The sequence below is a fragment of the Pseudomonas sp. 39004 genome, assembly GCF_028682155.1.
GTDB lineage: Bacteria > Pseudomonadota > Gammaproteobacteria > Pseudomonadales > Pseudomonadaceae > Aquipseudomonas > Aquipseudomonas capeferrum.
This window is the reverse complement of record NZ_JANIAG010000009.1, coordinates 1-57,671: the sequence shown is the minus strand read 5'-3', so window position 1 is coordinate 57,671 and position 57,671 is coordinate 1. Positions and strand designations below refer to the sequence as shown.

Annotated in this window: 42 protein-coding genes (1 of these 42 running past the window's edge); 19 read left to right on the top strand and 23 right to left on the bottom strand. The window is 63.1% G+C overall.

What is annotated here, in order from left to right:
• A protein-coding gene (ntrC, locus tag NP534_RS03115) for a nitrogen regulation protein NR(I) (RefSeq protein ID WP_033701965.1) crosses the window boundary here: on the top strand, positions 1–1,295 show its 3' portion. Its footprint begins 142 nt before the window's first position; only the last 1,295 of its 1,437 coding nucleotides appear in the window; its start codon lies off the left edge, out of view; it ends in the stop codon at positions 1,293–1,295.
• 298 nt (positions 1,296–1,593) lie between these two features.
• On the opposite strand, the gene NP534_RS03110 is transcribed toward ntrC, so the two are convergent.
• A complete protein-coding gene (locus NP534_RS03110; protein ID WP_274097741.1) occupies positions 1,594–2,031 on the bottom strand; it encodes a hypothetical protein in 438 nt (145 codons plus the stop codon).
• Here NP534_RS03110 and trmL point away from each other — a divergent pair.
• Positions 2,030–2,491, top strand: coding sequence for a tRNA (uridine(34)/cytosine(34)/5-carboxymethylaminomethyluridine(34)-2'-O)-methyltransferase TrmL (gene trmL, locus NP534_RS03105; RefSeq protein WP_274097740.1), 462 nt, complete (start codon positions 2,030–2,032; stop codon positions 2,489–2,491). The two genes, NP534_RS03110 and trmL, sit on opposite strands and share 2 nt — an antisense overlap.
• 156 nt (positions 2,492–2,647) lie before the next feature.
• Here trmL and secB read toward each other — a convergent pair whose 3' ends face one another.
• From secB to NP534_RS03090, 3 genes are read right to left on the bottom strand one after another with little or no spacing between them, the layout of a single operon-like run.
• Complete coding sequence (gene secB / locus NP534_RS03100; RefSeq protein ID WP_167064543.1) at positions 2,648–3,133, bottom strand: protein-export chaperone SecB; 486 nt, start codon at positions 3,131–3,133, stop codon at positions 2,648–2,650.
• Between the two features lie 39 nt (positions 3,134–3,172).
• Complete coding sequence (grxC, locus tag NP534_RS03095; RefSeq protein WP_033701970.1) at positions 3,173–3,427, bottom strand: glutaredoxin 3; 255 nt, start codon at positions 3,425–3,427, stop codon at positions 3,173–3,175.
• A 1-nt stretch (position 3,428) separates the two neighbouring features.
• Positions 3,429–3,842 (bottom strand): rhodanese-like domain-containing protein, encoded by a 414-nt coding sequence (locus NP534_RS03090; RefSeq protein ID WP_274097739.1) that lies wholly within the window; start codon positions 3,840–3,842, stop codon positions 3,429–3,431.
• 206 nt (positions 3,843–4,048) lie between these two features.
• Here NP534_RS03090 and gpmI point away from each other — a divergent pair, with 206 nt between their 5' ends.
• The 4 genes from gpmI to NP534_RS03070 all read left to right on the top strand — a co-directional run bounded on the left by gpmI (position 4,049) and on the right by NP534_RS03070 (position 9,214).
• Positions 4,049–5,584 (top strand): 2,3-bisphosphoglycerate-independent phosphoglycerate mutase, encoded by a 1,536-nt coding sequence (gene gpmI, locus NP534_RS03085; protein WP_274097738.1) that lies wholly within the window; start codon positions 4,049–4,051, stop codon positions 5,582–5,584.
• A 140-nt stretch (positions 5,585–5,724) separates the two neighbouring features.
• The gene (locus tag NP534_RS03080) at positions 5,725–7,029 is read left to right on the top strand and encodes a murein hydrolase activator EnvC family protein (RefSeq protein ID WP_033701975.1); all 1,305 of its coding nucleotides are present in this window, start codon (positions 5,725–5,727) and stop codon (positions 7,027–7,029) included.
• Positions 7,030–7,121: 92 nt separating this feature from the next.
• Entirely contained in the window at positions 7,122–8,438 is a 1,317-nt protein-coding gene (locus NP534_RS03075; protein WP_033701976.1) for a S41 family peptidase, read from the top strand.
• Between the two features lie 8 nt (positions 8,439–8,446).
• The gene (locus NP534_RS03070; protein ID WP_274097737.1) at positions 8,447–9,214 is read left to right on the top strand and encodes a divergent polysaccharide deacetylase family protein; all 768 of its coding nucleotides are present in this window, start codon (positions 8,447–8,449) and stop codon (positions 9,212–9,214) included.
• 5 nt (positions 9,215–9,219) lie between these two features.
• Here the strand turns inward: NP534_RS03070 and NP534_RS03065 are convergent, their stop codons facing one another.
• Together NP534_RS03065 and NP534_RS03060 are read right to left on the bottom strand one after the other, a co-directional pair.
• Complete coding sequence (locus NP534_RS03065; RefSeq protein WP_274097736.1) at positions 9,220–13,893, bottom strand: dermonecrotic toxin domain-containing protein; 4,674 nt, start codon at positions 13,891–13,893, stop codon at positions 9,220–9,222.
• A gap of 122 nt (positions 13,894–14,015) precedes the next feature.
• Entirely contained in the window at positions 14,016–16,019 is a 2,004-nt protein-coding gene (locus tag NP534_RS03060; protein ID WP_033701979.1) for a BCCT family transporter, read from the bottom strand.
• A 420-nt stretch (positions 16,020–16,439) separates the two neighbouring features.
• Between NP534_RS03060 and betI the strand changes: the two genes are divergently transcribed.
• From betI to trxC, 7 genes are all read left to right on the top strand, one after another.
• Positions 16,440–17,096, top strand: coding sequence for a transcriptional regulator BetI (gene betI / locus NP534_RS03055; protein WP_033701981.1), 657 nt, complete (start codon positions 16,440–16,442; stop codon positions 17,094–17,096).
• A gap of 38 nt (positions 17,097–17,134) precedes the next feature.
• Positions 17,135–18,607, top strand: a complete 1,473-nt coding sequence (betB, locus tag NP534_RS03050; RefSeq protein WP_274097735.1) for a betaine-aldehyde dehydrogenase — start codon at positions 17,135–17,137, stop codon at positions 18,605–18,607.
• Between the two features lie 157 nt (positions 18,608–18,764).
• Entirely contained in the window at positions 18,765–20,456 is a 1,692-nt protein-coding gene (gene betA, locus NP534_RS03045) for a choline dehydrogenase (protein ID WP_274097734.1), read from the top strand.
• Positions 20,457–20,645: 189 nt separating this feature from the next.
• On the top strand, positions 20,646–22,388 hold the full coding sequence (locus NP534_RS03040; RefSeq protein ID WP_274097733.1) for a potassium/proton antiporter: 1,743 nt from the start codon (positions 20,646–20,648) through the stop codon (positions 22,386–22,388).
• Between the two features lie 37 nt (positions 22,389–22,425).
• Positions 22,426–25,743 (top strand): mechanosensitive channel MscK, encoded by a 3,318-nt coding sequence (mscK, locus tag NP534_RS03035; protein ID WP_274097732.1) that lies wholly within the window; start codon positions 22,426–22,428, stop codon positions 25,741–25,743.
• A gap of 45 nt (positions 25,744–25,788) precedes the next feature.
• Positions 25,789–27,249: a protein adenylyltransferase SelO gene (selO, locus tag NP534_RS03030; protein ID WP_274097731.1), complete on the top strand. Its 1,461-nt coding sequence runs from the start codon at positions 25,789–25,791 to the stop codon at positions 27,247–27,249.
• Positions 27,250–27,294: 45 nt separating this feature from the next.
• Entirely contained in the window at positions 27,295–27,729 is a 435-nt protein-coding gene (gene trxC, locus NP534_RS03025) for a thioredoxin TrxC (protein ID WP_274097730.1), read from the top strand.
• 136 nt (positions 27,730–27,865) lie between these two features.
• On the opposite strand, the gene NP534_RS03020 is transcribed toward trxC, so the two are convergent.
• Together NP534_RS03020 and NP534_RS03015 are read right to left on the bottom strand one after the other, a co-directional pair.
• Positions 27,866–28,639 carry a ParA family protein gene (locus NP534_RS03020; protein WP_274097729.1) on the bottom strand — a complete coding sequence of 258 codons (774 nt, stop codon included), beginning with the start codon at positions 28,637–28,639 and terminating at the stop codon, positions 27,866–27,868.
• Between the two features lie 96 nt (positions 28,640–28,735).
• A complete protein-coding gene (locus NP534_RS03015; RefSeq protein WP_274097728.1) occupies positions 28,736–29,626 on the bottom strand; it encodes a LysR family transcriptional regulator in 891 nt (296 codons plus the stop codon).
• A gap of 165 nt (positions 29,627–29,791) precedes the next feature.
• On the opposite strand from NP534_RS03015, the gene NP534_RS03010 reads away from it, so the two are divergent.
• A complete protein-coding gene (locus NP534_RS03010) occupies positions 29,792–30,979 on the top strand; it encodes an MFS transporter (protein ID WP_202883864.1) in 1,188 nt (395 codons plus the stop codon).
• A gap of 34 nt (positions 30,980–31,013) precedes the next feature.
• Here NP534_RS03010 and NP534_RS03005 read toward each other — a convergent pair whose 3' ends face one another.
• From NP534_RS03005 to pilM, 11 genes are all read right to left on the bottom strand, one after another.
• Positions 31,014–31,361 carry a YgiW/YdeI family stress tolerance OB fold protein gene (locus tag NP534_RS03005; RefSeq protein ID WP_274097727.1) on the bottom strand — a complete coding sequence of 116 codons (348 nt, stop codon included), beginning with the start codon at positions 31,359–31,361 and terminating at the stop codon, positions 31,014–31,016.
• A 119-nt stretch (positions 31,362–31,480) separates the two neighbouring features.
• A complete protein-coding gene (gene hemE / locus NP534_RS03000) occupies positions 31,481–32,545 on the bottom strand; it encodes a uroporphyrinogen decarboxylase (RefSeq protein ID WP_274097726.1) in 1,065 nt (354 codons plus the stop codon).
• A gap of 151 nt (positions 32,546–32,696) precedes the next feature.
• A complete protein-coding gene (locus NP534_RS02995) occupies positions 32,697–34,115 on the bottom strand; it encodes an FAD-dependent oxidoreductase (protein ID WP_264311201.1) in 1,419 nt (472 codons plus the stop codon).
• 123 nt (positions 34,116–34,238) lie between these two features.
• Positions 34,239–38,684 carry a glutamate synthase large subunit gene (gltB, locus tag NP534_RS02990; protein WP_095063901.1) on the bottom strand — a complete coding sequence of 1,482 codons (4,446 nt, stop codon included), beginning with the start codon at positions 38,682–38,684 and terminating at the stop codon, positions 34,239–34,241.
• Positions 38,685–39,056: 372 nt separating this feature from the next.
• Complete coding sequence (locus NP534_RS02985) at positions 39,057–40,682, bottom strand: SPOR domain-containing protein (RefSeq protein ID WP_274097725.1); 1,626 nt, start codon at positions 40,680–40,682, stop codon at positions 39,057–39,059.
• A 15-nt stretch (positions 40,683–40,697) separates the two neighbouring features.
• Positions 40,698–41,795 carry a 3-dehydroquinate synthase gene (gene aroB / locus NP534_RS02980; protein WP_274097724.1) on the bottom strand — a complete coding sequence of 366 codons (1,098 nt, stop codon included), beginning with the start codon at positions 41,793–41,795 and terminating at the stop codon, positions 40,698–40,700.
• A 96-nt stretch (positions 41,796–41,891) separates the two neighbouring features.
• Entirely contained in the window at positions 41,892–42,410 is a 519-nt protein-coding gene (gene aroK / locus NP534_RS02975; RefSeq protein ID WP_033702005.1) for a shikimate kinase AroK, read from the bottom strand.
• A gap of 4 nt (positions 42,411–42,414) precedes the next feature.
• Positions 42,415–43,683, bottom strand: coding sequence for a type IV pilus secretin PilQ (locus NP534_RS02970; RefSeq protein ID WP_274097723.1), 1,269 nt, complete (start codon positions 43,681–43,683; stop codon positions 42,415–42,417).
• The gene (locus NP534_RS02965) at positions 43,607–44,605 is read right to left on the bottom strand and encodes a pilus assembly protein PilP (protein ID WP_443201069.1); all 999 of its coding nucleotides are present in this window, start codon (positions 44,603–44,605) and stop codon (positions 43,607–43,609) included. Before NP534_RS02965 ends, NP534_RS02970 begins: the two co-directional genes overlap by 77 nt.
• A gap of 14 nt (positions 44,606–44,619) precedes the next feature.
• Positions 44,620–45,156: a PilN domain-containing protein gene (locus NP534_RS02960; RefSeq protein WP_274097721.1), complete on the bottom strand. Its 537-nt coding sequence runs from the start codon at positions 45,154–45,156 to the stop codon at positions 44,620–44,622.
• The gene (gene pilM / locus NP534_RS02955; protein ID WP_274097720.1) at positions 45,153–46,016 is read right to left on the bottom strand and encodes a type IV pilus biogenesis protein PilM; all 864 of its coding nucleotides are present in this window, start codon (positions 46,014–46,016) and stop codon (positions 45,153–45,155) included. Before pilM ends, NP534_RS02960 begins: the two co-directional genes overlap by 4 nt.
• A 181-nt stretch (positions 46,017–46,197) precedes the next feature.
• Here pilM and NP534_RS02950 point away from each other — a divergent pair, with 181 nt between their 5' ends.
• On the top strand, positions 46,198–48,648 hold the full coding sequence (locus NP534_RS02950; RefSeq protein WP_371856397.1) for a penicillin-binding protein 1A: 2,451 nt from the start codon (positions 46,198–46,200) through the stop codon (positions 48,646–48,648).
• Between the two features lie 176 nt (positions 48,649–48,824).
• On the opposite strand, the gene NP534_RS02945 is transcribed toward NP534_RS02950, so the two are convergent.
• The 3 genes from NP534_RS02945 to rpmE form a co-directional block, all read right to left on the bottom strand.
• Positions 48,825–50,093, bottom strand: coding sequence for a malic enzyme-like NAD(P)-binding protein (locus NP534_RS02945; RefSeq protein ID WP_027592351.1), 1,269 nt, complete (start codon positions 50,091–50,093; stop codon positions 48,825–48,827).
• Between the two features lie 178 nt (positions 50,094–50,271).
• Positions 50,272–51,093 (bottom strand): thermonuclease family protein, encoded by an 822-nt coding sequence (locus NP534_RS02940; RefSeq protein WP_274097719.1) that lies wholly within the window; start codon positions 51,091–51,093, stop codon positions 50,272–50,274.
• 2 nt (positions 51,094–51,095) lie between these two features.
• Positions 51,096–51,311 (bottom strand): 50S ribosomal protein L31, encoded by a 216-nt coding sequence (gene rpmE, locus NP534_RS02935; protein ID WP_033702012.1) that lies wholly within the window; start codon positions 51,309–51,311, stop codon positions 51,096–51,098.
• 168 nt (positions 51,312–51,479) lie between these two features.
• Here rpmE and NP534_RS02930 point away from each other — a divergent pair, with 168 nt between their 5' ends.
• The 3 genes from NP534_RS02930 to NP534_RS02920 all read left to right on the top strand — a co-directional run bounded on the left by NP534_RS02930 (position 51,480) and on the right by NP534_RS02920 (position 56,331).
• Positions 51,480–53,699: a primosomal protein N' gene (locus NP534_RS02930; RefSeq protein WP_186652925.1), complete on the top strand. Its 2,220-nt coding sequence runs from the start codon at positions 51,480–51,482 to the stop codon at positions 53,697–53,699.
• A gap of 195 nt (positions 53,700–53,894) precedes the next feature.
• Positions 53,895–55,631 (top strand): arginine--tRNA ligase, encoded by a 1,737-nt coding sequence (argS, locus tag NP534_RS02925; RefSeq protein ID WP_274097718.1) that lies wholly within the window; start codon positions 53,895–53,897, stop codon positions 55,629–55,631.
• A 1-nt stretch (position 55,632) separates the two neighbouring features.
• Positions 55,633–56,331 (top strand): SPOR domain-containing protein, encoded by a 699-nt coding sequence (locus tag NP534_RS02920; RefSeq protein WP_274097717.1) that lies wholly within the window; start codon positions 55,633–55,635, stop codon positions 56,329–56,331.
• A 59-nt stretch (positions 56,332–56,390) separates the two neighbouring features.
• Here the strand turns inward: NP534_RS02920 and NP534_RS02915 are convergent, their stop codons facing one another.
• Positions 56,391–56,810, bottom strand: a complete 420-nt coding sequence (locus tag NP534_RS02915; RefSeq protein WP_033702015.1) for an NINE protein — start codon at positions 56,808–56,810, stop codon at positions 56,391–56,393.
• A gap of 167 nt (positions 56,811–56,977) precedes the next feature.
• Between NP534_RS02915 and NP534_RS02910 the strand changes: the two genes are divergently transcribed.
• Complete coding sequence (locus NP534_RS02910) at positions 56,978–57,601, top strand: C40 family peptidase (RefSeq protein ID WP_186652928.1); 624 nt, start codon at positions 56,978–56,980, stop codon at positions 57,599–57,601.
• Positions 57,602–57,671 lie beyond the last annotated feature (70 nt).

Here is a 57,671-nt window from a genome sequence, read left to right as displayed (position 1 = left end):
AGCCGGATGTGATCATTTCCGATATCCGCATGCCCGGTACCAGTGGCCTCGACTTGCTGGCCCAGATTCGCGAGCAGCACCCGCGCCTGCCGGTCATCATCATGACCGCCCATTCCGACCTCGACAGTGCCGTGGCGTCCTACCAGGGCGGTGCCTTCGAATACCTGCCCAAGCCATTCGACGTCGACGAGGCGGTGTCGCTGGTCAAGCGCGCCAATCAGCATGCCCAGGAGCAGCAAGGCCTGGATGTGCCACAGGCCCTGGCCCGCACGCCGGAGATCATCGGCGAAGCGCCGGCGATGCAGGAGGTGTTCCGCGCGATCGGGCGCCTGAGCCACTCCAACATCACGGTACTGATCAACGGCGAGTCCGGCACCGGCAAGGAGCTGGTGGCCCATGCGCTGCACCGGCACAGCCCGCGTGCGGCGTCACCGTTCATTGCCCTGAACATGGCAGCCATCCCCAAGGACCTGATGGAGTCCGAGCTGTTCGGTCACGAGAAAGGTGCCTTCACCGGTGCCGCCAACTTGCGCCGTGGCCGCTTCGAGCAGGCCGATGGCGGCACGCTGTTTCTTGACGAGATCGGCGACATGCCCGCCGATACCCAGACCCGCCTGCTGCGCGTACTGGCCGATGGCGAGTTCTACCGGGTTGGCGGCCACGTGCCGGTCAAGGTCGATGTGCGCATCATTGCCGCCACCCACCAGAACCTGGAATCGCTGGTGCAGGCGGGCAAGTTCCGCGAGGACTTGTTCCACCGCCTCAACGTGATCCGCATTCATATACCGCGCCTGGCCGACCGCCGCGAAGACATCCCCGCCCTCGCCCGCCACTTCCTCGCCCGCGCGGCCCAGGAGTTGGCCGTGGAGCCGAAGCTGCTAAAGCCGGAGACCGAAGAGTTCATCCGCAACCTGCCGTGGCCGGGCAACGTGCGGCAGATGGAAAACACCTGCCGCTGGATCACCGTAATGGCCTCCAGCCGTGAAGTGCTGATTGGTGACCTGCCGCCAGAGCTGCTGAACCTGCCGCAGGACGCGGCCCCCGTAACCAATTGGGAGCAGGCGCTGCGCCAGTGGGCCGACCAGGCACTGGCCCGGGGCCAGACCAATCTGCTCGACAGTGCGGTGCCCAGCTTTGAACGGATCATGATCGAGACCGCGCTCAAGCATACCGCCGGGCGGCGCAGGGATGCGGCGCTTCTGCTGGGCTGGGGGCGCAATACCTTGACGCGCAAGATCAAGGAGCTGGGGATGAATGTCGCCGGCGGGGATGATGACGACAGCGAAGAGCATTGAGTCATAGGTAGGCCATGACATCCGGGGGCTGCTTTGCAGCCCTCAACATTTCAAGCCCCATGCACCGATCCTGTGCCCCCTGCACCGCCTGAAGGCACAAAAACCCTCAAATCCTGGCAAAAAAGCCCTGAAAGCCAATGTTTCCGGGTTTTGCAAAACTGGCACGCCCCCTGCAATAAGTACTGTATCTCCCAGTTTCGGGGTCCTCGGTACAGGCAGGCCGGGAAAACCCCACTTTTATTTGCAGCAGCGCAAGTTTTGGGGACCCTGGTACAGGCAGGCCGGGACATCCCCTCTTTTATTCGTGCAGCCTCACCTGCACACGCCAACGCCCAGCGTCCTCTGCACCAGCCCAATCACCGTGCAGGGGACGCGCGGCAACCACCGTCAGCAACAACCCTTCCTCGCTTTTCTGCACGCGCCAGCCGACCGGCTTGCCCTGCAGGTACAATTGCCCTCGCTGGGCCTTGCCCTGGGCCTCGAACAGCACCGCAACCGTCCCTTCAACGTTTTCGCCGTGCAGCTTGGGTTCTTCGTTGAACCACAGGTCGAGCCCGTCCTCCACCACCACGACCTGTTCCAGCACCCGCTCATCAGGGGTGGTCAGGCGGCCGATCATCAGGCCCACCATCAGGCCGACAATGGCCAGCGAAAGCATTACCCGCGGGAAGGCCTTCGAACGCAGGTCCGGTTCAGGGGTAGAATGCTCGTCATCTTCACGCCTGGAGCCGTGCATGTTTCACGTCATCCTTTTTCAACCAGAAATTCCGCCGAATACCGGCAACATCATTCGCCTGTGCGCCAACAGCGGTTGCGACCTGCACCTGATCGAGCCCATCAGCTTCGAGCTGGATGACAAGCGCCTGCGCAGGGCGGGGCTGGACTACCACGAGTATGCCACGCTCAAGCGCCACGAGAGCCTGGCCGGATGCCTGGAAAGTCTGGGCAACCCTCGGCTGTTCGCCTTCACCACCAAGGGCTCGCACCCCTTCCATGAAGTCGCCTACCAGCCGGGCGATGCCTTCTTGTTTGGCCCCGAAAGCCGCGGTTTGCCAGTCGACGTGCTGGACAGCCTGCCGCCCGAGCAGCGCTTGCGCCTGCCGATGCGGCCGGGGTGCCGCAGTCTAAACCTGTCCAATACCGTGGCGGTGACGGTGTATGAGGCCTGGCGGCAGAACGGGTTTGCCGGAAGCTGACCCATTGCCTGCTCTGGCCTCTTCGCGGGCAAGCCCGCTCCCACAGGTTTTAGTAGTACCCCTGTAGGAGCGGGCTTGCCCGCGAAGAGGCCGGACCAGGCAACAGAGCAATAAAAAGGCGACCCCGAAGGTCGCCTTTTTACTAACCGCCCGTCATCACTGAACGGTGGGCGTCTCGCCCGCTTCCTGCATACGCTGGAGCTCTTGCGCGTACAGGGCGTCGAAGTTGACCGGCGACAGCATCAGCGCTGGGAACGAACCACGGGTCACCAGGCTGTCCAGGGTCTCACGGGCGTAAGGGAACAGGATGTTCGGGCAGAACGCGCCGAGGGTGTGGCTCATCGAAGCCGCGTCGAGGTTGGCGATCAGGAAGATGCCAGCCTGCTGTACTTCGGCGATGAAGGCCACTTCGTCACCGTTCTTGACGGTTACCGACAGGGTCAGCACCACCTCGTGGAAGTCGCCTTCCAGGGCTTTCTGCTTGGTGTTCAGGTCCAGCGCAACGCTCGGCTCCCACTGCTGGCGGAAGATCTGCGGGCTTTTCGGGGCCTCGAACGACAGGTCACGCACGTAGATGCGCTGCAGCGAGAACTGAGGGCTGTTGTCTTCGGCAGCTGCGCCGTTGGTCTGTTGGTCAGTCATGGCAGATCCTTATCCTAATGTTTTTGAATGCAGTGCAAATCAGGCCGCCAGCAGCGCGTCGAGCTTGCCCGCGCGCTCCAGGGCATAGAGGTCATCGCATCCACCGACATGGGTACTGCCGATCCAGATCTGCGGCACCGAAGTACGGCCTGCCTTCTGACTCATTTCGGCACGAACCTGCGGCTTGCCATCGACCTTGATTTCCTCGAACGCAATGCCCTTGCTCTCGAGCAGGTACTTGGCGCGCATGCAGTAGGGGCAATAGTCGCTGGAATAAACGATGACGGGCTTCATATCACTTCACCAGGGGCAGGTTATCGGCTTTCCAGCTGGAAACGCCACCGCTCAGCTTGGCAGCGGTGAAACCAGCCTTGAGCAGTTCGCGGCAGAGCGTGCCGGACTGCTGGCCCATCGCATCGACGATGATCAGGGTCTTCTCTTTGTGTTTTTCCAGCTCGGCCATGCGGCTGACCAGTTTGTCTTGCGGGATGTTCACCGCGCCGACGATGTGGCCCGCGGCATATTCCTTGGCGGTACGGATGTCGATGACCAAGGCCTTGTCGGCGTTGACCAGAGCGGTCAGCTGGCCATTGCTCAGGCTCTGGCCGCCACGGCGGACTTCATTGATGAGCAACAGGACCAGCAGAACAACGAAGATCGCAACCAGGATGTAGTGATCTGTCGCGAATTGAATCAGGTGAGCAACCATCAGCGGTGTTCCAGGCGATTGAAAATGCCGGCCAGTATACACAGCACCCCAGTGCCACCAAAGCCCGACCGGCCGGCCGGAAAAGCACCTTGGCCCTGTCAGCGTGGCCGCGCCGGTCGAGGGATAGGACGAATATTCGCCGCTGATGGCGCATTTGCCCTAAAATGCGTGTCTTTATCATCTTTGAACAACCGTGAGTTTGATTGATGACGAGTACGCCCAAACCCCTGGTCCTGATTATCCTGGATGGATTCGGCCACAGCGAAAGCCCCGAATACAACGCCATCTTTGCCGCCAACACACCGGTCTATGACCGCCTGCGCGCCACACGGCCGCATGGCCTGATTTCCGGTTCAGGCATGGATGTGGGCCTGCCGGACGGGCAGATGGGCAACTCCGAAGTCGGCCACATGAACCTCGGTGCCGGCCGTGTCGTCTACCAGGACTTCACACGCGTCACCAAGGCCATTCGTGATGGCGAGTTCTTCCGCAACCCGGTGCTCACCGGCGCGGTGGACAAGGCGGCCGGTGCCGGCAAGGCCGTGCACATCCTCGGCCTCCTGTCCGACGGTGGCGTGCACAGCCACCAGGACCACCTGATCGCCATGGCCGAACTGGCCGCACAGCGTGGCGCCGAAAAAATCTACCTGCACGCCTTCCTCGACGGCCGCGACACGCCGCCACGCAGCGCGCAGTCGTCCATCGAACTGCTCGACGCGACCTTCGCCAAGCTCGGCAAGGGCCGCATCGCCAGCCTCATCGGCCGCTACTTCGCCATGGACCGCGACAACCGCTGGGACCGCGTCGCCGCTGCCTACAACCTGATCGTCGACAGCGTTGCCGACTACACCGCAGAGACCGCCCTCGCCGGCCTGGAAGCCGCCTATGCCCGTGAAGAGAACGACGAATTCGTCAAAGCCACGCGCATTGGCGAGGCCGTCAAGGTCGAAGACGGCGACGCGGTGATCTTCATGAACTTCCGCGCTGACCGCGCCCGCGAACTGTCGCGTGCCTTCGTCGAGCCGGACTTCAACGAGTTCCCCCGTGCGCGCCTGCCGAAGATGGCGGCCTACATCGGCCTGACCCAGTACTCGGCGAAAATCCCGGCCCCGGCCGCCTTTGCCCCTTCCAGCCTGAACAACGTACTGGGCGAGTACCTGGCCAAGAACGGCAAGACCCAGCTGCGCATCGCCGAGACCGAGAAGTACGCGCACGTCACGTTCTTCTTCTCCGGTGGCCGCGAAGAGCCGTTCGAAGGCGAAGAGCGCATCCTCATCCCGTCGCCGAAGGTCGCCACCTATGACCTGCAGCCGGAGATGAACGCGCCTGAAGTCACCGACCGTATCGTCGAAGCCATCGAGCAGCAGCGTTACGACGTGATCGTGGTCAACTACGCCAACGGCGACATGGTCGGCCACACCGGCGTATTCGAGGCTGCGGTCAAGGCGGTCGAAGCGCTGGATACCTGTGTCGGGCGTATCGTCGAGGCGCTGGAAAAGGTCGACGGTGAGGCACTGATCACCGCCGACCACGGCAACGTCGAACAGATGGAAGACGAATGCACCGGCCAGGCGCACACCGCCCACACCACCGAGCCGGTACCGTTCATCTATGTCGGCAAGCGCAAGCTCAAGGTTCGCGAAGGCGGCGTGCTGGCCGACGTGGCGCCGACCATGCTGCAATTGCTGGGGCTGGAAAAGCCTGTGGAAATGACCGGGACGTCGATTCTGGTCGATGCCTGATCGGTGTATCGGGGCCGCTTTGCAGCCCCTTTACCGATGAATTCCAGACAAACGCCTCGCCGCATCTGCCGCGAGGCGTTTTTTTTGCAGGCCCGCGCGGGCATACTAGGCCAGTCTCCATCCCTGGTACGCCCAACCCCATGCTTCGCGCCCTGATCCTACTCGCCCTGTCTTGCCTGCTCAGCCCGGCGTTCGCCGATGAGCGTGCGCAGACCCAGCAACAACTGGACGCCACCCGCCAGGACATCGCCGAGCTCAAAAAGATGCTGGGCAAGCTCCAGGAAGAGAAGTCGGGCGTGCAGAAAGACCTCAAGTCCACCGAGACCGACATCGGCGATCTCGAAAAGCAGGTGGAGGCACTGCAACAAGAACTAAAAAAGACCGAGGGCGAGCTGGAGCGCCTTGATACCGAGAAAAAAAAACTCCAGAGCGCCCGCGTTGAACAACAGCGACTGATCGCCATCCAGGCCCGTTCCGCCTACCAGAACGGCCGCGAGGAATACCTCAAGCTGCTGCTCAACCAGCAGAACCCCGAGAAATTCGCCCGCACCCTTACCTATTACGATTACTTGAGCAAGGCGCGCCTGGAACAACTGCGCACCTTCAACGAGACCCTGCGCCAACTGGCCAATGTCGAACAGGACATCGGCCGCCAGCAAGCGCAGCTGCTGGCCCAGCGCGGCGACCTCGACAGCCGCCGCCAGGCGCTCGAAACCGAACGCAGCAAGCGCCAGCAAGTACTGGCCAAGCTCAACAGCGACATGAAAGACCGCGACCAGAAGCTGCAGGCCCGCGAGCAGGACCAGGCCGACCTTGGCAAAGTCCTCAAGACCATCGAGGAAACCCTGGCGCGCCAAGCCCGTGAAGCCGAGGAAGCGCGCAAGAAAGCCCTGCTGGCCCAGCAGGAGGCGGAAAAACGCCGCCAGCAGGAAGCCCTGGCCGCCGCCGCTGCACGCAATGACGCCCGCGAGGCCGCAGAGCCGCCGAAAAAAGCCCGCACCACCCTTGGCCCGATAGTGTCCAGCGATGGCGCAAACTACGGCGGCGCATTTTCTGCTGCGCGGGGAAAACTTCCGTGGCCCGTCAATGGTCGATTGCTGGCACGCTTCGGCGATGCACGCGGCAGTGACGCCCGCGCCAAATGGGACGGGGTGATGATCAGCGCCAACCCAGGCACTCAAGTACGCGCCGTACACGGCGGCCGCGTGGTGTTTGCCGACTGGTTGCGCGGTGCTGGACTTCTGGTCATTCTCGACCATGGTAATGGTTACCTGAGCCTGTACGGTCACAACCAGAGCCTGCTCAAGAGCGCCGGCGACATCGTCAAGGCCGGCGACGCCATTTCCACCGTGGGTGACAGCGGTGGCCAGGACAGCGCAGGCTTGTACTTCGCCATCCGCCAGCAGGGCCGGCCTACCGACCCTTCGCAGTGGTGCAGAGGTTAGGGTTGCAACCCAGTTCACCTTTTTACGGCGTAGCCTGAATGCTGCGCCGATGCTCCTCAAGGAGCGCCAACAGGATCAGGAGTTCGTTCGACATGCTGCACTCGCCTCGTCTCACCCAGCTGGCCCTGTCCATCGCCCTGGCGGTCGGTGCGCCCCTGGCCACTGCCGCAGAGCCGGCCAAGCCAGCCGCGGTGCCGGCCACCGAGGTGACGGCCAAGGCGCCGCTGCCACTGGAGGAGCTGCGCACCTTCGCCGAGGTCATGGACCGCATCAAGGCTGCCTATGTGGAGCCTGTGGACGACAAGACCCTGCTGGAAAACGCCATCAAGGGCATGCTCAGTAACCTGGACCCGCACTCGGCCTACCTTGGCCCCGAAGACTTCCAGGAGCTGCAAGAGAGCACCAGCGGCGAATTCGGTGGCCTGGGCATAGAAGTTGGCCAGGAAGACGGCTTCATCAAGGTGGTCTCGCCCATCGATGACACCCCAGCTTCGCGGGCCGGTGTGCAGGCCGGTGACCTGATCGTCAAGATCAACGGCGCACCGACCCGGGGCCAGACCATGACCGAAGCGGTCGACAAGATGCGCGGCAAGATCGGCGAGAAGATCACCCTGACTCTGGTACGTGACGGCGGCAACCCGTTCGACGTGACCCTCGCCCGCGCAGTGATCCAGGTCAAGAGCGTCAAGAGCCAACTGCTGGAAAACGACTACGGCTACATCCGTATCACCCAGTTCCAGGTCAAGACCGGTGACGAAGTGGGCAAGGCCCTGGCCAAGCTGCGCAAGGACAACGGCAAGAAACTGCGCGGCGTGGTGCTCGACCTGCGCAACAACCCCGGCGGCGTGCTGCAGTCGGCGGTAGAAGTGGCCGACCACTTCCTGACCAAGGGCCTGATCGTCTACACCAAGGGCCGTATCGCCAACTCCGAACTGCGCTTCTCCGCCGACCCGGCCGATGCCAGTGAAGGTGTACCGCTGGTGGTGCTGATCAACGGCGGCAGTGCTTCGGCTTCGGAAATCGTCGCCGGCGCCCTGCAAGACCAGAAACGGGCGGTGCTCATGGGTACCGACAGCTTCGGCAAAGGCTCGGTGCAAACCGTGCTGCCGCTGGCCAACGACCGCGCCCTGAAGCTCACCACCGCACTGTATTACACCCCTAACGGCCGTTCGATCCAGGCCCAGGGCATCGTGCCCGACATCGAGGTGCGCCCGGCCAAGCTCACCGCCGAGGTCGACACCGACAACTTCAAGGAAGCCGACCTGCAAGGTCACCTGGGCAACGGCAACGGCGGCGCCGACCGCCCAACCGGCAGCAGCAAGCGCAAGGAACGCCCGCAAGATGATGACTTCCAGCTGAGCCAGGCGCTGAGCCTGCTCAAGGGCCTGAACATCACCTCGGGCAAATGATCCAGCCGATGCGCTATCTGCTGTGTCTGCTGTTTTGCCTGTTGGCTGGCGTCGCCCAAGCGGCGCCGGCCAACAAGGCCTACATGAGCATCATCATCGACGACCTGGGCCAAAGCAGCGAGCGCGACAACCGCACGCTTGCCCTGCCCGGCCCGGTCACGATGGCGATCATGCCCGACACCCCGCACGCTACTGACTTCGCCCGCCAGGCGCACAAGGCCGGCAAGACGGTGATCCTGCACATGCCCATGGACCCTGCCACCGGCCCTTACGCCTGGCACCCCGGCCTGCCGCTGCCCGAACTGGCCAGCCGCCTGGATGCGGCCCTGGCCAAGGTGCCCTACGCCGCTGGCATCAACAACCACATGGGCAGCCGAATGACGGCCCAGCGGGACCCGATGACCTGGCTGATGGGTGAACTGCAACGGCGGCATCTGTTCTTCGTCGATAGCCGTACCAGTGCAGCCACGGTGGCAGCGGCCCAGGCGCAGGCCGTTGGCCTGGCGCACGTTTCGCGTGATGTATTCCTCGATGACGAGCGCACCGTCGAGGCAATCGACCGCCAGTTGCGCCAGGGGGTTGAGCTTGCCCGGCGGCAAGGCTCCGCCGTGTTGATCGGCCACCCCTACCCGCAGACACTGCAGGTGCTGGAACGCGAACTGCCCCGGCTGAAGGCAGAAGGCATCGTGCTGATCGGCCTTGCGCAGATGATCGCCGAGCGTGGCAACCAGGCCATGCCTGCCCACGGCAAGCATGGCCGTTACAGCAACCGCTGAGCCCCTCAGTCGAACGGGATGATGCCGCTCGCCTGCTCCAAGGTCAGCTTGCCGCGGTGTACACGAATGCTCGCGGCAGCTTCTTCACGGCCACTCAAGCGGCGCTGGCTCCACGTTTTCAGGTGGCCCTGGGTGAACTCCCGGGCAAGCGCATCAGCCGAGCGCATATGGAAATGCGCCACCCACAATGGCCGCCCCGAGTTTGCTCCAGGTTGCGCCAGACGCATGATCTTGTACTCGTCGAAGGTACTGCCATTGCTCATGACCTGCCTGGGGCTGACATACTCCACCTTGAGCAAGCGTTGCTCATGCAAGAACTGCAATGCTTCAGCGCTGGGGTAGTGTGTATTGGTGTAAAGCGTGGTCAGCTTGAGGTTCTTCTCCGCTCGAAGCCGGTCCGAGGCCGCTTCCAGGCTTTTTATCAAGGCGGGGTTTGCGCCCTCCTCACCCAGCGATGTCGCCTCGCGGCCAAGCTTGTCAATCTGGTGCTCAAACAGCCGTGCCAGCCGAAGGCCCTTCAGGTCGTTGTCGATATACGCTTGCGCCTTGAGGCTCAGCTCGTCGTTTTCATCGAGCAAGGTCTGCACGCGCATGGCCGTATCAGCGGGCTCTGCCTGCGGTTCGAGCAGAACCTCCTCAGTCACACGCTCGCGCCACTGGCCATGCTCCCAGTCGAAAACGGCCAGTACGACGCCGCTGAAAGGTTCACGCACCTCAAGCACTTTTTGCCCGTCGTCATCGCGCTCGGTACCGATGAGTGTCTGCCCCTCGGCGTTTCGTACCGCCCGTTGCGGCTCGCTCGAAACAAAGTAGGCCGCCCGCTTCGGCGGCACGTTTGCGCCTTCCTGTTCTTTGATGGCCTCGACCAGGCGACGACCGGCATCGCGCTTCAGTTTTTCCAGCTGGGTGCGGTACCGGTCGGTCATCGAGACTTCGACCAGCGCCCCGCCATCACTGCGGATGCGTGCGCTGTTGACCAGCGCCTCGGCGTACTCGTCCCACGCTTCCTGAAGGATGACAACGCGGTCTTCCACCGGCAGGTTGGCGAAATCGAGCTCGCCATGAGCGCCGGCCGCATTGCGCAAGGCGGCCCCCGCAAACTCCTCCCTGAACCGGGCGACTTTGCGCTGGCTGGTGGTGACGTCCAGGTGCAGCGCCAGGTCCGCCAGGTTCATCGCGTGATGGAAACGGAACTGCACTGTGCTGAATTTGCGCAGGGCAATGAGTGAGTCAACGGTGCGACTGTGCATTTCAATGGGACTGCTGATTACCAGATCGCCAGGCGCACCCGGCAACAGCTCGTCCAGGCGCTCGTAGGCGGCGAGTATGCGGTCTTGAAGACCCACTACATATTCGAGTTTACGACGCAATGCTCGATAGGGCTCGAGCACCTGCACCAGCGGCTGCCCATCGAGCCTGGCTTGCATGCGATCCAGCCCAGGGTAATCCGCCAGGTTCCACAACTCATTGAGGATGAAATCGCTGTTACGGATCTGATTGATCAGAACAGTGCGCCGCTGCTCTGAAATGACCTCTTCCCAACCGCTCCGAGCGCTGGCGAACTTGGGCTCGAACAGGGTTTCAAGAATACTTTGTATAGCTTTGTCACTTTGAACAGCCTCTTCGAGGTACCCGACCGCCTCTTGGCGCTTAGTGACGATTTGCGCCTCCCACTCAGCGATACGCACAGCGTACTGCCCGATGAGAGCATGGGAAGCTTCCCGCTCACCGTCACTGACAGCGGCGTCCACCCTGGCCTGTGCCCTTGCGCGCAAGGTCTTGAGCTGGGTGACTTTGTGTTGCAGCTCCGTGATTTCAGTTCCAACCGTTCCAAACTGCGCCGTCGCACTGTTCACCTTGCCATTGAGGCTGTCGGCAGACTCCCTCAGTTTATCAAAGCGCTGGGCCAGTTGCGCCCGCGTGCCGCCCCGCCTCATTCCGCCAACCAGGCGTAACGCAGTATTCACTCGCCAAACACCCAGCGTGCAGGCCAGCCATGGCCCATACCCGCCTTTAGAGTCGATCACTCGCACACCGTCCGGGCCCACTTCAACGGGGTAAGCATCGCCCCCCATGGCCGCGTAGAGTCTCCCTTGGACTCGATACAAACCTTCAGTATCGCCACTTGCCTGCAAGTTCGACTCATCCAGTGCAGTGTCCACCCGCATGGCCCGCAGCGCCTGCCGCTGCGCAGGCGGTAGCCAGTTGAACCCGTGGTTGCCGCGCCAGCTCAAGTCAAGCTGACGCTTAGGCAGCGCTGCCAGCGCGCCAATCGCCGCTTCTACTTCAGTGGCAGGCGCCACCGACACTTCGGCAAATGCCCCGCGTTGCGCGGCAGGGCCTTCGAACTGGTCTGCGCCGGGGGGCTGCCCGGCCACACCAAGCTGCAGGCTGGGTTGCCGCGCATGCAGCAACACCATCCCCAGGTTCAGCAGCAAGTCAGCGATGGCGGCGGAGCGGTCGAATTCCCCACCCTGCTCGAGGGCCAGCAGGTCGTTTTCCAGCGACGTCAGCAGTTGTACCAGCCACGCCACGCTGGCCACCGGGCCGCGCAGCGCCAGGGTGGCCAGGTCAAACAGCAGCCAAGCGCCCTGGCACAGGGTTTGCCAACGGCGCTCTGCATTGGAGGTGGATTGCATGTCCGCCAGCTCGACGAGCAGGTCGCGGTTGGCGTTGTAGAGTTTGTCGTCGATATCGCTGACCCACAGCTGCGGATCGATGACGGGTGGCTCAGGCTTCTCAGGCAGGGTGAAAGGGTCCGGCCCCAGACTCGTGACATGCGGTTCGCGGAACCCACCATGGTCATAGATAGAGCGAACCTGGGGGTCCAGCCAATCCAGAATGCTCACTTGCAACAAGGGGGACTGTTGGATGTGCTCCAGCAACGCCGCCAGGCTTGCGTATTCCCGCAGCGTGTCCTGCCTGTACAAAGGGCGATAGAACAGCACCCGCGACGGCTCGACGCAGAACAGCACATACATGCCACGCACGTTGTCATGTTGCCCGGAGTGAGGCTGGCGCCTGAATGCCAGCGGCATCAGCGCCATGCGAGGAGTTTGCGGGTCGACATGGCCGGCGCAGAAATCAACCACACACTGCAAGCCGGCATCCGTGAGCTTGCCTTCAAGCTTGCTGGTCAGCGCGCTGAACCGCAGGGCGCTGCGCCATTCCCGGCCAAATCGCCTGACGCGCTGTGCCCGCTGCAGCGGGTCGTCCAGTTGGCGGGCAACGTACGCCGGGTAATTGCCACCGATATCGATCTGCCTCACCAACTGATTGACTGCGTCGGCATCCAGCCAGGCAGGGACGTCTGCACCGTTGGCGCACCGGATACGCAGCACCGAGGCACCCCTGAGTGCACCGAGGTTGCCCATGGCGAATTCGGTGAGGGTCTTCTCGCCTTCGCGTACCAACGGCTCGCCGCCCCCTGTGCCCGTTCCGGCGCCACCCGGTACCCCACGGGCCACGAAGAACTGCAACATCAGATCGTCCGGGGATGTGTCATCGGCGTAGGCCAGGCGCATCTGCTCGCTCAGCCGCTGACGGGTGTAGTCGGCCAGGCCCTGGATGCCATCCAAGGCTGGGATACTCTCAGCGTCGAGCTGGTCGAGCGCGAGCTGCAGCAAGCCTGCGTGATAAGCCATGCTGTCATCACCGTCGCTCAGCGACAGGCCAGGCGGAAGCTCGACCGCCGGGGTATCGTTGGGGTAACGGTCGAACCACTGTGCGGGGTCGCTCATCTGAGCAAACAGCCGCTCAAGTGCCGCGACATCGGCCAACTGCCCATAGCGCACCCTGTCGACCTGAGTGAACAGCGTCTCGAGCAGCAGCCCGACTTGCTGAGCGAATACATTGCCCTCGACCGGGTAGCGTTGCCATGACAGGCCATCGAAGCTGTAGCGCTGTGCAAGCTCGTCACGCAGGGCCAGGGCGAACGCGGCCAAGGATGGAAAACCTCGCACATTGCCAGAAGGGGCGCACCACAACACGACCTGCCGTTCGTCCCATTCGCCGGTGATCAGCAGATGGCACAGCGTCTCATCCCAATGCCCGGAGCCCGTCGTCAGCCGGGTTTGCACGAAGCTCACCGCCGGTTGGTCACGACCGCCCCGTATCAGGCCACGGATGCAGGCTTGCTCTTGCGCATCCAGGCCTTGCAACGGCAGGCCGCGCAGCACAGCTGTTTTCAACAGCAACTGCAGCCACTGATCACGGCTTGCACCGCTGCTGCCCTGGCTGCGCCAATAGTCGAGCTGCGCCTGGCAAAAGTGCTGCGGCAGTTGTTCGATCAGGTCATTGATCGGGCCCGTCAAGCCACTGAGCTGCCGGGTGTCGAACGCGCTGTCGGAACCGGCGAACCGGTACGGATCGACCAAACCGAGGTTATGGTGGCGCCCATCGACAGGCTCCAGGTCGACCGAGTTGGTCTGGAGCATGGCCTGCAGCACCCTGTCGACCAGCGGCTCAGTGGACCAGTAAGGTGTGGAAGGGTCAGGGCTGTCCAACATCAGCGCGTCGGCAGACGGCAAGGTAGGCTCGACGAGTGCCAGCCATGGCAGCTCACTCAGCAACAGCGCGAGCAGTTGCTCGCTGACGACCTGACGCAGGGTTGGACGGTCGCCGAACTGCAGGGCAGCGGCGCGTTTGAAATCGAATGTCGAAGTGTCGGAACTGGACATGCCCAGGGCCTCCTGGTGGATGGACCAGAAGCCTTGCGCGAACGCCTGCGGTGGCGGTGCTACTTATTGCATGCACAAAGGCAACAGGCCCTGCTTATCGGGCAGGGCCTGTTGCAACCGCATCAGCTGTACACACGCCCCAACAACTGGCGGTGGCTTTCGAACTGGTCCAGCACATCACGCACGATCTGTTCCGGGACAAAGCCCATCAGGTCGTACTCCTGGCTGCCATCATGCAGGTAGACCTCGGCGCGGTAGAAGCGCTGGCGTACTTCCGGCTCACCCTCGACCGGGGCCTCGCTCGGCGCGGCCATGTAGCCGTCCAGGCTTACTTCGTAGACGAAGGGGTTGCCCTCTTCCATCATCACCCGCAGGCCCATGGTGTTGCGCGACTGGCCAACCCGGGACTCCACTTCGAAGCCCAGGGTACGCAGCTGTTCGGCCGCTTCTTTCAAGGCCGGGCTGACCTGCTTGTCCATGAAGCGTTGCACCACCGCCTGGGTTGGCTGCAGGTCCAGCTGGGTCAGCCGCTCGCTGAAGCCGCGGCGGCCACGGGCGGCCAGTTGGGCGCGCTCCTGCTCGACGGCGACGTCCTGCTTCATGGCCTTGTACAAGCCGAACATGAACAGCACCAGCACCACCGAGAACGGCAGGCCGGCCAGCACCACCATGGTCTGCATGGCTTCGAAGTTGCCGGCGAACAGCAGGCCGATGGTGACCAGGGTGATGATCACCGACCAGAACACCACCATCCAGTGCGGGGCGTCTTCATCGACCTTGCCGCCTTTGCATGAAAGGTTGGCCATCATCACCGCGCCGGAGTCGGCCGGGGTGAGGAACAGTACGAAGCCGACGAATACCGCAACGCCGATGACGATCTTGGCCGCCGGGAAGTATTCCAGCAGCTGGTAGATCGACATCGACGGCTGTTCAAGGGCCGTCTTGCCCAGTTCCACGGCGCCCTGGTTGATCACCAGGTCCAGCGCGGTGTTGCCGAAGATCGACAGCCAGGCCAAGGTGAAGCCCAACGGGATCAGCAGCACGCCGCTGACCAGCTGGCGCACGGTGCGGCCCTTGGAGATACGGGCAATGAACATACCGACGAACGGGCCCCAGGAAATCCACCAGGCCCAGTAGAACACGGTCCACAGACCCAGCCAGCGCTCGGACTTGCCTGCCTCGCCTTCGTAGACGTACAGGTCGAAGGTCTTCAGCACGATGCCGTTGAGGTAGTCGCCGACGTTCTGCACGAAGCCGTTGAGCAGGTGCAGGGTCTCGCCACCCAGCAGCACGAAGATCAGCAAGCCGCTGAACAGCATGATGTTCAGGTTGGACAGCCGACGGATGCCGTTCTCCACGCCCGACACTGCCGCCACGGTGGCAACGCCGGCCATCACCAGGATCACCATCAGCAGGTTGGTCTGGCTGTGCTCCATGCCGAACAGGTACTCCAGGCCCGAAGAGACCTGCATCGAACCGATACCCAGGTTGGTCACCAGGCCCAGCAAGGTGACGAACATGCCGAAGATGTCTACGGCATTGCCGGCAGCGCCCTTTACCCAACGCTCGCCGACCAGCGGGTACAGCGCCGAGCGCAGTGCCAGTGGCTGGTTGTGGCGGTAGGCGAAGTAGCCCACGGCCAGGCCGACCAGGGCGTAGATCGCCCAGCCGTGCAGGCCCCAATGCAGGAAGGTCAGCTGCAGGCCCTGGCGCGCGGCCTCGAGGCTGGCAGGGGTGCCTTCTGGCGGGTTGAAGTAGTGGTCCAGGGGCTCGGAGGCGCCGAAGTACAGCAGCGAAATACCGATACCGGACGAAAACAGCATGCCGGCCCAGGCGCCGTAGCTGAAGTCGGGCTGGTCATCCTTGCCGCCAAGCTTGAGCTTGCCGTAGTCGGAGAACGCCAGGTAGACGACGAACAGCAGGTAACCGCAGATCACCAGCATGTAGTACCAGCCGAACGTGCGCGTCAGCCACTTCTGGGCCACGCCCAACACTTGGCCTGCGGTTTCGGGTACAGCGATAAGCAAGGCAGTCAACGCAAGGATCAGCAGCGCCGAGGTGTAGAACACCACGCTGTTGACCCGGACCCTCTCGGCGGGGGGTTTGGTAAGGGAGGCAGAACTCATTGCACGAATGCTCCGGGCAGTACGGCTATGGAGGCTAATCAGTGTTTTCCCGAGCAATTGGTGGAATACCCCCACTGCGTCAGGTGTTATAAAAGCACCCTGGAAACCGTGATCCCGAATCGAATCGTTGCAAAAAAAACAGACTCAGGCCCGCTCCAAGGGCCCTGCGCGCAGCCTTTGACCGCTCGGCAGAATCTGCATTTCGCATCGCTCATGCCCGTCAACGCCTTGTATTCCGGGGGTTACACGATTTCCTGGGGTGTCGATTCGTGCTGTCTTGCTGCCCTTGAAGGGTGTCAATGGCACAAATTGTCGCAGAGCTTATTCTTTATTGATTGAACGTTCAATCAAAACAAAATAGACTGGCCTTCGCCGAGTCAGCCGCCCGTCGTCTGCTCGCAGGCCTGAGGAGATAGCAAGATGCCCAAGGTCGGTATGCAACCCATCCGCCGCCAGCAGTTGATCGAAGCCACCTTGTTGGCGGTCGATCAGGTCGGACTGGGTGACGCCAGCATTGCGCTGATTGCCCGGTTGGCCGGAGTGTCGAACGGCATCATCAGTCACTACTTTCGGGACAAGAACGGCCTGATCGCAGCGACGATGGGTTACATCATGAGCATGCTCAACGAAGGCGTTGCAGCACGGCGCCAGGCACTGACGGACGACAGCCCGCGTGCCCACCTGAAAGTGATCATCGAAGGTAACTTCGATGCCAGCCAGGTGAACGGCCCGGCAATGAAAACCTGGTTGGCCTTCTGGGCTTCCAGCATGCACCAGCCCGACTTGCACAGGTTGCAGCGGATCAACGATCACCGCTTGTATTCCAACCTCTGCTGTCAGTTCCGCCGCGTCCTGCCGCTTTACCATGCGCGCAAGGCAGCCCGCGGGCTGGCGGCCCTGATCGACGGCCTGTGGCTGCGGGGCGCGCTGTCGGGAGATGCTTTCGACACCGACCAGGCGATACGAATCGCTTACGAATACATGGATCTACAACTGGCTAAACAGCAGACCCTGGGCACAATTGACCAGGCCTCTGAACAACCGCGCACGGCGATTGCCAAACAGGCAGGCGCGTGACGCAGTAGCCAACCACACACTGCACTTGCGAGGACACTATGGCCCGTTTCGGAACGCAAAAACTCTACATTGATGGCGGTTATGTCGACGCTGGCAGCGATGCCACCTTCGAAGCCATCAACCCGGCTACTGGCGAAGTCCTCGCCCATGTGCAGCGCGCCACTCAGGCCGACGTCGAAAAAGCCGTCGAAAGCGCCGAACGCGGCCAGAAAGTCTGGGCAGCGATGACCGCCATGCAGCGCTCGCGCATCCTGCGCCGCGCCGTCGACATCCTGCGCGAGCGCAACGATGAGCTGGCCCAGCTGGAAACCCTGGACACCGGCAAGTCGTACTCCGAAACCCGTTACGTCGACATCGTCACCGGCGCCGACGTGCTGGAGTACTACGCAGGCCTGGTTCCAGCCATCGAAGGCGAGCAGATCCCGCTGCGTGAAAGCTCCTTCGTCTATACCCGCCGCGAGCCGCTGGGTGTGACCGTGGGTATCGGCGCCTGGAACTACCCGATCCAGATCGCCCTGTGGAAGTCCGCGCCAGCCCTGGCCGCCGGCAACGCGATGATCTTCAAGCCTTCGGAAGTCACCTCGCTGACCACCCTGAAACTGGCCGAGATCTATACCGCAGCTGGCCTGCCTGACGGCGTGTTCAACGTCCTGACCGGCAGCGGCCGTGAAGTCGGCACCTGGCTGACCGAGCACCCGCGCATCGAAAAAGTTTCCTTCACCGGCGGCACCACCACCGGCAAGAAAGTCATGGCCAGCGCCTCGAGCTCGTCGCTCAAGGAAGTCACCATGGAACTGGGCGGCAAGTCGCCGCTGATCATCTGCGCCGACGCCGACCTGGACAAGGCCGCCGACATCGCCATGATGGCCAACTTCTACAGCTCCGGTCAGGTGTGCACCAACGGCACCCGCGTGTTCATCCCTGCCCCGATGAAAGCCGCCTTCGAAGCCAAGATCGCCGAGCGCGTTGCCCGCATCCGTGTGGGTAACCCGGAAGACGAAAACACCAACTTCGGCCCGCTGGTCAGCTTCCAGCACATGGAAAGCGTGCTGGGCTACATCGCCAAAGGTAAAGAGCAAGGTGCCCGCGTGCTGTGTGGCGGTGAGCGTCTGACCGAGGGTGATTTCGCCAAGGGCGCCTTCGTCGCCCCGACCGTGTTCACCGACTGCACCGACGACATGACCATCGTCAAGGAAGAAATCTTCGGCCCAGTGATGAGCATCCTCAGCTACGAGACCGAAGAAGAAGTCATCCGCCGCGCCAACGACACCGAATACGGCCTGGCCGCTGGCGTGTGCACCAACGACATTACCCGTGCCCACCGCATCATCCACAAGCTCGAAGCCGGCATCTGCTGGATCAACGCCTGGGGCGAATCGCCGGCCGAAATGCCGGTCGGTGGCTACAAGCAGTCGGGCGTTGGCCGTGAAAACGGCGTCAGCTCGCTGGCTCAATACACTCGCATCAAGTCGGTCCAGGTCGAGCTGGGCGGCTACTCGTCGGTCTTCTGACCGACAGCTGCAAGTCGCTAGCTACAAGCTGCAAGAAAGAGCCGGTCGGCGTCACGCCACCGGCCCTTGCAGATCCCATCCATTCGCAAGCTTCGCGCAACTGCCTTTTCTTGCAGCTTGTAGCTAAAAGCTTGCCGCTGCATTTCGGAGAAATGCTATGGAATTCGATTACATCATCGTCGGCGCAGGTTCGGCCGGTAACACCCTGGCCACGCGCCTGACCGAAGACGCCAGCGTCACCGTGCTGCTGCTCGAAGCCGGTGGCCCCGACTACCGCTTCGACTTCCGCACCCAGATGCCAGCCGCCCTGGCGTTCCCGCTGCAGGGCCGTCGCTACAACTGGGCCTACGAGACCGACCCGGAGCCGCACATGGACGGCCGCCGCATGGAATGTGGCCGCGGCAAGGGCCTGGGTGGCTCCTCGCTGATCAACGGCATGTGCTACATCCGCGGCAACGCCATGGACTTCGACGGCTGGGCTGAACTGCCAGGCCTTGAGGACTGGACGTACCTGGATTGCCTGCCGTACTTCCGCAAGGCAGAAACTCGCGATATCGGCCCTAACGACTACCACGGCGGCGAAGGCCCGGTCAGCGTCGCCACGCCCAAGGCCGGCAACAACCCGCTGTTCCACGCCATGGTCGAGGCCGGCGTGCAGGCCGGTTACCCGCGTACCGAAGACCTGAACGGCTACCAGCAGGAAGGCTTCGGCCCGATGGACCGTTCGGTGACCAAGAACGGCCGCCGTTCCAGCACCGCCCGCGGCTACCTGGACCAGGCCAAGAAGCGCCCGAACCTGACCATCGTCACGCACGCCCTGAGCGACCGCATCCTGTTCGACGGCAAGCGCGCCGTTGGCGTGACCTACCTGGTCGGCGACAGCGAAGAGCGCGTCGAAGCCCGCGCCCGCAAGGAAGTCATCGTCAGCTCCGGCGCCATCGCCTCGCCGCAACTGCTGCAGCGCTCTGGCGTCGGCCCGCGCGCCCTGCTGGAAAGCCTCGACATCCCGGTGGTGCACGACCTGCCGGGCGTCGGCGAAAACCTGCAGGACCACCTTGAGCTGTACCTGCAGTACGCCTGCACCCAACCGGTGTCGCTGTACCCGTCGCTGCTGTGGTGGAACCAGCCGGCCATTGGTGCCGAGTGGCTGTTCAACGGCACCGGCATCGGCGCCAGCAACCAGTTCGAGGCCGGCGGTTTCATCCGTACCCGTCCTGAGTTCGAATGGCCGAACATCCAGTACCACTTCCTGCCGGTAGCGATCAATTACAACGGCTCCAACGGCGTCAAGGAACATGGCTTCCAGGCGCACATGGGTTCGATGCGTTCGCCAAGCCGTGGCCGCATTCAGGCCAAGTCGAAAGACCCACGCCAGCACCCGAGCATCCTGTTCAACTACATGGCCACCGAGCAGGACTGGCAGGAGTTCCGTGACGGCATCCGCCTGACCCGCGAAATCATGGCCCAGCCGGCGCTGGACCCATACCGTGGTCGCGAGATCAGCCCGGGCGCGCACGTGCAGACGGACGAAGAGCTGGACACGTTCATCCGCGAGCACGCCGAAACCGCCTTCCACCCGTCCTGCTCGTGCAAGATGGGCACCGACGACATGGCGGTGGTCGATGGCGAAGGCCGCGTGCATGGCATGCAGGGCCTGCGTGTGGTCGATGCGTCGATCATGCCGATCATCATCACCGGCAACCTCAACGCCACCACGATCATGATCGCCGAGAAAATCTCGGACAAGATCCGCAACCGCAAGCCATTGGCGCGCAGCACTGCCAAGTACTACGTGGCTAACGGTGCGCCGGTCAAAGGCAAGCCGATGCGTGAAGTGAAGCAGGGCTGACCTGCACTGGCCCCGCGAAGAGGCCCACCCTGGCAGTACAAGAAAAGGCACCCACCGCGGTGCCTTTTCTACATCTGCAGAAACGCTTTACATGCTGCCAATTCATCAGGTTAGAATCGATTGGCACGCGACCTGCTAGTTGATCAACGCTATCGAGTCTTCTTCCCCGCGTTTCCCGGAGTACTGCCTTTGGATGCCAGCACCATCAACAGCCTGTTTCTGATCGGCGCTTTGCTGGTGGGTGCAAGTATCCTGGTCAGTTCACTGTCGTCACGCCTGGGTATCCCTATTCTGGTCATCATCCTCGCCGTCGGCATGGTCGCAGGCGTGGACGGTGGCGGCATCATCTTCAACAACTACCCGACCGCGTACCTGGTGGGCAACCTGGCCCTGGCGGTGATCCTGCTCGACGGCGGCTTGCGCACGCGTGTGGCCAGTTTCCGCGTGGCGTTGTGGCCGGCCTTGTCGCTGGCCACCGTCGGCGTGATGATCACCACCGCCCTCACCGGCCTGGTCGCGGCCTGGCTGTTCGACCTGAGCCTGATCCAGGGTCTGTTGATCGGCGCCATCGTCGGCTCCACCGACGCCGCAGCAGTGTTCTCGCTGCTGGGCGGCAAAGGGCTGAACGAACGGGTCACGGCCACGCTGGAGATCGAGTCGGGCAGCAACGACCCGATGGCGGTGTTCCTCACCGTCACCCTGATCGACATGATCGCCAGCGGCCAGACCGGCCTGCACTGGAGCCTGCTGGGCCACCTGCTGCGCGAGTTCGGTATCGGCGGCCTGCTGGGCCTGGGCGGCGGCTGGCTGATGCTGCAGTTGGTCAACCGCATCAACCTGGCCGGCGGCTTGTACCCGATTCTGGTCGTGGCCGGCGGCCTGGTGGTGTTCTCGCTGACCAACGCCCTGCATGGCAGCGGCTTCCTTGCCGTGTACCTGTGCGGCCTGGTGCTGGGCAACAAGCCGATCCGCAGCCGCCATGGCATCCTGCACATGCTCGACGGCATGGCGTGGCTGGCGCAGATCGGCATGTTCCTGGTGCTGGGCCTGCTGGTCACGCCCCACGACCTGCTGCCCATTGCCTTGCCAGCCCTGGGCCTGGCCCTGTGGATGATCCTGATCGCCCGGCCGTTGTCGGTGGTTGCCGCACTGCTGCCGTTCAAGGCCTTCCACGGTCGCGAAAAGGGCTTCATTTCCTGGGTCGGCCTGCGCGGTGCGGTACCGATCATTCTGGCGGTGTTCCCGCTGATGGCCGGGCTGCCGGATGCGCAGTTGTTCTTCAACCTGGCGTTCTTCATCGTGCTGGTGTCACTGCTGGTGCAGGGCACCAGCCTGCCGTGGATGGCCAAGCTGCTGAAGGTCACTGTACCGCCAGACCCGGCGCCCATCTCACGCTCTGCGCTGGAAGTGCACATCACCAGCGAGTGGGAGCTGTTCGTCTACCGCCTGGGGGCGGAAAAATGGTGCATCGGCGCCGCCCTGCGCGAGCTGAAGATGCCTAAGGGCACCCGTATCGCCGCGCTGTTCCGTGGCGAGCAACTGCTGCACCCATCGGGCAGTACCGTGCTGGAAGTCGGCGACATGCTTTGCGTGATCGGCCACGAACATAACCTGCCCGCGCTGGGCAAGCTGTTCAGCCAGGCGCCGCAACGTGGCCTGGACCTGCGCTTCTTCGGCGACTTCGTGCTTGAAGGCGATGCCGAACTGGGTGCCGTGGCGGCGCTTTACGGCCTGAAACTCGACGGCCTGGACGCGAAAATGCCGCTGGCGCAGTTCATCCGACAGAAGGTCGGAGGCGCTCCAGTAGTAGGCGACCAGGTCGAATGGCATGGCACGATCTGGACCGTGGCGACCATGGACGGGAACAATGTGCAGAAAGTGGGCGTCAGATTCCCCGAAGGAACGCGACCCGGACCAGGATTGTTCCTCTAAACTGCGATTCTGCCCTGATCCACAATGTAGTCTGCCTATGTCCCTGCGCGTGTACCTTCGCACAGCCCTGCTGGGGTTGTGCCTGTCCTTCTCGTTCGCGGCCACCGCGAACGCTGCGGCCGAAGCGCCGACCACTGCCAGCATCCAGCACAGCCTCGACAAGATTGCCGAGCGCAAGCTGCCCGAGGCCGATCAAAAGGCCCTGCAGCAGGTGCTGGAGCAAACCCTGAGCCTGCTTGCCAACAAGGAAGACAGCGAGAAGAAGCTGGCCGCGCTCAAGCAGCAGCTGGCCAGCGCGCCGAAAGAAACCAGCGACAGCCAGAAAGAACTGGCCAGGCTCAAGGACAGCAAGCCGCAACCGGTCGCCCAGCGCTACGCTACCCTGACGGTGCCGCAGCTGGAGCAACTGCTCAGCGAGCGCAGCACCCTGCAGGGTGAGCTGCAAAAGGCGCTGTCCGAAGCCAACAGCCTGATCATCAATTCCCAGACCCGCCCGGAGCGCGCCCAGGCCGAGATCAGCAACGGCCAGGCCCGCACCCAGCAGATCAACAACAACCTCAAGTCGGGCAAGGACAACGGCAAGGCGCTCAACGCCGACCAACGCAACCAGCTCAACGCCGAGCTGGCCTCGCTCAACGCGTTGACCCTGCTGCGCCGTCAGGAGCTGGCCGGCAACAGCCTGCTGCAAGACCTTGGCAGTGCCCGTCACGACCTGCTGATCGAGCGCGCGGCGCGCCTGGAGCAGGAAATCCAGGACCTGCAAACGCTGATCAACGACAAGCGCCTGGCCCAGTCCCAGGAGGCCGTCACCCAGCAGTCGATCGAAGCCCAGAAGGCCGGCGGCAGCAGCCTGCTGGCCAGCGAAAGCACGATCAACCTCAAGCTTTCCGACTACCTGCTCAAAAGCACCGATCGCCTCAACGAACTGACCCAGCAGAACCTGCGCACCAAGCAGCAGCTCGACAGCCTGACCCAGGCCGACCAGGCGCTGGATGAGCAGATCAACGTGCTCAAGGGCAGCCTGCTGCTGTCCAAGATCCTCTACAAGCAGAAGCAGACCCTGCCGCACCTGAAGGTCGACCGCGACCTGGCCGATCAGATCGCCGACACCCGCCTGTACCAGTTCGAGATCAACCAGCAACGCGAGCAGATGAGCAGCCCGGTCACCTACGTCGACAAGCTGCTGGCCAACCAACCGCCGGAAGACGTCACCCCGCCACTGCGCAAAGCGCTGCTGGAAGTGGCGATCACCCGCAGCGACCTGCTGGAGCGCCTCAACCGCGAACTCTCGGCCCTGCTCAACGAATCGATTACCCTGCAGCTCAACCAGAAGCAACTGCTGGGCACCGCCCAGGGCCTGCGCACCACCCTCGACGAGCAGATGTTCTGGATCCCCAGCAACAAGCCGCTGGACTGGGACTGGCTGCGCTACGTCCCTGAGCGGTTCGCTGACCAGGTCGCCAGCCTGCCCTGGGGCTCGGGCATCAAGGAACTGGCCGACGGCCTCAGCCAGCGGCCGTTGCTGTTCCTGCCGCTGCTACTGGTGATCGGCGGCTTGCTGTGGCGGCGCAAGTACCTGTATCAACGGCTCGGCAAGGTGCACCAGGACATCGGCCACTTCCGCCGGGATAGCCAGTGGCACACGCCCCAGGCGATCCTGATCAATATTCTGCTGGCGATGCCGGTGAGCCTGGGCCTGGCGCTGTGCAGCTATGCCCTGCAGATCGACGCCCGCGGGCAGAATGCCAACCTGGGCGCCGCGCTCTGGCAACTGGCCCAGGCCTGGCTGGTGTTCTACACCGCCTACCGCATTCTGGCGCCTGGCGGCGTGGCGGAAATTCACTTCCGCTGGCACAAGCCCCAGGTCGAGTTCCTGCGCGGCTGGGTGCGCAGGCTGGGTACCGTGGTGCTGGCGCTGGTAGGCGTGGTGGCGGTGGCCGAGCATCAACCTTCGGCGCTGGCTGATGACGTGCTCGGCATCGGCGTAGTGCTGACCTGCTACGCGCTGATGGCCTGGCTGCTCAGCCGCCTGCTGCTGAGCAGCCCGGCGCATCGCGACACCTCGCTGTTCCGCCGGGCGGTCGGGGTGGCGTTCACGGCCCTGCCCATCGCCTTGTTCGTAGCGGTGTGCTTCGGTTACTACTACACCGCCCTCAAGCTCACCGACCGGCTGATCTACACCCTCTACCTGCTGATGTTCTGGCTGGTGATCGAGGCCGCCTTTGTCCGTGGCCTGTCTGTGGCCGCGCGGCGCCTGGCCTACCAGCGCGCCCTGAGCAAACGTGCAGCGGCCAAGGAAGGGCTGGATGGCGAAGTCATCACCGAAGAGCCGACGCTGGACATCGAACAGGTCAATCAGCAGTCGCTGCGCCTTATCCGCCTGGCCTTGCTCGGCGGCTTCATCGCCGGCCTGTACTGGGTATGGTCGGACCTGATCTCGGTGTTCGCCTACCTCAACAACTTCACCTTGTACGAATACACCAGCGGCACCGGCGCGGCCGCCAGCATGGTGCCGATCAGCCTCGGCGACCTGCTTGGCGCGCTGGTGATCGTCGGCATCACCTTCGCCCTGGCCGGCAACTTGCCAGGCTTGCTGGAGGTGCTGGTGCTGTCGCGCCTGAACCTTGCCCAGGGCAGTGCCTACGCCACCACCACGCTGCTGTCGTACACCATCGTCGGTATCGGCATCGTCAGCACCCTGTCGACCCTGGGGGTCAGCTGGGACAAGCTGCAATGGCTGGTGGCGGCGCTGTCGGTCGGCCTGGGCTTCGGCATGCAGGAGATCTTCGCCAACTTCATCTCCGGCATCATGATCCTGTTCGAGCGCCCGGTGCGTATCGGCGACACCATCACCATCGGCAACCTGTCCGGCACGGTGAGCAAGATCCGCATCCGCGCCACCACCATCACCGACTTCGACCGCAAGGACATTATCGTCCCCAACAAGACCTTCATCACCGGCCAGTTGATCAACTGGTCGCTGACCGACACGGTTACCCGGGTGACGCTGAAACTGGGCATCGACTACGGCTCCGACCTGGACCTGGTGCGCGACCTGCTGCTCAAGGGCGCCCACGAGAACCCAAGGGTGCTAAAGGACCCGGAGCCGATCGTGTACTTCCTGAACTTCGGCGAAAGCTCGCTGGACCACGAGTTGCGCATGCACGTGCGTGACCTGGGGGATCGCAACCCGACCCTGGACGAGATCAACCGCTACATCAACCGCGAGTTCAAGGCGCACAACATCAAGATCTCGGTGCGCCAGGTCGAGGTGTTCCTGATGGACACGAAGGGCGGCAAGCAGCAGCTGGTGCCCGTGGAACAGCCGAAATCGGATGGCACTGCGCAGGCCTGAGTGGGCTCGAATGCTTTATTCTGTGCTGAACCCCAGGAGCAGCCCGTGAAAGCCCTCGACCAACTCACCTTCGACAACCGCTTCGCCCGCCTGGGCGATGCGTTCTCTACCCAGGTCCTGCCCGAGCCCATCGCAGACCCACGCCTGGTGGTGGCAAGCGCGTCGGCCATGGCCCTGCTCGACCTGGACCCAGCCCAGGCCGATTCGCCCTTGTTCGCCGAGGTGTTCAGCGGCCAGAAACTCTGGGAAGAGGCCGACCCACGCGCGATGGTCTACTCCGGCCACCAGTTCGGCTCCTACAACCCGCGTCTGGGCGATGGCCGCGGCCTGCTGCTGGCCGAGGTGCTCAACGAGGCGGGCGAGCACTGGGACCTGCACCTCAAGGGCGCCGGCCAGACGCCGTATTCGCGGATGGGCGACGGCCGTGCCGTGCTTCGCTCGTCGATCCGCGAGTTTCTTGCCTCCGAAGCCCTGTATGCCTTGGGCATCCCGACCAGCCGGGCGCTGTGCGTGATCGGCTCCAGCACCCCGGTCTGGCGCGAAACCCAAGAGAGCGCCGCCATGCTCACCCGCCTGGCGCAGAGCCACGTGCGCTTCGGCCATTTCGAATACTTCTACTACACCAAGCAGCCGGAACAGCAGCGCGTGCTGATCGACCATGTGCTGGAACAGCACTACCCCGAATGCCGCGAGGCCGAACAGCCCTACCTGGCCATGTTCCGCACCATCGTCGAGCGCAACGCCGAGCTGATCGCCCGCTGGCAAGCCTATGGGTTCTGCCACGGGGTGATGAACACTGACAACATGTCGATCCTGGGCATCACCTTCGATTTCGGCCCCTATGCCTTCCTCGACGACTTCGACGCCAACTTCATCTGTAACCATTCCGATGATCGCGGCCGTTACAGCTACAGCAACCAGGTGCCGATTGCCCACTGGAACCTCAGTGCGCTGGCCCAGGCCCTGACCACGGTGATCGAGGTGGAACCGCTGAAGGAAGCGCTGGGGCTGTTCCTGCCGTTGTACCAGGCGCATTACCTGGACCTCATGCGCCGCCGCCTGGGGCTGACCAGCGCCGAAGACGAAGACCTGGCGTTGGTCGAGCGCCTGCTGCAGTGCATGCAAAAGGGGGGCGTGGATTACACCCTGTTCTTCCGCAAGTTGGGCGATCAGCCAGTGGCCGAGGCACTGCAGGTGGTGCGTGACGATTTCATCGACCTGTCGGGTTTTGATGCCTGGGGCGTGGATTACCTGGCCCGTTGTCAGCGCGAGGCAGGCAATGAACAAGGGCGCTGTGAGCGCATGCATGCGGTGAACCCGCTGTATGTGCTGCGCAACTACCTGGCGCAGAAGGCCATCGAAGCAGCCGAAGCAGGTGACTACAGTGAGGTGCGGCGGCTGCATCAGGTACTGAGCCAGCCGTTCGAGGAGCAGGCCGGGATGCAGGCCTATGCCCAGCGGCCGCCTGAGTGGGGCAAGCACCTGGAGATCAGCTGTTCTTCGTGATCCGGGGGCCGGCGCGCGGCCCCCAAAATTTCAAAGGAAACCCAAATGACCGACCCACTGCTGATCCCCTGCCCCCACTGCAACGGCCTCAATCGCCTGCCCGCCACGCGCCTGAGCGACGCCCCAAAATGCGGCCGCTGCAAACAGGATGTACTGCTGAGCCAGCCCTTCGAACTGAACGAAGCCAGCTACGCCAGCCAGGTCAAAGGCGACCTGCCGCTGCTGGTGGACGTCTGGGCCGACTGGTGCGGCCCGTGCAAATCGTTCGCCCCCACCTTCGAACAGGCGGCCCGCCAGTTGAGCGGGCGCTGCCGCTTGGCCAAGCTGGACAGCGAAGCCAACCGCAACCTGGCAGGGCAATTGGGCATCCGCTCGATCCCTAGCCTGATCCTGTTCAAGAACGGTCGAGAAGTCAGTCGCCAGGCTGGGGCGTTTGCGCTGCAGTCGTTGCTGGAGTGGCTACGCAGCCAGGGGGTTTAGCGCTGGTTTCAGGTGCATGCCATGGCATCTTTGGCGCCCATGAAATCGAGCGCCGCCCGCGCGGCGCTCGATTTCATCGACGCTGCAACCCCCAAGACATGCACCTATCAGCCCTGACACAATCCCCAGACCTATCTCAACTATTCTCCTCAAGCAGCGAATGCAACTCGACAAACTGCTGCGTCAGCTTGTGCCGTGGCTCCAGGTGAATCAACGGCAAGCTGGCGTGGTGCGACTCGCGCATCTTCACCGAGCTGCCCAAATACACCGGTAATACCGGCAAGCCCTCGGCCAGCAGCTCGTCGAGCATCTGCTGCGGCAGGCTGGCGCGGGACTGGAACTGGTTGACCACGATGCCTTCAACCATCAGGTCTTCGTTGTGATCGTCCTTGAGCTCTTCGATTTCGGCCAGCAGGCCGTAGAGCGCCTGACGCGAGAAGCTGTCACAGTCGAAGGGTATCAGCACACGATCCGCCGCGATCAACGCAGAAACCGCATAGAAATTGAGCGCAGGCGGCGTATCGATGTAGATCCGTTCGTAATCCTCATCCAGCTCGTCGAGCAACTTACGCAGCTTGTTGATCTTGTGCTTGGCTTCGAGCTTGGGTTGCAGGTCGGCCAGCTCGGAAGTCGCCGTGACCACATGCAGGTTGTCGAACGGCGTTTCGTAGATATCGACCTTGTTCTTCTTGCTGAAGGGCCCGCTGGACAGGCTTTGCTTGAAGAAGTCGGCGATCCCCATGGGGATATCTTCACCCGTCAGGCCGGTGAGGTACTGAGTCGAGTTTGCCTGGGCATCCAGGTCGATCAACAAGGTCCGGTAACCTTCGCTGGCGCTGACCGCCGCCAGGTTACAAGCGATGCTCGACTTGCCCACGCCACCTTTCTGATTGAACACCACGCGACGCATGAGAGACCTCCGTGTATCGACGAATGCCCGAGTATGTGGCGCCTCGGCAGCTATGGCCAGTGGCAATTGTCGGGCGAAGATGGCCAGCCATTCACCTCACCACACTTGCCCGGTCAACAGCTCGGCGAAGGCCTTGGCCATCGCCGAGCCCCCACGCTCACGCTGCACCAGCCACACCGCCGTCGTCGCGCCTTCGTCCAGCAGCGTGCGATACACCACACCCTCGATGCGCATGCGCTGGAACGACGCCGGTAGCACCGACACCCCCAAGCCCGCCGACACCAACCCGATGATGGTCATCGCCTCGCCCGCCTCCTGGGCAAAATGCGGGCTGAACCCCGCGTGGCGCGCCAGGCTGAGCAATTGCGCATGCAGCCCGCTGCCATAGCTGCGCGGGAAGAACACGAACGGCTCCGGTGCCAGGGAGGCCATGTGCACCCCCTGCTCGGTACCCACAGCCAATGGATGCGAGGCATTGATCACTGCCACCAACGGTTCGCGAAACAGCTCGGTCGCCACCAGCCCTTCCGGCAATGGCATGGGCCGCATCAGCCCCACTTCGATGGACTCGTCGAAAACCGCTTCGGCAACATCGCGGCTGCTCAATTCCTTGAGGTTCAGGTGTACCGCCGGAAAACGCTGGCGAAAAGCATGGATGGCCTTGGGGATCTTCGACGTGAACGGTGCCGACGAGGTAAAGCCGATCTTCATCTCGCCCAGCTCACCCAATTGCGCACGCCGGGCCACGTCGGCGGCCTTCTCGACCTGCGCCAGCACTTGGCGGGCCTCTTCCAGAAACAACCGCCCCGCCTCGCTCAGCTCGACCCGACGGTTGGTACGCTCGAACAGGCGCGCCCCCAGCTCGTGCTCCAGCGCCTGGATCTGCTGGCTCAAGGGCGGCTGCGAAATGCCCAGCTGCTGGGCCGCACGGCCAAAGTGCAGCTCTTCGGCCACGGCGATGAAGTAACGCAGATGGCGCAGTTCCATGGTTGGCTCCAAACAGGTCGTAGAACGTCTTAAATAGGTCGAACAATATATTGGATGTAATCATTAGCCAGCTATATGCTTTTTTCATTGCGCCAGAGGTACCCGCCCGTGAAAACTGCTGTAGCCCCCCTACCCGCCGACCCAGAACCTGCCCCCCTGAACGACATGTGGATCGAAAAAGGCACCCCCGCCTTCATGAAGACCGTGCTGGCCCTGTTCAGCGGCGGCTTCGCCACCTTCGCCCTGCTTTACTGCGTGCAACCGATGATGCCGCTGTTGTCGCAGGAATTTTCCATCAACGCGGCCCAGAGCAGCCTGGTGCTGTCGGTTTCGACCGCAATGCTGGCGTTCGGCCTGTTGATCACCGGGCCGATCTCTGACCGCATCGGCCGCAAGCCGGTGATGGTCTTTGCGCTGGTCTGTGCGGCCCTGTCGACCCTGGCCAGTGCGGTGATGCCGACCTGGGAAGCCGTACTGGCGACGCGAGCACTGGTCGGCCTGTCGCTGAGCGGCCTGGCGGCGGTGGCGATGACTTACCTGAGCGAAGAGATCCACCCGCAGCACATCGGCCTGGCCATGGGCTTGTACATTGGTGGCAACGCCATCGGCGGCATGAGCGGGCGGCTGATCACCGGGGTGCTGATCGACTTCGTCAGCTGGCACACGGCGATGCTGACCATCGGTGGCCTGGCCTTGGTCGCGGCGCTGGTGTTCTGGAAGGTATTGCCCGAATCGCGCAACTTCCGCCCGCAGGCCGCGAACCCGCGCAGCCTGCTGAATGGCTTCGTCATGCACTTCAAGGACGCCGGGCTGCCTTGGCTGTTCCTTGAGGCGTTTCTGCTGATGGGGGCCTTCGTCACGCTGTTCAACTACATCGGCTACCGCTTGCTGGCAGGGCCTTACCATATGAACCAGGCGTTGGTCGGCCTGCTGTCGGTGGTGTATTTGTCGGGCATCTACAGCTCTGCGCAGGTGGGCGCGCTGGCCGACAAGCTGGGGCGGCGGAAGGTGTTCTGGGTCAGTATCGTGGTGATGGCCAGCGGCTTGTTGATGACATTGGCCAGCCCGCTGCTGATGGTGATCCTCGGCATGCTGGTGTTCACCTTCGGCTTCTTCGGCGCGCACTCGGTGGCCAGCAGCTGGATCGGGCGACGGGCATTGAAGGCCAAGGGGCAGGCATCGTCGCTGTACCTGTTCAGCTATTACGCGGGGTCGAGTGTGGCGGGGACGGCGGGCGGGGTGTTCTGGCACCAGTGGGGCTGGAACGGGATCGGGTTGTTCATCGGTGGCTTGCTGACCATAGCGTTGCTGGTGGCATGGCACCTGAGCAAGTTGGCGCCCAAGACACCTTGAACAGGGGGCCGCTTTGCGGCCCCGAAATCGTGGATCAGTTGATGATCTCGACAATATCCACATCCACTTCGCGGCTCATCAAGTGCTTCTCCACCTCGCCGGTCAGCTTGACCTTGGTCTTGTCATTGAATGGGGTCGGCGGAAGGTCCTCATCGTCGATTTCGACGGTGATGGTGCCGGTGTTGTCCTTGAACTCGTACTTGTCGTCGTTGTTGACCTTCTTGGTCACATACCCCTGCAGCACCACCGGTGTGTCATCTGCAGCATCGTTTGCAGCCGCCACGGTGGTCACCGACTGAGCACCTGGGCCGGTATAGCTGGCCGCCAGGGCAGCGGTGCTGAACAGGGGAGCGAGGATCAGAGCAAGGTAACGGATTTTCATGAGGATCAGGTCCTGTTTCGGTTTCGATGGGACCAGATTAACGACGATCGCTGAATTCAAACTTAATGCAACAAAAAACCCGGCATCAAGGCCGGGTTCTTTGTTGCAGCTGCATCAGATCACTGGTGGTACTGCGCCGACAGCTCATGCACGGCGTTGATGAACACACCGGCGTGCTCCGGGTCGACCTCAGGCGTAATGCCATGGCCCAGGTTGAACACATGGCCGGTGCCCTTGCCATAGCTGGCCAGAATGCGCGCCACTTCCTTGCGGATGGCCTCAGGCTTGGCGTACAGCACGGTCGGGTCCATGTTGCCTTGCAGCGCAACCTTGTCGCCGACACGGCGGCGGGCATCGCCGATCTCGCAGGTCCAGTCCAGGCCCAGTGCATCGGCACCGGCTTCGGCGATGCTTTCCAGCCACATGCCACCGTTTTTGGTGAACATGATGACCGGCACCTTGCGCCCATCGTGCTCACGGATCAGGCCGCTGACGATCTTGCGCATGTAGGCCAGGGAGAACTCCTGGTAAGCCGCCGCCGACAGGTTGCCACCCCAGGTGTCGAAAATCTGCACCGCCTGTGCGCCGGCCAGGATCTGGCCGTTGAGGTAGCTGGTGACCGACTGGGCCAGCTTGTCCAGCAGCAGGTGCAGGGCCTCTGGGTTGTCGTAGGCCATGGCCTTGGTCTTGCGGAAGTCCTTGGACGAGCCGCCTTCGACCATGTAGGTGGCCAAGGTCCAGGGGCTGCCAGAGAAGCCGATCAGCGGCACGCGGCCGTTGAGCTCGCGGCGGATGGTGCTGACCGCGTCCATCACGTAGCCCAGGTCTTTTTGCGGGTCGGGAATTGGCAACGCTTCGATGTCGGCCGGGGTGCTGATCACCTTCTTGAAACGCGGGCCTTCGCCGGTCTCGAAGTACAGGCCCAGGCCCATGGCGTCGGGGATGGTGAGGATGTCCGAGAAGAGGATCGCCGCGTCCAGCGGGTAGCGGTCCAGCGGCTGCAGGGTGACCTCGCAGGCGAACTGCGGGTTCATGCACAGGCTCATGAAGTCACCGGCCTTGGCGCGGCTGGCGCGGTATTCCGGCAGGTAGCGGCCGGCCTGGCGCATCATCCACACTGGGGTGACGTCCACGGGTTGCTTGAGCAGTGCACGCAGGAAACGATCGTTCTTCAGGGCAGTCATGTCGGCATCCGGCAAAAAAGTGCGGGCATTTTCTCAGACGCCAGCACAAAAGGCACGGCCAAGGCCATGCGTTTTGTCTATTGGGTGCCGTGGATCAAGCAATTTTGTATACAAAATATGCCAAGGGCTGCTTTGCAGCCCCCGCAACCGGTCAGACTTCGAGGTAGTCCAGAATACCTTCAGCCGCTGTACGGCCTTCGAAAATGGCCGTTACCACCAGGTCCGAACCCCGCACCATGTCGCCACCGGCAAACACTTTAGGGTTGCTGGTCTGGTGCTTGAACTTACCTTTCTCCGGTGCTACCACGCGGCCCTGGCTGTCCATCTGGATGCCAAACTGCTCGAACCACGGCGCCGGGCTCGGGCGGAAGCCGAAGGCGATCACCACGGCGTCAGCCGGCAGGATCTCTTCGGAGCCCGGGATCGGCTCAGGGCTGCGACGGCCACGGGCATCCGGCTCGCCGAGACGGGTCTCGACCACTTTGACGCCTTCGACCTTGTCCTCGCCGACAATGGCGATCGGCTGACGGTTGTAGAGGAACTTCACGCCTTCTTCCTTGGCGTTCTTCACCTCTTTGCGCGAGCCTGGCATGTTGGCCTCGTCACGACGGTAGGCACAGGTCACCGACTTGGCGCCCTGGCGAATCGAAGTGCGGTTGCAGTCCATCGCGGTGTCACCACCGCCCAGTACCACGACCTTCTTGCCCTGCATGTCGACGAAATCTTCAGGCGACTTTTCGAAGCCCAAGTTGCGGTTGACGTTGGCGATCAAGAAATCCAGCGCGTCATGCACGCCCGGCAGGTCCTCACCCGGGAAGCCGCCCTTCATGTAGGTGTAGGTGCCCATGCCCATGAACACGGCATCGTACTCGGCGAGCAGTTGCTCCAGGGTGATGTCCTTGCCCACCTCGGTGTTCAGGCGGAACTCGATGCCCATGCCGGTGAAGACTTCGCGGCGATTGCTCAGCACGGTCTTTTCCAGCTTGAACTCGGGAATGCCGAAGGTCAGCAAGCCGCCGATTTCCGGGTTGCGATCGAACACCACCGGGGTCACACCGGCACGTACCAGCACGTCAGCGCAGCCCAGACCAGCCGGGCCCGCACCGATAATGGCAACACGCTTGCCGGTCGGCTTGACCTTGGACATGTCCGGGCGCCAGCCCATGGCGAAGGCGGTGTCGGTGATGTACTTCTCCACCGAGCCGATGGTCACCGCGCCAAAACCGTCGTTCAGGGTGCAGGCACCCTCGCACAGACGGTCCTGCGGGCATACCCGGCCACACACCTCAGGCAGGGTGTTGGTCTGGTGCGACAGCTCGGCCGCCGCCAGGATGTTGCCTTCGGAGACCAGCTTCAACCAGTTGGGGATGAAGTTGTGCACCGGGCACTTCCACTCGCAATACGGGTTACCGCAGCCCAGGCAGCGGTGCGCCTGCTCCACGGACTGCTGCGGCTTGAAGGGCTCGTAGATTTCGACGAACTCTTTCTTGCGCTGGCGCAGCAGCTTTTTCTTCGGGTCCTTGCGGCCCACTTCGATGAACTGGAAGTCGTTACTCAGACGTTCAGCCATTTTTCAAAACCTCTTTACCGCAGTCGCAAGCTAGAAGCTGCAAGCTGCAAGTCGATCACTTGGGTCCGGCAAGCCTCGCACTGCGTTTACTTGCAGCTTGAAGCTTGCCACTTGCAGCTGTTTTTACTGCGGGTTGGCACGGGTGCTGGACAGCAGTTGCTTGAGGGTGGCCGCCTTGGGCTTGACCAACCAGAAGCGACGCACGTAGTCGTCCAGGTTTTCCGAGAGCTCACGCCCCCACTCGCTGCCGGTCTCGTCCACGTACTCGGCAAGGACCCGCGCCAGGTGGCTGCGGTAGGCCTCCATCGCTTCACCACTGATGCGCTGGATTTCCACCAGTTCATGGTTGAGCTTGTCGACGAAGCTGTTGTCCATGTCGAGCACGTAGGCGAAGCCGCCCGTCATGCCAGAACCGAAGTTGTAACCGGTCTTGCCCAGGACGCAGACAAAGCCGCCGGTCATGTATTCACAGCAGTGATCGCCAGTGCCCTCGACAACAGCGTGGGCGCCAGAGTTACGCACAGCGAAGCGCTCGCCCGCGGTACCGGCGGCAAACAGCTTGCCGCCAGTGGCACCGTACAGGCAGGTGTTGCCGACGATGGCGCTGTGCTGGGTTTCGAACGGGCTGCCGGCAGGTGGCACGATGGTGACCTTGCCACCGGTCATGCCCTTGCCGACGTAGTCGTTGGCGTCGCCTTCCAGGTGCAGGTTCAGGCCACCGGCGTTCCACACGCCGAAGCTCTGGCCCGCAGTGCCCTTGAAGCGGAAGGTGATCGGCGCAGCGGCCATGCCCTGGTTGCCGTGCAGGCGGGCGATCTCACCAGAGATACGCGCGCCGATGGAACGGTCGCAGTTGCAGATGTCGAGGCTGAACTCGCCACCGGACTGGTCGCGGATCGCCGACATGGCCATTTCGACCATCTTCTCGGCCAACTCGCCCTTGTCGAACGGCGGGTTCTTGTCGACTTCGCAGAACTGCGGCTTGTCCGCCGGAATGTGCGAGCTGCCCAGCAGAGGCGACAGGTCCAGGTACTGCTGGCGCTCGGTGTCGCCTGGCAGTATGTCGAGCAGGTCGGTGCGGCCGATCAGCTCGCCCAGGCTGCGCACGCCCAGCTTGGCCAGCCACTCGCGGGTTTCTTCGGCGACGAAGGTGAAGAAGTTGATCACCATGTCGACGGTGCCGATGTAGTGGTCCTTGCGCAGCTTGTCGTTCTGGGTGGCTACGCCGGTGGCGCAGTTGTTCAGGTGGCAGATACGCAGGTACTTGCAGCCCAGGGCAATCATCGGTGCGGTGCCGAAGCCGAAGCTCTCGGCGCCGAGGATGGCGGCCTTGATCACGTCCAGGCCGGTTTTCAGGCCACCGTCGGTCTGTACCCGCACCTTGCCGCGCAGGTCGTTGCCGCGCAGGGTCTGGTGGGTTTCGGCAAGGCCCAGCTCCCACGGCGCGCCGGCGTACTTGATGGAGGTCAACGGCGAAGCGCCGGTACCGCCGTCGTAGCCGGAGATGGTGATCAGGTCGGCATAGGCCTTGGCCACGCCTGCAGCGATGGTGCCAACGCCTGCCTCGGCCACCAGCTTGACCGAAACCAGCGCCTGCGGGTTGACCTGCTTGAGGTCGTAGATCAGCTGGGCCAAGTCTTCGATCGAGTAGATGTCGTGGTGCGGCGGTGGCGAGATCAGGGTCACACCCGGTACCGCGTAGCGCAGCTTGGCGATCAGGCCGTTGACCTTGCCGCCTGGCAGCTGGCCGCCTTCGCCCGGCTTGGCGCCCTGGGCCACCTTGATCTGCAGCACTTCGGCGTTGACCAGGTATTCCGGGGTGACGCCGAAGCGGCCGGTGGCCACTTGCTTGATCTTGGAGCTGCGCACCGTGCCGTAGCGCGACGGGTCTTCACCGCCCTCGCCGGAGTTCGAGCGCGCGCCCAGGCGGTTCATGGCCTCGGCCAGCGCCTCGTGGGCTTCTGGCGACAATGCACCCAACGAGATACCGGCGGAATCGAAGCGCTTGAGGATGGCCTCCAGCGGCTCGATCTGCTCGATCGCCAGCGGCTGGTCAGCCACTTTGACCTTGAGCAGGTCGCGGATCATCGACACCGGGCGCTGGTCGACCAGCGAGGTGTATTCCTTGAACTTGGCGTAGTCGCCCTGCTGCACAGCGGCCTGCAGGGTGTTGACCACGTCCGGGTTGTAGGCGTGGTACTCGCCACCGTGGACGAACTTGAGCAGGCCACCTTGCTGGATCGGCTTGCGCGCGCTCCAGGCTTCGGCAGCCAGCAGCTTCTGGTCGCTTTCCAGGTCTTCGAAACGCGCACCCTTGATGCGGCTCGATACGCCCTTGAAGCTCAGGCCGACCACGTCTTCGGCCAGGCCGATGGCTTCGAACAGCTGAGCACCGCGGTACGAAGCAATAGTGGAGATGCCCATCTTCGACAGGATCTTCAGCAGGCCCTTGGAGATGCCTTTGCGGTAGTACTTGAACACCTCGTCCAGGTCGCCCAGCACTTCGCCGGTGCGAATCAGGTCGGCCAGCACTTCATAGGCCAGGTACGGGTAAACGGCCGAGGCACCGAAGCCCAGCAGCACGGCAAAGTGGTGCGGGTCACGGGCAGTGGCGGTTTCGACCAGGATGTTGCTGTCGCAACGCAGGCCTTGCTCGGTCAGGCGGTGGTGCACCGCACCCACGGCGAGCGAAGCGTGCACCGGCAATTTGCCCGGGGCGATGTAGCGGTCGCTCAGTACCAGTTGGGTCTTGCCGCCGCGCACCGCTTCTTCAGCCTGGTCGGCGATGTTGCGGATAGCCGCTTCCAGGCCGACACCTTGCTCGTAGTTGAGGTCGATCAGCTGGCGGTCGAAGCCTTCGCGCTCCAGGTTCATCAACGAGCGCCACTTGGCAGGCGAGATCACCGGCGAGCTGAGGATCACTCGCGAAGCGTGCTCCGGCGACTCCTGGAAGATATTGCGCTCGGCGCCCAGGCAGATTTCCAGCGACATGACGATCGCTTCGCGCAGCGGGTCGATCGGCGGGTTGGTCACCTGGGCGAACTGCTGGCGGAAGAAGTCGTACGGCGAACGCACGCGCTGCGACAGCACGGCCATCGGCGTGTCGTCACCCATCGAGCCGACCGCTTCCTGGCCCTGTTCACCCAGCGGGCGCAGTACCTGGTCACGCTCTTCGAAGGTGACCTGGAACATCTTCATGTACTGCTTGAGCTGGTCAGCGTCATAGCTGGCCGCGCCCTGGTCGTCGGTGAGGGTCGCCTGGATGCGCGTGGCATGCTGACGCAACCAGCGCTTGTACGGGTGGCGCGACTTCAGCCGGTTGTCGATGGCGTCGGTATCGAGGATCTGGCCGGTTTCGGTGTCCACCGCGAAGATCTGGCCCGGGCCGACACGGCCCTTGGCGATCACCTCTTCAGGCTGGTAGCCCCATACGCCGATTTCCGAGGCGATGGTGATATAGCCGTTGGTGGTGGTTACCCAGCGCGCCGGGCGCAGGCCGTTGCGGTCGAGCAGGCACACCGCGTGGCGGCCTTCGGTCATGACGATACCGGCCGGGCCATCCCACGGTTCCATGTGCATGGAGTTGTATTCGTAGAAGGCGCGCAGGTCGGCGTCCATGGTCTCGACGTTCTGCCAGGCCGGCGGTACCAGCATGCGCACGCCGCGGAACAGGTCGATGCCACCGGTGACCATCAGTTCGAGCATGTTGTCCATGCTCGACGAGTCGGAACCGACGCGATTGACCAGCGGGCCGAGTTCTTCGAGGTCCGGGATCTGGTCATTGGCAAACTTGGTGCGACGGGCCATGGCCCAGTTGCGGTTGCCGGTGATGGTGTTGATCTCGCCGTTGTGGGCGAGGAAGCGGAACGGCTGCGCCAGCGGCCATTTCGGCAGGGTGTTGGTGGAGAAGCGCTGGTGGAACACGCAGATCGCGGTCTGCAGGCGCGGGTCATCCAGGTCTGGATAGAACGCCGCGAGATCGCGCGGCATCATCAGGCCTTTGTAGATGATGGTCTTGTGCGAGAAGCTGCAGATGTAGTGGTCGGTGTCGTGGGCGTTGGCCACGGACGAGCGACGACGGGCACTGAACAGCTTGATGGCGAATGCCTGATCGCTCAGGCCTTCACCGCCGATGAACACCTGCTCGATCTGCGGCAGGCGCTCCAGGGCCAGGCGACCGAGCACGCTGGTGTCGATCGGCACCTTGCGCCAGCCAACCAGCGTGAGGCCGGCGGCGAGAATTTCGCGGTCCATGTTGGCGCGGGCAGCTTCTGCTTTGACCGGGTCCTGGTTGAAGAACACCATGCCGACGGCGTACTGCTTGGGCAGTTCGACGGCAAAATGCTCCTGGGCCACGGCCCGCAGGAACTGATCAGGCTTCTGCATGAGCAGACCACAACCGTCACCGGTCTTGCCGTCGGCGTTGATACCGCCACGGTGGGTCATGCACGTCAGCGCCTGCATGGCGGTTTGCAGAAGGTGGTGGCTCGGTTCGCCCGTCATATGGGCGATCAGGCCAAAACCACAGTTGTCCTTGAATTCTTCGGGATGGTACAGACCTGTTTTCATAGACACTTTCTCACCAGGTTCACCTCTCAACGGAGGTAAATCTCTTTTTTAACAACCACTTACCATCCACGCCGATCAAATGCCAGCTTTTTGCGGTGGCCATGGAAAACCATTGTTGCACAGCGACAGCGATGCCCACAAATTTTCATGTCTCACCATTGAAAATTTATGTCGCAATTTTGAATGTTTTTGCGCCATGCGCCGTGATAGCGGCTTGGCTGGAGTCTGAAGCGTTTCAGCCATGACTGCAAGAGAGGCTTGTGGCCGGCAGTCTGGGACAGAAAAGCCTGCCGCGCTCAGGCGCAGCAGGCTAGACGAAAAGTCAGGATTCGCTCAGCAACTGGGCGGCGGGGTGTTGCCGCCCGGCAGGTATCAGCGGGCCGAGGCCAGCTCTTGTTGGACGCTGGCGACGGTACGTGGCCAAGGTTTACCAGCCTGGACCTTCGCTGGCAAGTTCTTGATTGCCGCAACCGCTGCGTCGCGGTTGGCGAAGCTGCCGTAAGTCACGACGTACAGCGGCTTGCCCTGCAGGTTTTTCTTGAAGTAGCGATAGTCGCCACCCTGGGCCTTGACGAACGCCTGGGCCGAGGCCTCAGAGCTGGTACCGAGGATCTGCACCACATAATTGCCCGGTTTCTGGCCTGCATACCAACCCCCACCGGCGCTGCCACTGGCGGCTGGTTTTTCGACAGGTTTGGCGGCCGGCTTGGCGCTGGCGACCTGAGTCGGCGCCGGGGCAGGCTTGGCAGGTGCAACCGGTTTGGCAGGCTGGGTTGCAACGGGTTTTGGCGCAGGCGCAACCGGCTGAACCGGGGCACTGGCGATTGGCTGCGCGGGTACCGGGGCCGGGCCAGCCGGCACACCTTGCGGTGGCGCGATGGTGGTCACGGTCGGCGGGTTGCCAGGCTGCAGTGCGGTATTGCCCGCCGGGCTGCCTTCTTCGCCATCACCCATGCCAGCGGCCTGGGCCAGTGGCTCGCGCATCACCGGTTGCGACTGACCTACCAACGGCAGTGGCATCGGCTGGGACGAGCCGGAGAATTCGATGGCCGGGTTGCCATTATTGGCCTGGGCAGCACCTGGCTGGCCTTCACCGAGGGGCAACTGAGCCTGGGCGGCCGGCACCTCGGCAGGTGCCTTGTCGCCTTTCTTGGGCATGAGAACCGCGGCAGCAACGGCGACCACGACCACAGCGGACAGCGCGAGCACGTGTTTCTTAGGCATTTTCAACCCCATGGATGGTCGCTTGGCCGTCGAACGGCTGGCGATCATGGCTTCGATCAAAGTGTCACGGGCAACCTGGTTGATAGTGCCAGGCCAACCGTCGGAGTGCTCATGGATATCGACGATCTGTTCACGGGTGAACACCTCGATGCCCCGGCCGGCGCCATCCAGACGCTGTTCCAGGTACTCGCGGGTCTCTTCTTCGCTGTAGGGGGCGAGTTCGATGACGTGGAAACGTTCTTCCTCGATGCTGAGCTCATCCAACCCGGCAATCAGCGACGATTCGCCGAACAGGAACACGTGCGGGCGCCCTTCCGGAACACCCGCCGCCAGTTCCAGCAACGCTTGGAGTGCCGACTCGTCGAGTTGTTCCGCATCATCCACCAGCAAATATACTTCCTGCCCGGTCAGCGCCAGTTGCACCACCTTGGACAAGATAGCCTGGACCTCAGGCTGAGCGACTTCCAGCGACTGCGCGACCTGGCCAAGCACGCTGGCCGCATCGCTGGCGCCACGGGCGGAAACCACCACGCTTTGCACCGACTGTTTGTTGGTGCTGGCCACCAGGGCCTGGCGCAGCAGGGTCTTGCCGCTGCCCAGGGGGCCGGTGACAACCAGCATCAACTGGCTGTAACGCGCCAGGTGGTGCAGCTGGCCCAGCACCGGCTTGCGCTGGGCAGGGAAGAACTTGAAACCGGGCACGCGGGGCGCGAACGGATCGTGGCTCAACTGGTAATGGTCGAGAAAGGCCTCATCGGCATGCAAACTGGTCATTGCGCTGTCACAACCTCAAAGCTGGGCCACGATCGCGCGGTAATCCGCCGACAGCGTGGCCTGAAGAATCTCTTTCGGATAGTCGTCGGTGATCACGGCCTCGCCCATCTGGCGCAACAGCACCAGACGCAGACGACCGTCGAGCACCTTCTTGTCGACCGCCATATGCTCCATGAAATGCGCCGGGGTCATTTCCTGTGGTGGCACCACCGGCAAACCTGCGTCCTGCAACAGGCGGATTGCGCGATCACGCTCGGTCTGGTCGATCCAGCCAAGGCGCATGGACATTTCCAGGGCCATCACCGTGCCCGCCGACACGGCTTCGCCATGCAGCCAGACACCGTAGCCCATGTGGGTTTCGATGGCGTGCCCAAAGGTATGCCCAAGGTTCAGGGTCGCCCGCACGCCAGATTCACGCTCGTCGGCGCCGACCACGGCAGCCTTGGCCGCGCAGGAGCGGCTGATGGCTTCGGTCAGGGCCGCAGAATCCAGGGCACGCAGGGCATTCATATTGTCCTCGAGCCAACCGAGGAAAGGCTTGTCGCAGATCAGACCGTACTTGATCACTTCGGCCAGGCCTGCGGACAGTTCACGCGCTGGCAGGGTCTTGAGGCTGGTGGTATCGATCAGCACTGCGTTGGGCTGGTAGAAGGCACCGACCATGTTCTTGCCCAGCGGGTGGTTGATGCCGGTCTTGCCACCGACCGAGGAGTCGACCTGGGACAACAGGGTGGTCGGCACCTGGATGAAATCGACACCGCGCTGGTAACAGGCTGCGGCAAAGCCGGCCATGTCGCCGATCACGCCGCCGCCGAGGGCTACCACCGTAGTGCGGCGGTCGTGCCGCGCGGTGAGCAGGCCATCGAAGATCAGCTGCAGCGTTTCCCAGTTCTTGTAGGCTTCGCCATCCGGCAACACCACGGGCAACACTGAATACGCACCCAGGGTCTTGGCCAGGCGTTCGAGGTACAGAGGCGCGACGGTTTCATTGGAAACGATGGCGACCTGCCGCCCGGCAATATGCGGCGCCAGCAGCTCAGGCTGGTCCAGCAGGCCTTCGCCAATGTAGATCGGGTAGCTACGCTCGCCCAGGTCGACCTTTAGTGTCTGCATGTATCCCCACAATGTACTTGGGTGCGGCGCCGTTTGGGCGACGCACGCGGTAAGTTGAACCTCGCCTCGGCGCTGGTGGCCGAGAATAGTCCCGGCTTATCGGGGCGGCAACTGCTGCAAGCGCTCGAGAATATCGATCACCACCATGCGCGGTGGCCGCTCATCGGTTTCAACGACCAGGTCGGCAATTTCGCGGTAGAGCGGATCGCGGGCTTCGAGCAGGGCGCGAAGGGTCGCTTCCGGGTTGGCGGTGCGCAACAGCGGGCGATTGCGATCGCGTGCGGTACGACCGACCTGCTGCTCCACCGAGGCATGCAGGTAGATGACCCGGCCACCCTGGTACAACGCCTGACGGTTGGCATCACGCATGACCGCGCCGCCACCCGTGGCCAGCACCACGCCGTCGAGCGCGCAGAGCTCGGCGATCATCGCCTGCTCACGGTCACGGAAGCCCGGCTCGCCTTCCTTGTCGAAGATCCACGGGATGTTGGCGCCGCATCGCAGTTCGATTTCCTTGTCGGAATCCTTGAACAGCAGGCGCAGCTCTTTGGCCAAGAGGCGTCCAATGGTGCTTTTACCAGCGCCCATGGGCCCCACAAGTATCAAATTTCGCACAGAATCAACGACTCACAGCAATCGCCTGGTCACTCATGATACGCGGAGTCAGGAAGACCAGCAGCTCGGATTTTTTCTCTTGTAATACATCGCGTCGAAACAGCCGCCCAACATACGGCAGATCGCCAAAAAATGGCACCTTGTCGACCACATTGTTTTGCGTGGTCGAGTAGACGCCACCGATCACGATCGTCTCGCCGTCGGCCACGCGAACCTTGGCGTTGACCTCGTTCTTGCGGATCGGCGGTACGTTGTTCAAGGCATTGACGTAATCAGGTTCGTCCTTGGTCACCCTGACGGTCATGATGACTTTGTTGTCCGGGGTGATTTGCGGGGTGACTTCGAGCGACAGCGAAGCCTCGCGAAACGACACCGAAGTGGCGCCGCTCTTGCTGGTTTCCTGGTACGGCACCTCGGTGCCCTTGAGGATCCTGGCGGTTTCCTTGTCGGCCGTGACCACCTTGGGCTGCGAGATGATTTCGCCATTGCCGCTCTTCTCCATGGCACTGAGCTCCAGATCGAGCAAGATACCCCCGCGCAGCAGGCCCAGGCCCACACTGGAGCCGGCACGCTCCACGCCAAGGTCGACGAACAGCTCCTTGCCTGGCCGCACGCTCTCACCGTACAAAGGCCCACCCCAACGCACCCCTAGGCTCTTTTCGTAATCGACATTGGCCTCGACGATGCGTGCCTCGATCGCCACCTGGCGCACCGGCACATCCAGCTGCGCCACCAGTTGGCGCAGCTCGTCAAGGCGATCGGCAGGTTGGTAGGCCACCAGCGTGTTGGTGCGCGCATCCACACTCAAACTGCCTCGCCCGGTCAGGATGCCGTCGTCCGCCAGTGTCGCCAGCAGCAGCTGCGCGAGCGCTGAAGCTTCGGCGTGATGGATCGGCATCAGCTCACGCTGCAGCGGTTGCAACTGGGCATCCAGCACCTGGCCCATGCGGGCGTCGAGCGATTGCCCGGCAAGCTCGGCCGCAGGCGCCACCAGCAGCACATTACCCTCTTCGCGACGGGCCAGGCCCTTGCTGCGCAGCACCAGATCAAGCGCCTGGTCCCAGGGCACATCCTGCAGCCGCAGGGTGATATTGCCCTGCACCGCGTCGCTGGCGACCAGGTTCACACCGGCGTAGTCCGCCAGCACCTGCAACACCGCGCGCACCTGCACATCCTGAAAGTTCAGCGACAGCGGCTCACCCCGGTAGGGCGTTGCCGACGCTAGCGGGATCGCCAAGACCCACGCCACCATCCATTTCCAGAGCTTCTTCATGCGGGTCCGGGACCTCCTTGTCCAGGGCTTTTCGGAGTGTGAGTATCGCGGTGCGTTCGTGCCAGGCACTGGCCACGAACCAACGTTCGCGCACTTCGACCTGCCGCTCGTCGACTCGCACCACAACACCTTCATCGCGCCCCAGCCGATCACCCGGGCGTACGCGATACAGCCGCCCTGCGGACAGCAGCAGGGCTTCATGCGCTGTGCCACGTGCCAGGCTGCCGACCATTTCCAACTGTGCCAAGGGCACGCCGCCCAGTTCGCCGGGCGGCATTCGCGCCTCGCCAGAGGCGAACGGGTCGAGCAAAGGCGGCATGGCCGCTGCCCTGGCGGGCAAATCCGCCAGTGACGCGGGTGCCGGAGGTGCCGCATCGGCATGGTAGGCATGAACCCTCAGGCGCAAGCGCAACACGGTAGGCCGCCCCTCGGCTTGATGCAGGCTCATGTCTTCGACGCGCAGCAGCCGCGCCTGGCCCAGCCAGTCGTCCAGCCAAAGGCGCAACGCCGTATAGCGCCCCACCACGTGCACATCCAGGGGGGTGGTTCGGTAATCGGCCTGGCTCACTTCGTCATGTATGTCTAGCCGCTCGAACAACAGGCCATATTCATGCCCCGAGGCCGCCAGGGCATCGAGCAAGTCACTCATGCGCTGCCCTGCCGAAAGCTGCCATCGGGCGAGCTGCAATGCCTGCCGCGCGGCAGCCAGCGAACCCTCTGCGCGCGCCAGCTCAACTACCTGCGCCACCTTGGCCGCATGCGCCTCATTCAATTGCTCATGCTGCGCAGTTACCTGCGCTTGAGCCTGCCGTAGCTCCGGCAGGCGGACTGCACACCCTAGCGCCAACACCAGCACACCCAGCATGAACGAAGCGCCCCACCGGAAGCGGCGGGACCGCTCTACCCCTGCTTGCCAACGCATCCACCACGCTGCACTCACGACCAGAACGCCGACACGCGCGCAGTCAGGACGAACTCGTCACCCGAAGGCAGGTGCTTCACATGCTTGAGTGCCAGGCCTTGCAACACTGCGGAGCGTTCGAGGTCGCGCATGAACTGGGCGACCATGGCGCCGGATGCGGCCACACCGGTGACGTGCAAACGGCCGTGCGCAAGCGTTAGCTCAGTGAGCTGCAAGCCTGCGGGCAACGCGGCCTCCACATCTGCGAGCAAGGCAGGCAGTACCCCCTGATCGGCCCTCAGGCGGGCCAGGGCCGCAACCTGCGCCTGGGTGGCATCCTGGTCGGCACGCACGTCGGTGTACTGCTCCAGCTGCTTGCCCAGCAGCGCCAGCGCAGACTGGTGGCTGGCATTGCTCGTCGCTTGCTGCTGGGCGCGCTGGCGTGCCAGTTGGTCAATCAGCATCACGCAACAAAGCGCCAGGATTGCACTGCCAAGCAACATCCACTGGAAGCGCCGAAGCATCGAGCGGCGCTGCCGCTCGCGCCAAGGTAATAGGTTCAGACGCATCATGGGCGCATGCCCCCTGAGGCCAAGGCGCATGCCAGCAGCATGCCCCCGTCTTCCGGCGCCAGCCCCGCACGCAGCGGCAGTTGCCGACAGGGCAGGTTCACCGCTTCACTCAGGCCTTCAAGCCACCCCTGCTCAATCACCGAGCTGCTGACGACCAGCAAGCCCTTCAGCTGGGCTTCGCCCGCCAAATGCGCATGCAATTGGGCAGGCATTTGCCCGAGGTGCAACTCGCGGCGCTGCGCTGGCACGCCCTGTTGCCAGCAATGCAGCGTCGCACCTTGCGCCTCCAGGCGTAACAAGGCCGAGCCAGCAAGCTCGCTCTGCGGCAACATTCGCTGCAACGCGACGCTGTCGACTTCCATCACCTCCAGCTGCAGCCCGGCGGCATCAAGCAGGGCTTCAATCGGCTCCAATGAGCGCTGGCGACAGGCAGCCACCATGACATCCAGGCAGCCGGCCTGGTCCTTGGAAGGGCCAAGCACCTGAAAGTCCAAGGCCAGATCCTCCAGCGCAAAGGGGAACAGGCGATCGGCATCGGCCAGCAACTGCGCTTCCATGTCCGCCTCACTCTGGCCTGCCGGTAACTGGCAAGGCTTGCAGATCACCTGATTTGCCGGCAGCGCTAGCGCAGCCCGCCGCTGCCGAATGCCGCTGCGCCTGCAGGCACGCTGCAAGGCACCTACCACGCGCACAGGGTCACTTGCCCAGTCACCGCCACTGTAGGGTTCATACGGTTCGTGCGCCCAGGCCGCGACCTGGCAACGCCCATTGCGCCGCCGCAGCTGCACAACCCGCACCGAGTCGGGGGCAATTTCCACCCCCATCAATGAACCGGCATCCATGCCGAAACGTCCAAGCATCACTGCTCCTTTGCTGTATGCCGCAAACCCGCGTCAACACTAGGCCTGCGCGGCCGAACGGATCGACGGGCCGCCTGGCCGGTCACCCGGCGAGGCGAAAAAATGCTTATAATGCCCAGCGTTTTTGGTCCGCTGGACCCGTACGCAATTCACTTATCAACCTGGACGCCCAAAAGCCTTGATACGTCTGCTGAAGTTCTTCTGGTGGTCTTCCGTCGCAGTCATTAGCGCGCTCGTACTCGGTGTGAGCGGTGCGTTTCTGTATCTTAGCCCTAGCCTGCCCTCGGTCGAGTCACTCAGAAGCATCCAGTTGCAGATCCCCCTCAGGGTGTATAGCAGCGACGGCAAGCTGATTGCCGAGTTCGGCGAAATGCGCCGCTCGCCGATCCGCTTCGCGGAAATCCCCCCACAATTTATCCAGGCGCTTCTGTCAGCCGAGGACGACAACTTCCTCAATCACTATGGCGTCGACCCCAGCAGCCTGATGCGCGCGGCCACTCAGTTGGTCAAAACCGGTCATATCCAGACCGGTGGCAGCACCATCACCATGCAGGTGGCGAAGAACTTCTTCCTGACCAGCGAACGCAGCTTCTCGCGCAAGACCAACGAAATTCTCCTGGCCCTGCAGATCGAACGTGAGCTGACCAAGGACGAAATCCTCGAGCTGTACGTGAACAAGATCTACCTGGGCAACCGGGCGTACGGCATCGATGCGGCCGCACAGGTCTACTACGGCAAGTCGATCCGTGACGTGAGCCTGGCGCAGATGGCAATGATCGCCGGCCTGCCCAAGGCTCCTTCGCGCTTCAACCCGCTGGCCAACCCGGTGCGCGCCAAAGAGCGCCGCGACTGGATCCTGGGCCGCATGTACAAGCTCGGCAAGATTGACCAGGCCAGCTACCAGACCGCCCTGGCCGAACCGCTCAACGCCAGCTACCACGTGCCGACCCCCGAGGTGAACGCCCCGTACATCGCTGAAATGGCCCGCGCCGAGATGGTTGGCCGCTATGGTAGCGATGCCTACACCGAAGGCTTCCGTGTCACCACGACCGTGCCGAGCGACATGCAGGAAATGGCCAACAAAGCCATTCTCGGCGGCCTTTCCGACTACGACGAACGCCACGGCTACCGCGGCCCCGATGCGCGCTTCCCGGGCAAGACCCACGCAGCCTGGCTGCTGGAGCTGGGCAAGCAGCGCACCCTGGGCGGCCTTGAGCCGGCCATCGTCACCCAGGTCGACAAGGCCGGGCTTACGGTGCTGACCCGTAGCGGCCAAGAAGAAACCGTCGCCTGGGACACCATGAAGTGGGCGCGCCCGTTCCTCAATAGCAACTCCCAGGGCCGCACACCGCAGAGCCCGGCAGATGTTGCACAGGTCGGCGACCTGGTGCGCCTGCAACGCCTGGATGACGGCACGCTCAAGTTCAGCCAGGTGCCGGGCGCACAGAGCGCGCTGGTCACCCTCGACCCTTACAACGGCGCTATCCGTGCCCTGGTCGGCGGCTTCTCGTTCGAGCAGAGCAACTACAACCGCGCCATGCAGGCCAAGCGCCAACCCGGTTCGAGCTTCAAGCCTTTCATCTATAGCGCGGCACTGGACAGCGGCTACACCGCCGCCAGCCTGGTCAACGATGCGCCGATCGTGTTCGTCGATGAGTACCTGGACAAGGTTTGGCGACCGAAGAACGACACCAACACCTTCCTCGGCCCGATCCGCATGCGCGAGGCGCTGTACAAGTCGCGCAACCTGGTATCGATCCGCCTGCTGCAGGCAATGGGCGTGGACCGCACCATCGACTACATCGCCAAGTTCGGCTTCAACAAACAGGACCTGCCCCGCAACCTGTCGCTGGCACTGGGCACGGCTACCCTGACCCCGATGGAGATCGCCACTGGCTGGAGCACTTTTGCCAACGGCGGCTACAAGATCACCCCCTACCTGATCGATCGCATCGAGAGCCGCAACGGCGAGACGCTGTTCACCGCCAACCCGGCCCGTGTGCCTCAAGGCGCCGAGGACCAGGCCGGCCTTGCCGCGCCTGAACAACCGATCAGCACCGTAGCGATGCCGGGCGAGGCGCCAGCCGCCTTTGGCCAGGTCACACCGGCGCCACAAGTGCCGGCAGTGGCTGAGCAGATCATCGACGGGCGCACCAGCTACATCCTCACCAGCATGCTGCAGGACGTGATCAAACGTGGCACCGGCCGCCGTGCACTGGCCCTGGGCCGCACCGACCTGGCGGGCAAGACCGGTACCACCAACGAGTCCAAGGATGCCTGGTTCTCCGGTTACAACGCCGATTACGTGACCACGGTATGGGTCGGTTTCGATCAACCCGAGACCCTGGGCCGTCGCGAATACGGTGGCACGGCGGCACTGCCGATCTGGATGAGCTTCATGGGCGCCGCGCTCAAGGACAAGCCCAACCACGCCCCTGCGGAGCCGGAAGGCATCCTCAGCCTGCGGGTTGACCCGGTCAGCGGTCGCGCCGCCTCGCCGAGCACGCCCAACGCCTATTTCGAGCTGTTCAAGGCTGAAGACTCGCCGCCGTCGGTGGATGAGCTGGGCAACGGTGCGGCACCGGGCAGCCCGCTGCCGGCAGATGAAGCGGCGCCGATGGATCTGTTCTAAAAGCGCAGTGCTGTCTTGAGGTTTGAGTGGGCGCGTAGATCGAGCGCCGCCCGCGCGGCGCCCGATGTCGCCGCCGACAAAAGTGTGGCGACGAACCCCACTGCCCCTACGCCTCCAAGACAAAAAAAGCCCCGACTCTCACGAGCCGGGGCTTTCTTGTGTTGCTACGACCAGAATCAGCCGTTGAACACTTCATCCACGCTGTTCAGCGGGTAGTGCTTCGGATACGGCAGGGTCGCCACGCCGGATTCGATGGCTGCCTTGGCAACGGCATCGGAAACGACGGTGATCAGACGGGCATCCAGAGGCTTCGGAATGATGTACTCACGGCCGAACTCCAGGCCTTCGACGCCGTAGGCTTCGCAGACTTCCTTCGGCACCGGCAGCTTGGCCAGGTCTTTCAGGGCGATGGCGGCGGCGATCTTCATTTCTTCGTTGATGCGCTTGGCGCGAACGTCCAAGGCACCACGGAAGATGAACGGGAAGCCCAGTACGTTGTTGACCTGGTTCGGGTAGTCGGAACGACCGGTGGCCATGATCACATCGTTGCGAGTGGCGTGAGCCAGCTCTGGCGAGATTTCCGGATCGGGGTTCGAGCAGGCGAACACGATCGGGTTGGCCGCCATCGACTTCAGGCCTTCTGCGCTCAGCAGGTTCGGGCCGGACAGGCCAACGAACACGTCGGCACCGTTCAGGGCGTCAGCCAGGGTGCGCTTGTCGGTTGCGTGGGCGAACTGCGCCTTGTACTGGTTCAGGTCGTCGCGGCCAGCGTGAATCACGCCGCTGCGGTCGATCATGTAGATGTTCTCGACCTTGGCACCCATGCTGACCAGCAGCTTCATGCACGAGATGGCGGCAGCGCCGGCACCCAGGCAGACGATCTTGGCTTCTTCCAGCTTCTTGCCGGCGATTTCCAGGGCGTTGATCATGCCGGCGGCGGTAACGATCGCGGTGCCGTGCTGGTCATCGTGGAAGACCGGGATGTCGCACTGCTCGATCAGGGTGCGCTCGATTTCGAAACACTCGGGTGCCTTGATGTCTTCGAGGTTGATGCCACCGAAAGTGATCGAGATGCGGCGAACGGTGTCGATGAAGGCCTGTGGGCTCTCCGACTCGACTTCGATGTCGAACACGTCGATACCGGCGAAACGCTTGAACAGAACACCCTTGCCTTCCATGACCGGCTTCGAGGCCAGTGGGCCCAGGTCACCCAGACCGAGGATGGCGGTACCATCAGAGATCACCGCAACCAGGTTGCCCTTGCCGGTGTACTTGTAGGCCAGCTCTGGATCACGGCCGATTTCGCGCACGGGTTCGGCAACACCTGGGCTGTAAGCCAGGGCGAGGTCGCGGGCGGTGGCGGTGGGCTTGGAGAGCTCGACGCTCAGTTTCCCCGGACGAGGTTGAGCGTGGTATTCGAGAGCGGCGGTTTTCAGGTCTGACATGGTGGGCATTCCGCTATTTACTGTTCTGACGGACCGCCGAGGATACGCAAAGAGCCGGGGAGTCACAAGACTGGTCGGTCACTTGTGTCAAGGCCTTTAGCCTACGACTTTACGCTATAACCCACGGGGCATAAGACTGACAGTGTGTACAATCCAATAGCGAACTGTCTACATCTTTTCAGCCTGAAATGCGTTCCAACATGCTCGGATCGGTCAATGGCAACACCCAGCGTCGCTGCCCAGGCTGCAAGCCGCCCTTGCGGGAACGATCCAGCACCCAGCCACGTGCCTCGACCTGGCGTCCTTTGAGGTTATCGAAGAAGCTGGGCGGGAAGTTGCGTTGCAGACGAGCGGGAACCTGCAGCACCACGGTGGAATCCAGCGTCAGCCAGACGCCGCCGCGATTACGCTCGACACCCTGAATGCGGCCACCAACGACAGCGAAGCCGGACTGCCGGACATCCCTCGCGCGCACCACTGGCGAACTGCGCCACAGGCCGGCACCCGCCTTGCGCGCGACTTGCTCGGCCACTTGCTGGCAACCCACCAAGCGCACATTGGGGGCAACGGCGACGCGGTAGCCAAGCCCCTCGCTGAGCAGCTGTGCTTCAAGATTGTTGCCATTGCGGCCATAGATATGCGCCAGCGTACGGCCGTATTTGTCTTTGGCCTCGGCACCCGGCACCAGCCCGACACGCCCGTCGCTGGCCTTGACCAAGGCCTGCAGGCGCCGCTTGGCGGCCTCGGCATAGGGCTCGCTGGTGCGCCCCTTGCGCCCGATCTCCGGGGCATTGATGCCGATCATGCGTACACTGCGGCCATCGGTCAGGCGCAAGGTATCGCCGTCCACCACCTGCCGCACCGCCACGGGCTGAGGGTTGGCCGGCAGCGGGCAGAACGCCAGGGCCGGCAAATGCCAGATCGCGGCCACAAAAAAAGCGCCCACAAGGGGCGCTTTTTTTTGCAACAGCGCGAAACCCGAGGGATTCGCCATGCGCATTATTACTTCTTGGCACCGAACATGCCGAAGCGATCGGCAAACTTCTGTACGCGACCACCGGTGTCCAGGACTTTCTGCTTACCGGTGTAGAACGGGTGGCACAGGTTGCAAACGTCGATCGCCAGGGTGCTACCCAGGGTCGAACGGCTTTCAAACTTGTTGCCGCAGCTGCAGGTGACTGCAACTACTTCGTAGTTCGGATGAATATTTGCTTTCATGGTCACTTCCTCGAGCTGCGTGCCGCCACCCAACACCAATTGTTGAATACCGCACGTAATTAGGCGGCGAATAATACCAGAGCCCAGCCTCAGCGCAAGTTGTCGCTTGCACCGACTGTCGTCTGCTAGGCTCGCCAGTCTTTGAAACGCCCTTGCGAGACCTTCCGCGTGTCCGATGTCATCCTGCGCCTTGCCCTGCCCTCCCCGCTGCGTCGCCTTTTCGACTACAGGGCACCGGCGAGCATGGCGCGCCAGCCCCTCACGCCCGGCATGCGCATTCGCGTGCCCTTCGGGCGCCGCGAGATGATCGGGGTGCTGGTGGAAGTGTGCGACCAGAGCGAAGTACCCGCCGACAAGCTCAAGCCGGCCACCGCACTGCTGGACCCGGTGTCGCCGCTGCCGCCCGCCTTGTTCAAGCTGTGCTTGTGGACCGCTCAGTACTACCAGCACAGCCTGGGCGACACCCTGAACTGGGCGTTGCCGACCTTGCTGCGTCAGGGCGAACCGGCAGAGATGCGCCAGGAACGGTTCTGGCATGTGGCCGCCGATGCCCGCCATGATGACCCGCGTATCGCCCGCGCCCCGCGCCAGCGCGATGCGCTGAAGACCCTGGCGCAGCATCCACACGGCGTGGCGCACAGCCTTCTGGGCAAGCTCAACCTGAACAAGGACAGCCTCGACCTGCTGCTGGCCAAGGAACTGGTCACGGTCGAGGTTCGCCGCCACTTGCCGACCCCGCGCCACGAGCACTGGCTGGCGCAGCCCGAATTGCCGCTCAATGAAGAACAGCGCAACGCCTTCGACGCGGTATGCACAGGGTTCGGCAGTTTCAACGCCTTCCTTCTGGCCGGGGTGACCGGCAGCGGCAAGACCGAGGTCTACCTGCAGCTGATCCGCGAAACACTCGAGGCCGGCAAGCAGGCACTGGTGCTGATCCCGGAAATCAACCTGGGCCCGCAGACCCTCGCGCGCTTCGAGCAGCGCTTCAACGCCCGCATTGCCTTGTTGCACTCGGCCGTCGGCGACCGCGAGCGCCTGGATGCCTGGCTGGCCGCCCGCGATGGCGAGGCAGACATCATCATCGGTACCCGCTCGGCGCTGTTCACGCCGATGAAAAACCCCGGCCTGATCATCATCGACGAAGAACACGACGGCTCTTATAAACAGCAGGAAGGCCTGCGCTACCACGCCCGCGACCTGGCCTTGGTGCGCGCCCACCAGGAGAACATCCCGATCCTGCTCGGCTCGGCCACGCCTTCGCTGGAGACCCTGCACAACGCCCAGACCGGCCGTTACACCTTGCTGCGCATGAACCACCGCGCCGGCGGCGCCCGCCCGCCGCGCATGCTGCGCCTGGATGTGAAAAGCCTGCCACTGGACAGCGGCATCAGCGGCCCGTTGCAGCAGGCCATCCGCCAAACCCTGGAAGCGGGCCAGCAAGTGCTGGTGTTCCTCAACCGCCGCGGCTTTGCCCCGACGTTGCTGTGCCACGATTGCGGCTGGTTGTCCGAATGCCCTCGCTGCGATGCACGCATGACCGTGCACCAACGTTCCGGCGTGCTGCGCTGCCACCACTGCGGGTATGATGAACGCCTGCCGCACCAATGCCCGCAGTGCAACCACGTCGACCTGCGCCCGGTGGGCGCGGGTACCGAAAGGGCCGAAGAGCGCCTCAAGGTGCTGTTCCCGGACTACCCGATCCTGCGCGTGGACCGTGACAGCACGGCGCGCAAAGACGCCATGCACAACCTGTTCGGCACCATCCAGCGCGGCCAGCCGAGCATCCTGGTGGGCACCCAGATGCTCGCCAAGGGGCACCACTTCCCACGGGTGACCCTGGTGGCCATCCTTGACGCCGACGGCGGGCTGTTCTCGGGCGATTTCCGCGCCAGCGAGCGCATGGCGCAATTGATCGTGCAGGTGGCCGGGCGCGCCGGGCGTGCAGAAGAGCCCGGCAAGGTCATCATCCAGACCCATCTGGCCGACCACCCCTTGCTGGTACAGCTGACCGAACAAGGCTACTTCGCCTTCGCCGAACAGGCCCTGGACGAGCGCCGCGCGGCCGGCCTGCCGCCCTTTTCGCACCTCGCCCTGCTGCGCGCCGAGGCGCACAAACCGGGCCAGGCCGAGGGTTTTCTCGACGAAGCCTGCAGCGCGGCAGAGCGCCTGGTGGCCGAACAGCAGCTCCCAGGCATTGAACTGTTGGGCCCCGTACCGGCTCCGATGGAGCGCCGAGCGGGCCGTTTCCGCGCCCAACTGTTGATACAGGCCAATACCCGGGCACCTCTGCATCGACTGATCAGTGCCTGGTTGCTAGTGTTGGAGCAGATGCCGAGCGGCCGGCAGGTTCGCTGGTCTCTGGATGTGGACCCGGTCGACCTCTATTGAGCTGCAAGCTACGAGCTACAAGGCGCAAGCAAGAGCATGGCGGATGCGATGCCGCTTTTTCTTGCAGCTTGTGGCTTGCAGCTTGCAGCTTGCAGCTCAAAGGTTGGCAACCCGCTCTCGGCAACGGATAATGCCCAGTTTTTCCACCTGCGCATCGAAGCGCTCCACCGCGCTTGCGGTCGAAAAGAGAACCCCATGAAAGACACCATTCGCCAGCTGATCCAGCAAGCCCTCACCCAACTCGTCACCGACGGTGTGCTGCCTGAAGGGCTGTCGCCGGCGATCCAGGTGGAAAACGCCCGGGACAAGACCCACGGCGATTTCGCCAGCAACATCGCGATGATGCTGGCCAAACCGGCCGGCATGAAGCCACGCGACCTGGCAGAAAAGCTGATCAACGCGCTGCCGGCCAGTGACGACATTAGCAAGGTCGAGATCGCCGGCCCGGGCTTCCTGAACTTCTTCCAGAACACCAGTGCCCTGGCCAACCGCCTGGACGCCGCCCTGGCCGACGACCACCTGGGTGTGCGCAAGGCCGGTGCCAGCGAGAAGGTGGTGATCGACATGTCGGCACCCAACCTGGCCAAGGAGATGCACGTCGGCCACCTGCGTTCGACCATCATCGGTGACAGCGTCGCACGGGTGCTGGAGTTCCTTGGCGACCAGGTCGTGCGCCAGAACCACGTGGGCGACTGGGGCACCCAGTTCGGCATGCTGATGGCCTACCTGCAGGAAAACCCGATTACCAGCGACGAGCTGTCGGACCTGGAGAACTTCTACCGCGCAGCGAAGAAGCGCTTCGATGAATCCGAAGAATTCGCCACCCGCGCCCGCGGCCTGGTGGTCAAGCTGCAGGCTGGCGACCCTGAGTGCCTGGCGCTGTGGACCCGCTTCAAGGACATTTCGCTGTCCCACTGCCAGAAAACCTACGAGCTGCTCAACGTCAAACTGACCATGGCCGACGTCATGGGCGAAAGCGCCTACAACGACGACCTGGCCAACGTGGTCACCGACCTCAAGGCCAAGGGCCTGCTGGTCGAGGACCAGGGCGCGCAGTGCGTGTTCCTCGAAGAATTCAAGAACAGCGAAGGCGAGCCCCTGCCGGTGATCGTGCAGAAGGCCGACGGTGGCTACCTGTACGCCACCACTGACCTGGCAGCCGTGCGTTACCGCAGCAATGTGCTCAAGGCCGACCGCGCCCTGTATTTTGTCGACCAGCGCCAGGCCTTGCACTTCAACCAGGTGTTCGAAGTGGCGCGCCGCGCCGGCTTCGTCGGCCACCCGATGCAGATGGAGCACATGGGCTTCGGCACCATGAACGGCGCCGATGGCCGCCCGTTCAAGACCCGCGACGGCGGCACCGTGAAGCTGATCGACCTGCTCACCGAGGCCAAGGAGCGTGCCTACGCCCTGGTCAAGGAGAAGAACCCGAGCCTGTCCGAAGACGAACTGCGCCACATCGGTGAAGTGGTCGGCATCGGCGCGGTCAAGTACGCCGACCTGTCCAAGCACCGGACCAGCGACTACAGCTTCAACTTCGAGCTGATGCTCAACTTCGAAGGCAATACCGCGCCTTACCTGCTGTATGCCTACACCCGCGTGGCGGGCGTGTTCCGCAAGCTGGGCAAGGGCTTCGACGAGGTCGATGGTCAGATCGTGCTGCAGGCCGAGAAGGAACAGGACCTTGCCGCGCGCCTGGCGCAGTTTGGCGAAGTGCTCAACAGCGTGGCCGACAAGGGCACTCCGCACGTGCTGTGCAGCTACCTGTACGACCTGGCGGGCCTGTTCTCGAGCTTCTACGAGAACTGCCCGATCCTCGCTGCCGACACCCCAGAGCAGCAACAAAGCCGCCTGCGCCTGGCCGCACTGACCGGTCGCACCCTCAAGCAAGGTCTGGAACTGCTCGGCCTGGAAACCCTGGAGCGCATGTAAGTTGGCTGCCAAGAAAAAACCTGCTCCAAAGCGCGGCGCCAGCCGCCAACAGGCGCCGGCCAAGCAGCCGATTCCCGGCTGGGTATGGCTGGCGGTCGGGCTGACCGTAGGCGCGTTCATCGTCTTTCTGATGAAGCTGGAACCGGGTGGCGGTGACATTACGCGCACCAAGCCGGACCAGCAAAAACCGGAAAAGGCCGCCGAAGCCAGCAAGACCACAGCGACCACCCCGCAGCAGCCGGTGAAGCCGAAGTACGACTTCTACACCCTGCTGCCGGAGTCCGAAGTCATCGTGCCGCCGGAAGCGGTACCCGAGAAAACCCCACCGGTACCGGCCCAGCCGGTGACCCCGGTTACCCCGGCGGAAGCAGCGAAGATCGACACGGCGCGGGCCCAGGCTGCACTGCTGGGCCAGACGCCACCCCCGGCACCGCCGGTGATCAAGCCAGCGGCGACCACCCAATTCTTCCTGCAGGCCGGCTCGTTCCGCAAGCAGGCTGACGCCGACAAGGTCCGCGCGCAGATCATTCTGCTGGGCCAGTCGGTGAAGGTGGAGTCGGGCACGGTCAAGGACGAGACCTGGTACCGCGTGCTGGTCGGGCCGTTCAGCAATCGTGAACAGCTGACCGGGGCGCAGAAGCAGCTTGCCGGCGCTGGCTTCAGCAACCTGCTGTTGCAACAGCGCCAGACCCGCCAGTAACCAGAAGGCCTTGCCGCAGTGATGCGCCAAGGCCTTTTTCTTACCCTTTTTTCTTACCCTCAGCGCCGGTCGCTGTTGGCTTCGGAGATCTGGCTGTTCAGGGTCCAGAAGTCGTACAGCACGCCGACCAGGAACAGGCCACCGGTAAAGAAGTAGATGATCGCGGTGACCCATTTACCTTGGTACAGGCGATGCACGCCGAAGATGCCCAGGAACGTCAGCAGAATCCAGGCGATGTTGTAGTCGATTCGGCCGGCCCGGAAGCGCAAGTCAGCCTCGCGGTCCATCGCGGGAATCAGGAACAGGTCGATCAGCCAACCGATGCCCAGCAGGCCCAGGGTGAAGAACCAAAGGGTGCCGGTGATCGGCTTGCCATAGTAGAAGCGGTGCGAGCCGGTGAAGCCAAAAATCCACAACAGGTAACCGATGACCTTGCTGTGGGTGTCGTGAAGCGGTTCACTCTGTTGATAACTGTTCATTCATAGCCCTCGTGGGTTATCCGAAAATTTTCTAAGAAAAAATGTGACTTTCTCGTTGCTGGCCGACGTATGGCACCCTGCCAATCGACCAACGGATCAAAAATTGATCAAAAAGCTGTTATAAAGTTGCGCGCCCAACACATAACTATTCATAAAGAGCTTCATCTATGCCGCCTTTACTCAAGACATGGCTGACCCTCTGTCTATTATTACCCCTGGCCGCCCACGCCACCAATCGTGAGCAACGTCTTCCCAATGGTTTCACCGGCTATACCACCAATGCCTCGGTGAAACACGCGCCGACCAAGCACACCACGCTGCGCGCGCGCCCGAACAATGCCGCCAGCAGCCGCAGCGCGCCGGTGGCTGCCATGTCGCCGAAGCAGAGCAGCGATGTGCTGAGCCGCGCGGTCAATGTGCTCGGTACGCCCTATGTCTGGGGCGGCAGCAGCCCGAAGAAGGGCTTCGACTGCAGCGGGCTGGTCAAATACGCCTTCAACGACGTGGCCGACGTCGACCTGCCGCGCACCTCCAATGCCATGGCTCAGGGCCACGGCGTGAAGGTAGCCAAGGGCGACCTCAAGCCGGGTGATCTGATCTTCTTCAACATCAAGAGCCGCCGGGTGAACCACGTTGCCATCTACCTGGGCAACGACCGCTTCATCCATGCCCCACGCCGCGGCAAGCGGGTGAGCATCGACAACCTGAGCAAGCCTTACTGGCAGAAGCACTATGTCGTGGCCAAGCGCGTGCTGCCGAAAGAGCAGCAACTGGCGTTGGCCAAGCGCTGATCAAGCTTTGTGTGTATGTGTAGGAGCGGCCTTGCGTCGCGAAGGGGCCGCGTTGCGGCCCTAGATCGGA

What these genes read in the sequence shown, in the direction of transcription:
- NP534_RS02945 (WP_027592351.1), bottom strand. Translation starts at nt 50,093, where the DNA reads ATGTCAGACCTGAAAACCGCCGCTCTCGAATACCACGCTCAACCTCGT.
- NP534_RS03005 (WP_274097727.1), bottom strand. Translation starts at nt 31,361, where the DNA reads ATGAAAATCCGTTACCTTGCTCTGATCCTCGCTCCCCTGTTCAGCACC.
- hemE (WP_274097726.1), bottom strand. Translation starts at nt 32,545, where the DNA reads ATGACTGCCCTGAAGAACGATCGTTTCCTGCGTGCACTGCTCAAGCAA.
- NP534_RS02910 (WP_186652928.1), top strand. Translation starts at nt 56,978, where the DNA reads ATGCCGCCTTTACTCAAGACATGGCTGACCCTCTGTCTATTATTACCC.
- NP534_RS03075 (WP_033701976.1), top strand. Translation starts at nt 7,122, where the DNA reads ATGCTGCACTCGCCTCGTCTCACCCAGCTGGCCCTGTCCATCGCCCTG.
- gpmI (WP_274097738.1), top strand. Translation starts at nt 4,049, where the DNA reads ATGACGAGTACGCCCAAACCCCTGGTCCTGATTATCCTGGATGGATTC.
- grxC (WP_033701970.1), bottom strand. Translation starts at nt 3,427, where the DNA reads ATGAAGCCCGTCATCGTTTATTCCAGCGACTATTGCCCCTACTGCATG.
- betI (WP_033701981.1), top strand. Translation starts at nt 16,440, where the DNA reads ATGCCCAAGGTCGGTATGCAACCCATCCGCCGCCAGCAGTTGATCGAA.
- NP534_RS03065 (WP_274097736.1), bottom strand. Translation starts at nt 13,893, where the DNA reads ATGTCCAGTTCCGACACTTCGACATTCGATTTCAAACGCGCCGCTGCC.
- betA (WP_274097734.1), top strand. Translation starts at nt 18,765, where the DNA reads ATGGAATTCGATTACATCATCGTCGGCGCAGGTTCGGCCGGTAACACC.
- NP534_RS03015 (WP_274097728.1), bottom strand. Translation starts at nt 29,626, where the DNA reads ATGGAACTGCGCCATCTGCGTTACTTCATCGCCGTGGCCGAAGAGCTG.
- NP534_RS02960 (WP_274097721.1), bottom strand. Translation starts at nt 45,156, where the DNA reads ATGATGCGTCTGAACCTATTACCTTGGCGCGAGCGGCAGCGCCGCTCG.
- mscK (WP_274097732.1), top strand. Translation starts at nt 22,426, where the DNA reads ATGTCCCTGCGCGTGTACCTTCGCACAGCCCTGCTGGGGTTGTGCCTG.
- pilM (WP_274097720.1), bottom strand. Translation starts at nt 46,016, where the DNA reads ATGCTTGGACGTTTCGGCATGGATGCCGGTTCATTGATGGGGGTGGAA.
- NP534_RS03060 (WP_033701979.1), bottom strand. Translation starts at nt 16,019, where the DNA reads ATGAGTTCTGCCTCCCTTACCAAACCCCCCGCCGAGAGGGTCCGGGTC.
- NP534_RS03090 (WP_274097739.1), bottom strand. Translation starts at nt 3,842, where the DNA reads ATGGTTGCTCACCTGATTCAATTCGCGACAGATCACTACATCCTGGTT.
- NP534_RS02985 (WP_274097725.1), bottom strand. Translation starts at nt 40,682, where the DNA reads ATGACCAGTTTGCATGCCGATGAGGCCTTTCTCGACCATTACCAGTTG.
- NP534_RS02915 (WP_033702015.1), bottom strand. Translation starts at nt 56,810, where the DNA reads ATGAACAGTTATCAACAGAGTGAACCGCTTCACGACACCCACAGCAAG.
- NP534_RS02965 (WP_443201069.1), bottom strand. Translation starts at nt 44,605, where the DNA reads ATGCGTTGGCAAGCAGGGGTAGAGCGGTCCCGCCGCTTCCGGTGGGGC.
- trmL (WP_274097740.1), top strand. Translation starts at nt 2,030, where the DNA reads ATGTTTCACGTCATCCTTTTTCAACCAGAAATTCCGCCGAATACCGGC.
- NP534_RS03010 (WP_202883864.1), top strand. Translation starts at nt 29,792, where the DNA reads ATGTGGATCGAAAAAGGCACCCCCGCCTTCATGAAGACCGTGCTGGCC.
- secB (WP_167064543.1), bottom strand. Translation starts at nt 3,133, where the DNA reads ATGACTGACCAACAGACCAACGGCGCAGCTGCCGAAGACAACAGCCCT.
- NP534_RS03020 (WP_274097729.1), bottom strand. Translation starts at nt 28,639, where the DNA reads ATGCGTCGCGTGGTGTTCAATCAGAAAGGTGGCGTGGGCAAGTCGAGC.
- betB (WP_274097735.1), top strand. Translation starts at nt 17,135, where the DNA reads ATGGCCCGTTTCGGAACGCAAAAACTCTACATTGATGGCGGTTATGTC.
- argS (WP_274097718.1), top strand. Translation starts at nt 53,895, where the DNA reads ATGAAAGACACCATTCGCCAGCTGATCCAGCAAGCCCTCACCCAACTC.
- trxC (WP_274097730.1), top strand. Translation starts at nt 27,295, where the DNA reads ATGACCGACCCACTGCTGATCCCCTGCCCCCACTGCAACGGCCTCAAT.
- NP534_RS02995 (WP_264311201.1), bottom strand. Translation starts at nt 34,115, where the DNA reads ATGGCTGAACGTCTGAGTAACGACTTCCAGTTCATCGAAGTGGGCCGC.
- NP534_RS03070 (WP_274097737.1), top strand. Translation starts at nt 8,447, where the DNA reads ATGCGCTATCTGCTGTGTCTGCTGTTTTGCCTGTTGGCTGGCGTCGCC.
- rpmE (WP_033702012.1), bottom strand. Translation starts at nt 51,311, where the DNA reads ATGAAAGCAAATATTCATCCGAACTACGAAGTAGTTGCAGTCACCTGC.
- NP534_RS03110 (WP_274097741.1), bottom strand. Translation starts at nt 2,031, where the DNA reads ATGCACGGCTCCAGGCGTGAAGATGACGAGCATTCTACCCCTGAACCG.
- NP534_RS02970 (WP_274097723.1), bottom strand. Translation starts at nt 43,683, where the DNA reads ATGAAGAAGCTCTGGAAATGGATGGTGGCGTGGGTCTTGGCGATCCCG.
- aroB (WP_274097724.1), bottom strand. Translation starts at nt 41,795, where the DNA reads ATGCAGACACTAAAGGTCGACCTGGGCGAGCGTAGCTACCCGATCTAC.
- NP534_RS02940 (WP_274097719.1), bottom strand. Translation starts at nt 51,093, where the DNA reads ATGCGCATGGCGAATCCCTCGGGTTTCGCGCTGTTGCAAAAAAAAGCG.
- NP534_RS03080 (WP_033701975.1), top strand. Translation starts at nt 5,725, where the DNA reads ATGCTTCGCGCCCTGATCCTACTCGCCCTGTCTTGCCTGCTCAGCCCG.
- gltB (WP_095063901.1), bottom strand. Translation starts at nt 38,684, where the DNA reads ATGAAAACAGGTCTGTACCATCCCGAAGAATTCAAGGACAACTGTGGT.